Annotated in this window: 52 protein-coding genes and 1 riboswitch; of the genes, 31 read left to right on the forward strand and 21 right to left on the reverse strand. The window is 55.4% G+C overall.

What is annotated here, in order from left to right; all coding sequences use genetic code 11:
- Nucleotides 1–482 precede the first annotated feature (482 nt).
- The 5 genes from AC2CGP_RS19230 to aceK all read left to right on the forward strand — a co-directional run bounded on the left by AC2CGP_RS19230 (nt 483) and on the right by aceK (nt 7011).
- A complete protein-coding gene (locus AC2CGP_RS19230) occupies nt 483–872 on the forward strand; it encodes a YjaA family stress response protein (RefSeq protein WP_032715425.1) in 390 nt (129 codons plus the stop codon).
- A gap of 126 nt (nt 873–998) precedes the next feature.
- Nucleotides 999–1928 (forward strand): homoserine O-acetyltransferase MetA, encoded by a 930-nt coding sequence (metA, locus tag AC2CGP_RS19235; protein ID WP_015368802.1) that lies wholly within the window; start codon nt 999–1001, stop codon nt 1926–1928.
- Between the two features lie 260 nt (nt 1929–2188).
- Nucleotides 2189–3790, forward strand: a complete 1602-nt coding sequence (gene aceB / locus AC2CGP_RS19240) for a malate synthase A (protein ID WP_032715427.1) — start codon at nt 2189–2191, stop codon at nt 3788–3790.
- Nucleotides 3791–3821: 31 nt separating this feature from the next.
- Nucleotides 3822–5126, forward strand: a complete 1305-nt coding sequence (aceA, locus tag AC2CGP_RS19245) for an isocitrate lyase (RefSeq protein ID WP_015368800.1) — start codon at nt 3822–3824, stop codon at nt 5124–5126.
- A 100-nt stretch (nt 5127–5226) separates the two neighbouring features.
- Entirely contained in the window at nt 5227–7011 is a 1785-nt protein-coding gene (aceK, locus tag AC2CGP_RS19250) for a bifunctional isocitrate dehydrogenase kinase/phosphatase (protein ID WP_015704022.1), read from the forward strand.
- 51 nt (nt 7012–7062) lie between these two features.
- Here the strand turns inward: aceK and iclR are convergent, their stop codons facing one another.
- Nucleotides 7063–7893, reverse strand: coding sequence for a glyoxylate bypass operon transcriptional repressor IclR (iclR, locus tag AC2CGP_RS19255; RefSeq protein WP_015368798.1), 831 nt, complete (start codon nt 7891–7893; stop codon nt 7063–7065).
- 195 nt (nt 7894–8088) lie between these two features.
- Here iclR and metH point away from each other — a divergent pair, with 195 nt between their 5' ends.
- Entirely contained in the window at nt 8089–11772 is a 3684-nt protein-coding gene (gene metH, locus AC2CGP_RS19260; RefSeq protein WP_015368797.1) for a methionine synthase, read from the forward strand.
- Nucleotides 11773–11902: 130 nt separating this feature from the next.
- Nucleotides 11903–13534, forward strand: a complete 1632-nt coding sequence (locus AC2CGP_RS19265) for a Na/Pi cotransporter family protein (RefSeq protein WP_015368796.1) — start codon at nt 11903–11905, stop codon at nt 13532–13534.
- A gap of 70 nt (nt 13535–13604) precedes the next feature.
- Here AC2CGP_RS19265 and pepE read toward each other — a convergent pair whose 3' ends face one another.
- The gene (gene pepE / locus AC2CGP_RS19270; protein ID WP_484502443.1) at nt 13605–14294 is read right to left on the reverse strand and encodes a dipeptidase PepE; all 690 of its coding nucleotides are present in this window, start codon (nt 14292–14294) and stop codon (nt 13605–13607) included.
- A 145-nt stretch (nt 14295–14439) separates the two neighbouring features.
- On the opposite strand from pepE, the gene AC2CGP_RS19275 reads away from it, so the two are divergent.
- On the forward strand, nt 14440–14685 hold the full coding sequence (locus AC2CGP_RS19275) for a YmjA family protein (protein WP_015368794.1): 246 nt from the start codon (nt 14440–14442) through the stop codon (nt 14683–14685).
- 61 nt (nt 14686–14746) lie between these two features.
- Nucleotides 14747–15625, forward strand: a complete 879-nt coding sequence (gene rluF / locus AC2CGP_RS19280) for a 23S rRNA pseudouridine(2604) synthase RluF (RefSeq protein ID WP_015368793.1) — start codon at nt 14747–14749, stop codon at nt 15623–15625.
- Here rluF and AC2CGP_RS19285 read toward each other — a convergent pair.
- The 3 genes from AC2CGP_RS19285 to lysC all read right to left on the reverse strand — a co-directional run bounded on the left by AC2CGP_RS19285 (nt 15622) and on the right by lysC (nt 18395).
- Nucleotides 15622–15894: a YjbD family protein gene (locus AC2CGP_RS19285; protein WP_020079883.1), complete on the reverse strand. Its 273-nt coding sequence runs from the start codon at nt 15892–15894 to the stop codon at nt 15622–15624. The two genes, rluF and AC2CGP_RS19285, sit on opposite strands and share 4 nt — an antisense overlap.
- 124 nt (nt 15895–16018) lie before the next feature.
- A complete protein-coding gene (gene panS, locus AC2CGP_RS19290; RefSeq protein ID WP_020079882.1) occupies nt 16019–16948 on the reverse strand; it encodes a ketopantoate/pantoate/pantothenate transporter PanS in 930 nt (309 codons plus the stop codon).
- 97 nt (nt 16949–17045) lie between these two features.
- The gene (lysC, locus tag AC2CGP_RS19295; RefSeq protein ID WP_015704032.1) at nt 17046–18395 is read right to left on the reverse strand and encodes a lysine-sensitive aspartokinase 3; all 1350 of its coding nucleotides are present in this window, start codon (nt 18393–18395) and stop codon (nt 17046–17048) included.
- 183 nt (nt 18396–18578) lie between these two features.
- Nucleotides 18579–18812, reverse strand: a riboswitch (Lysine riboswitch).
- 340 nt (nt 18813–19152) lie between these two features.
- Here lysC and pgi point away from each other — a divergent pair.
- Entirely contained in the window at nt 19153–20802 is a 1650-nt protein-coding gene (gene pgi, locus AC2CGP_RS19300; RefSeq protein ID WP_020079879.1) for a glucose-6-phosphate isomerase, read from the forward strand.
- Between the two features lie 49 nt (nt 20803–20851).
- On the opposite strand, the gene AC2CGP_RS19305 is transcribed toward pgi, so the two are convergent.
- From AC2CGP_RS19305 to AC2CGP_RS19325, 5 genes are all read right to left on the reverse strand, one after another.
- Nucleotides 20852–21331 carry an acyltransferase gene (locus tag AC2CGP_RS19305; RefSeq protein WP_101739690.1) on the reverse strand — a complete coding sequence of 160 codons (480 nt, stop codon included), beginning with the start codon at nt 21329–21331 and terminating at the stop codon, nt 20852–20854.
- A 107-nt stretch (nt 21332–21438) separates the two neighbouring features.
- On the reverse strand, nt 21439–21819 hold the full coding sequence (locus AC2CGP_RS19310) for a Rid family detoxifying hydrolase (RefSeq protein ID WP_045367741.1): 381 nt from the start codon (nt 21817–21819) through the stop codon (nt 21439–21441).
- A gap of 20 nt (nt 21820–21839) precedes the next feature.
- Entirely contained in the window at nt 21840–22160 is a 321-nt protein-coding gene (locus AC2CGP_RS19315; protein WP_015368778.1) for an AzlD domain-containing protein, read from the reverse strand.
- Nucleotides 22153–22893, reverse strand: a complete 741-nt coding sequence (locus AC2CGP_RS19320) for an AzlC family ABC transporter permease (RefSeq protein ID WP_045367743.1) — start codon at nt 22891–22893, stop codon at nt 22153–22155. The genes AC2CGP_RS19315 and AC2CGP_RS19320 overlap by 8 nt, the downstream gene beginning before the upstream one ends.
- Nucleotides 22894–22976: 83 nt before the next feature.
- Nucleotides 22977–24254 carry an L-cysteine desulfidase family protein gene (locus tag AC2CGP_RS19325; protein WP_045367746.1) on the reverse strand — a complete coding sequence of 426 codons (1278 nt, stop codon included), beginning with the start codon at nt 24252–24254 and terminating at the stop codon, nt 22977–22979.
- Between the two features lie 364 nt (nt 24255–24618).
- Between AC2CGP_RS19325 and psiE the strand changes: the two genes are divergently transcribed.
- Nucleotides 24619–25029, forward strand: a complete 411-nt coding sequence (gene psiE, locus AC2CGP_RS19330; RefSeq protein WP_015368775.1) for a phosphate-starvation-inducible protein PsiE — start codon at nt 24619–24621, stop codon at nt 25027–25029.
- A gap of 193 nt (nt 25030–25222) precedes the next feature.
- Here the strand turns inward: psiE and malG are convergent, their stop codons facing one another.
- The 3 genes from malG to malE all read right to left on the reverse strand — a co-directional run bounded on the left by malG (nt 25223) and on the right by malE (nt 28992).
- Nucleotides 25223–26113 (reverse strand): maltose ABC transporter permease MalG, encoded by an 891-nt coding sequence (malG, locus tag AC2CGP_RS19335; protein WP_015368774.1) that lies wholly within the window; start codon nt 26111–26113, stop codon nt 25223–25225.
- 14 nt (nt 26114–26127) lie between these two features.
- Nucleotides 26128–27672: a maltose ABC transporter permease MalF gene (malF, locus tag AC2CGP_RS19340; RefSeq protein ID WP_213760070.1), complete on the reverse strand. Its 1545-nt coding sequence runs from the start codon at nt 27670–27672 to the stop codon at nt 26128–26130.
- 129 nt (nt 27673–27801) lie between these two features.
- Nucleotides 27802–28992 carry a maltose/maltodextrin ABC transporter substrate-binding protein MalE gene (malE, locus tag AC2CGP_RS19345; RefSeq protein ID WP_015368772.1) on the reverse strand — a complete coding sequence of 397 codons (1191 nt, stop codon included), beginning with the start codon at nt 28990–28992 and terminating at the stop codon, nt 27802–27804.
- A gap of 370 nt (nt 28993–29362) precedes the next feature.
- On the opposite strand from malE, the gene malK reads away from it, so the two are divergent.
- From malK to ubiA, 5 genes are all read left to right on the forward strand, one after another.
- A complete protein-coding gene (gene malK, locus AC2CGP_RS19350) occupies nt 29363–30472 on the forward strand; it encodes a maltose/maltodextrin ABC transporter ATP-binding protein MalK (protein ID WP_015368770.1) in 1110 nt (369 codons plus the stop codon).
- A 99-nt stretch (nt 30473–30571) separates the two neighbouring features.
- Nucleotides 30572–31870: a maltoporin gene (locus AC2CGP_RS19355; protein WP_015704036.1), complete on the forward strand. Its 1299-nt coding sequence runs from the start codon at nt 30572–30574 to the stop codon at nt 31868–31870.
- A 107-nt stretch (nt 31871–31977) separates the two neighbouring features.
- Complete coding sequence (gene malM, locus AC2CGP_RS19360; protein ID WP_032709602.1) at nt 31978–32925, forward strand: maltose operon protein MalM; 948 nt, start codon at nt 31978–31980, stop codon at nt 32923–32925.
- A gap of 188 nt (nt 32926–33113) precedes the next feature.
- Nucleotides 33114–33611, forward strand: coding sequence for a chorismate lyase (gene ubiC, locus AC2CGP_RS19365; protein ID WP_015704038.1), 498 nt, complete (start codon nt 33114–33116; stop codon nt 33609–33611).
- 12 nt (nt 33612–33623) lie between these two features.
- Nucleotides 33624–34493 (forward strand): 4-hydroxybenzoate octaprenyltransferase, encoded by an 870-nt coding sequence (gene ubiA / locus AC2CGP_RS19370; protein WP_015368766.1) that lies wholly within the window; start codon nt 33624–33626, stop codon nt 34491–34493.
- A 52-nt stretch (nt 34494–34545) separates the two neighbouring features.
- Here ubiA and plsB read toward each other — a convergent pair whose 3' ends face one another.
- Entirely contained in the window at nt 34546–36969 is a 2424-nt protein-coding gene (plsB, locus tag AC2CGP_RS19375) for a glycerol-3-phosphate 1-O-acyltransferase PlsB (protein ID WP_015368765.1), read from the reverse strand.
- A gap of 130 nt (nt 36970–37099) precedes the next feature.
- Here plsB and AC2CGP_RS19380 point away from each other — a divergent pair, with 130 nt between their 5' ends.
- The 4 genes from AC2CGP_RS19380 (at nt 37100) to AC2CGP_RS19395 (ending at nt 39980) form a co-directional block, all read left to right on the forward strand.
- A complete protein-coding gene (locus tag AC2CGP_RS19380; protein WP_015368764.1) occupies nt 37100–37468 on the forward strand; it encodes a diacylglycerol kinase in 369 nt (122 codons plus the stop codon).
- Between the two features lie 122 nt (nt 37469–37590).
- Nucleotides 37591–38199 carry a transcriptional repressor LexA gene (gene lexA / locus AC2CGP_RS19385; protein ID WP_213760069.1) on the forward strand — a complete coding sequence of 203 codons (609 nt, stop codon included), beginning with the start codon at nt 37591–37593 and terminating at the stop codon, nt 38197–38199.
- Between the two features lie 70 nt (nt 38200–38269).
- Complete coding sequence (gene dinF, locus AC2CGP_RS19390) at nt 38270–39595, forward strand: MATE family efflux transporter DinF (RefSeq protein ID WP_047075910.1); 1326 nt, start codon at nt 38270–38272, stop codon at nt 39593–39595.
- A gap of 175 nt (nt 39596–39770) precedes the next feature.
- A complete protein-coding gene (locus AC2CGP_RS19395) occupies nt 39771–39980 on the forward strand; it encodes a CsbD family protein (RefSeq protein ID WP_015704042.1) in 210 nt (69 codons plus the stop codon).
- A gap of 80 nt (nt 39981–40060) precedes the next feature.
- Here the strand turns inward: AC2CGP_RS19395 and zur are convergent, their stop codons facing one another.
- A complete protein-coding gene (gene zur / locus AC2CGP_RS19400) occupies nt 40061–40576 on the reverse strand; it encodes a zinc uptake transcriptional repressor Zur (protein ID WP_015368760.1) in 516 nt (171 codons plus the stop codon).
- 114 nt (nt 40577–40690) lie between these two features.
- On the opposite strand from zur, the gene AC2CGP_RS19405 reads away from it, so the two are divergent.
- The 3 genes from AC2CGP_RS19405 (at nt 40691) to pspG (ending at nt 42676) form a co-directional block, all read left to right on the forward strand.
- A complete protein-coding gene (locus tag AC2CGP_RS19405; protein ID WP_213760068.1) occupies nt 40691–41179 on the forward strand; it encodes a cupin domain-containing protein in 489 nt (162 codons plus the stop codon).
- Nucleotides 41180–41281: 102 nt separating this feature from the next.
- Nucleotides 41282–42280, forward strand: a complete 999-nt coding sequence (dusA, locus tag AC2CGP_RS19410) for a tRNA dihydrouridine(20/20a) synthase DusA (RefSeq protein ID WP_213760067.1) — start codon at nt 41282–41284, stop codon at nt 42278–42280.
- A 153-nt stretch (nt 42281–42433) separates the two neighbouring features.
- The gene (gene pspG / locus AC2CGP_RS19415) at nt 42434–42676 is read left to right on the forward strand and encodes an envelope stress response protein PspG (protein WP_015368757.1); all 243 of its coding nucleotides are present in this window, start codon (nt 42434–42436) and stop codon (nt 42674–42676) included.
- Between the two features lie 193 nt (nt 42677–42869).
- Here pspG and AC2CGP_RS19420 read toward each other — a convergent pair whose 3' ends face one another.
- Nucleotides 42870–43853, reverse strand: coding sequence for a quinone oxidoreductase (locus tag AC2CGP_RS19420; RefSeq protein ID WP_047052938.1), 984 nt, complete (start codon nt 43851–43853; stop codon nt 42870–42872).
- 52 nt (nt 43854–43905) lie between these two features.
- Between AC2CGP_RS19420 and dnaB the strand changes: the two genes are divergently transcribed.
- From dnaB to AC2CGP_RS19450, 6 genes are all read left to right on the forward strand, one after another.
- Complete coding sequence (gene dnaB / locus AC2CGP_RS19425) at nt 43906–45321, forward strand: replicative DNA helicase (protein WP_015368755.1); 1416 nt, start codon at nt 43906–43908, stop codon at nt 45319–45321.
- A 31-nt stretch (nt 45322–45352) separates the two neighbouring features.
- Complete coding sequence (gene alr, locus AC2CGP_RS19430) at nt 45353–46432, forward strand: alanine racemase (RefSeq protein WP_015704045.1); 1080 nt, start codon at nt 45353–45355, stop codon at nt 46430–46432.
- A gap of 184 nt (nt 46433–46616) precedes the next feature.
- Nucleotides 46617–47810: an aromatic amino acid transaminase gene (gene tyrB / locus AC2CGP_RS19435; protein ID WP_015368753.1), complete on the forward strand. Its 1194-nt coding sequence runs from the start codon at nt 46617–46619 to the stop codon at nt 47808–47810.
- A 248-nt stretch (nt 47811–48058) separates the two neighbouring features.
- A complete protein-coding gene (gene aphA / locus AC2CGP_RS19440) occupies nt 48059–48772 on the forward strand; it encodes an acid phosphatase AphA (protein WP_015368752.1) in 714 nt (237 codons plus the stop codon).
- Between the two features lie 141 nt (nt 48773–48913).
- A complete protein-coding gene (locus AC2CGP_RS19445) occupies nt 48914–49330 on the forward strand; it encodes a secondary thiamine-phosphate synthase enzyme YjbQ (protein ID WP_015368751.1) in 417 nt (138 codons plus the stop codon).
- Between the two features lie 3 nt (nt 49331–49333).
- Complete coding sequence (locus AC2CGP_RS19450) at nt 49334–49687, forward strand: MmcQ/YjbR family DNA-binding protein (protein ID WP_020079872.1); 354 nt, start codon at nt 49334–49336, stop codon at nt 49685–49687.
- Nucleotide 49688: 1 nt separating this feature from the next.
- Here AC2CGP_RS19450 and AC2CGP_RS19455 read toward each other — a convergent pair whose 3' ends face one another.
- The 3 genes from AC2CGP_RS19455 to uvrA form a co-directional block, all read right to left on the reverse strand.
- Nucleotides 49689–50006, reverse strand: a complete 318-nt coding sequence (locus AC2CGP_RS19455) for a hypothetical protein (RefSeq protein WP_015368749.1) — start codon at nt 50004–50006, stop codon at nt 49689–49691.
- On the reverse strand, nt 50006–50413 hold the full coding sequence (locus tag AC2CGP_RS19460; RefSeq protein ID WP_045367756.1) for a hypothetical protein: 408 nt from the start codon (nt 50411–50413) through the stop codon (nt 50006–50008). Before AC2CGP_RS19460 ends, AC2CGP_RS19455 begins: the two co-directional genes overlap by 1 nt.
- A gap of 143 nt (nt 50414–50556) precedes the next feature.
- Entirely contained in the window at nt 50557–53382 is a 2826-nt protein-coding gene (uvrA, locus tag AC2CGP_RS19465) for an excinuclease ABC subunit UvrA (RefSeq protein WP_015368747.1), read from the reverse strand.
- Between the two features lie 254 nt (nt 53383–53636).
- Between uvrA and ssb1 the strand changes: the two genes are divergently transcribed.
- Entirely contained in the window at nt 53637–54161 is a 525-nt protein-coding gene (gene ssb1, locus AC2CGP_RS19470) for a single-stranded DNA-binding protein SSB1 (protein WP_015368746.1), read from the forward strand.
- Between the two features lie 79 nt (nt 54162–54240).
- Here ssb1 and AC2CGP_RS19475 read toward each other — a convergent pair whose 3' ends face one another.
- Nucleotides 54241–55821, reverse strand: coding sequence for an MltF family protein (locus tag AC2CGP_RS19475; protein WP_484502447.1), 1581 nt, complete (start codon nt 55819–55821; stop codon nt 54241–54243).
- A gap of 450 nt (nt 55822–56271) precedes the next feature.
- Here AC2CGP_RS19475 and iraM point away from each other — a divergent pair, with 450 nt between their 5' ends.
- The gene (iraM, locus tag AC2CGP_RS19480) at nt 56272–56631 is read left to right on the forward strand and encodes an anti-adapter protein IraM (RefSeq protein ID WP_015704054.1); all 360 of its coding nucleotides are present in this window, start codon (nt 56272–56274) and stop codon (nt 56629–56631) included.
- Between the two features lie 67 nt (nt 56632–56698).
- Here iraM and AC2CGP_RS19485 read toward each other — a convergent pair whose 3' ends face one another.
- Nucleotides 56699–56980, reverse strand: a complete 282-nt coding sequence (locus AC2CGP_RS19485; protein ID WP_015704055.1) for a YjcB family protein — start codon at nt 56978–56980, stop codon at nt 56699–56701.
- Nucleotides 56981–57471: the final 491 nt, after the last annotated feature.

The following is a 57471-nucleotide window of genomic DNA, read 5'->3' on the forward strand; positions in this document are numbered from 1 at the left end:
CAGAAGTGAAACGCCGTAGCGCCGATGGTAGTGTGGGGTCTCCCCATGTGAGAGTAGGGAACTGCCAGGCATCAAATAAAGCGAAAGGCCCAGTCGAAAGACTGGGCCTTTTGTTTTTGTGTTTTGCGGCCAGACACGATGGCATCCCCCGGTGGCGCTGCGCTTACCGGGGCTACAGACCCCGTAGCCCGGAAAAGGTGCGCAGCACCGCCTCCGGGGAAAGCCGCGGTCATAGCAACGTAAACGAAAGGCTCAGCCGGAAGACCGGGCCTTTTGTTTTGGTGTTTTGCGGCCAGACGCGCCGCCATCTTCCCCGGTGGCGCTGCGCTTACCGGGGCTACAGACCCGTAGCCCGGAAAAGGTGCGCAGCACCGCCTCCGGGGAAATCCCACGCCCTATTCCGAAACTTGATACGGAGCGTCTAAAGTCTCCTGTCAGCTGTTATTATCCTCTCAGGATCTTGCTGAAACAGGAAAGGACGCGTGACCATCTTATATATCTCGTTGTATAAAAACCGAATGACCGTACGCAACCTCGATGATAACCGCGAATACAGTGGCAGCGGGGCATTTAGCAATCAACGTCTCCTCGTGGCACAGTTTTTTGCCGCGCATGACGTCTTATATCCCCTGATCCAACAACAAAAAGGCGAAAACTGGCTGGCGCGTTTGCTGAAAAGGAAGCGCTTTCGCATTCTGGTCGATGCCATGGAGTTAAATGAAGGAGGGTTATCACAAGTCGAAGAGCGCGCAATAATGGAAATGGTTGCCAGCGCCGTATCAATGCGTTACCGCCAGCTTGAAGTTCGCTGCAGCAGCCATGTACGCAACGATGTTGAAGTTCGTGCGTTGCTGGCTAATTCCACGTCCTGACGGCTGTTGTCGATATTGAAACTTTCTCACCTTCCGCTTGCAGACTCGACATTTTGTTTATTCCTGGTTATTGTCAGCTATCTGGATGTCTAAACGTTTATACGTATGTAATGAGGTGATACAGCTATGCCAATTCGGGTGCAGGACGAGCTACCGGCCGTCAATTTCTTGCGCGATGAAAACGTCTTCGTGATGACCACATCGCGTGCTACAACTCAGGAAATCCGCCCGCTGAAGGTGTTAATTCTCAATCTGATGCCCAAGAAGATCGAGACGGAGAATCAGTTCCTGCGGCTGCTGTCGAACTCGCCGCTGCAGGTTGATATCCAGCTGCTACGCATCGATGCGCGTGAGTCGCGTAATACGCCGACGGAGCACCTGAATAACTTTTACTGCAATTTCGAAGATATTCGCGAGCAGAACTTCGATGGTCTGATTGTTACCGGTGCGCCGTTGGGGCTGGTCGAGTTTAATGATGTTGCCTACTGGCCGCAGATTAAACAGGTACTGGAGTGGGCTAAGGATCATGTCACGTCAACGCTATTTGTCTGTTGGGCGGTACAGGCGGCACTGAATATTCTGTATGGCATCCCTAAGCAAACTCGTACCGAAAAGATCTCTGGCGTTTATGAACACCATATTTTGCACCCGCATGCGCTGCTGACTCGCGGGTTTGATGACACCTTCCTTGCGCCTCATTCGCGCTATGCCGACTTCCCGGCCGGGCTGATTCGTGACTACACCGACCTCGATATTCTTGCTGAAACCGAAGATGGCGATGCCTATCTGTTCGCCAGCAAAGACAAGCGTATCGCTTTTGTTACCGGTCACCCTGAATACGATCCGCATACTCTGGCAAGTGAATACTTCCGCGATCTGGAGGCAGGTTTAGCGCCACAGCTTCCGGACAACTACTTCCCGAATAACGATCCAAACAATAAACCGCGGGCGACCTGGCGCAGTCATGGCAATCTCCTGTTTGCCAACTGGCTTAACTATTACGTCTACCAAATCACGCCATACGATCTGCGACATATGAATCCCACGCTGGATTAATCTACCAGCGCGTACGATCCTAAAGCGTTTCAGCATCTCGCCTCAGGCACCTTCGGGTGCCTTTTTTATTTCCGAAAATCACTTCCCCTTCTATTTAAACTTTAATTTCTTTGTTATCAAGATGTTGTATAAATTTTAAATTGAAAATGGAAATTGTTTTTGATTTTGGAAAATTCTTGAGTAGTCTTAATTGTGCTGAGCGAAAAGCAGACAACGATCTTTCGTTCGCGCTACCAGGATCAACCAAGAGGAGCTGCACAATGACGCACCAGGCGACAATGACCGATGAACTGGCCTTCAGCCAGCCTTATGGCGAGCAGGAGAAGCAAATTCTGACTGCGGAAGCGGTGGAGTTCCTGGCGGAACTGGTGAGCCGTTTTACGCCTGAGCGTAATCAACTGTTGGCAGCACGCGTTCAGCAACAGCAGGCCATTGATGAGGGTAATCTTCCTGATTTTATTTCGGAAACGGCTTCCATTCGTAATGGTGACTGGAAGATTCGAGGTATTCCGGCCGATTTACAGGACCGCCGCGTAGAAATTACCGGTCCGGTTGAACGCAAGATGGTAATTAACGCCCTGAATGCTAACGTTAAAGTCTTTATGGCTGATTTCGAAGACTCGCTGGCGCCGGATTGGCACAAAGTGATTGATGGCCAAATCAATCTGCGCGATGCGGTCAATGGCACCATCAGCTACACCAACGAAGCGGGGAAAATTTATCAGTTGCAGCCCGATCCGGCGGTTCTGGTCTGCCGCGTTCGCGGCCTGCATCTGCCGGAAAAACACGTTACCTGGCGTGGTGAGGCGATTCCCGGCAGTCTGTTCGATTTTGCGCTCTATTTCTTCCACAACTACCAGGCTCTGCTGGCGAAAGGGAGCGGCCCCTATTTCTATCTGCCGAAAACCCAGGCCTGGCAGGAAGCGGCATGGTGGAGCAAAGTCTTCAGCTTTACCGAGGATCGCTTTGAACTGCCGCGCGGCACCATTAAGGCCACGCTGCTGATTGAAACGCTGCCGGCAGTGTTCCAGATGGATGAAATCCTGCACGCGCTGCGCGACCACATTGTCGGCCTGAACTGCGGGCGCTGGGACTATATCTTCAGTTATATCAAGACGCTGAAAAACCACCCCGATCGTGTCCTGCCGGATCGCCAGGTGGTGACGATGGATAAGCCCTTCCTCAGTGCCTATTCACGCCTGCTGATTAAGACTTGCCATAAGCGCGGCGCCTTCGCGATGGGCGGTATGGCGGCGTTTATCCCGAGCAAAGACGCCGAGCGCAATCGTCAGGTGCTGAATAAAGTCACCGCCGATAAAGAGCTGGAGGCTAACAATGGCCACGATGGCACCTGGATTGCGCATCCGGGACTGGCGGATACGGCAATGGATGTCTTTAACCGCGTACTGGGTGAACATCCTAACCAGCTGTTTGTTACCCGCAATGACGACGCGCCGATTACCGCCGAGCAGTTGCTGGCTCCCTGCGAGGGCGAGCGTACTGAAGCCGGCATGCGCGCCAATATCCGCGTGGCGGTGCAGTACATCGAGGCCTGGATCTCCGGCAACGGCTGCGTACCGATTTACGGCCTGATGGAAGATGCGGCGACGGCTGAGATTTCACGTACCTCTATCTGGCAGTGGATCCATCATCAGAAAACCCTGAACGACGGCACACCGGTTACCAAGGCGCTGTTTCGCCAGTGGCTGGCTGAAGAGCTGATGGTGATTCAGGAAGAGTTGGGGGAACACCGCTTCAGCCACGGTCGCTTTGACGATGCGGCACGGCTGATGGAGCAAATCACCACTTCCGACGAACTGATCGACTTCTTGACGTTGCCAGGTTACCGCCTGCTGGCGTAATTCACCCCATCACAATATGGAGCATCTGCACATGAAAACCCGTACCCAACAAATCGAAGAATTAAACAAAGAGTGGACGAACCCGCGCTGGGAAGGCATTACCCGCCCATACAGCGCGGAAGAGGTGGTGAAGTTACGCGGCTCGGTGAACCCGGAATGCACGCTGGCGCAGCTTGGCGCGGCGAAAATGTGGCGTCTGCTGCATGGTGAAGCGAAAAAGGGTTATATCAACAGCCTTGGCGCGTTAACCGGCGGTCAGGCGCTGCAGCAGGCGAAGGCGGGCATTGAAGCCATCTACTTGTCTGGCTGGCAGGTCGCCGCCGACGCCAACCTGGCCTCCAGTATGTACCCGGATCAATCGTTGTACCCGGCTAACTCGGTTCCGTCGGTGGTTGATCGGATCAATAACACCTTCCGTCGCGCCGATCAGATCCAGTGGGCGGCGGGGATTGAGCCGAACGATCCGCGTTTTATCGACTATTTCCTGCCGATCGTCGCCGATGCGGAAGCCGGTTTTGGCGGCGTGCTGAACGCCTTTGAGCTGATGAAATCGATGATTGCGGCCGGTGCAGCGGCCGTGCATTTCGAAGATCAGCTGGCGTCGGTGAAGAAGTGCGGACATATGGGCGGCAAGGTGCTGGTGCCGACACAAGAGGCGATTCAGAAGCTGGTCGCCGCGCGCCTGGCGGCGGATGTGATGGGCGTGCCGACGCTGCTTATCGCCCGTACCGACGCCGATGCCGCTGACCTGATTACCTCGGATTGCGATCCTTACGATCGCGAGTTTATCTCCGGCGATCGCACCAGCGAAGGTTTTTATCGCACCCATGCCGGAATCGAACAGGCAATCAGCCGCGGCCTGGCCTACGCCCCTTACGCTGACCTGGTATGGTGTGAAACCTCCAAACCGGACATTGAACAGGCGCGTCGTTTTGCCGAGGCGATCCACGCCCGCTTCCCGGGCAAGCTGCTGGCCTATAACTGCTCGCCATCTTTTAACTGGAAGAAAAATCTCGACGATAAAACCATCGCCAGCTTCCAGCAGCAGCTGTCGGATATGGGCTATAAATTCCAGTTCATTACCCTGGCGGGTATTCACAGCATGTGGTTCAACATGTTCGACCTGGCCCACGCCTACGCGCAGGGTGAAGGCATGCGTCACTACGTCGAAAAAGTTCAGCAGCCGGAGTTTGCTGCCGGGCCGGAAGGCTACACCTTCGTGTCGCATCAGCAGGAGGTGGGTACCGGGTACTTCGATAAAGTGACCACCATTATCCAGGGGGGGACCTCGTCGGTAACGGCGCTGACCGGCTCGACCGAAGAATCGCAGTTTTAAGCAATGCCCGGTGGCGCTGTGCTTACCGGGCCTACAAAGGTGTAGGCCGGATAAGCGAACGCGCCATCCGGCATGATGTTGTGCCGGATGGGGGAAAGCGATGACGCGTGGCCTGGAACTACTGATTGCCCAAACCATTTTACAGGGATTCGACGCCCAGTACGGGCGTTTTCTGGAAGTCACTTCCGGCGCACAGCAGCGCTTCGAACAAGCGGACTGGCACGCCGTGCAGCAGGCGATGAAGCAGCGTATCCACCTCTACGATCACCACGTGGGTCTGGTGGTAGAACAGCTGCGCTGTATTACCGAAGGGAAAAGTACCGACGTCGATTTTCTTCTGCGGGTGAAACAGCAGTACACCCAACTTTTGCCGGATTACCCTCGCTTTGAAATTGCGGAGAGCTTTTTCAACTCGGTCTACTGCCGACTGTTTGACCACCGCTCGCTGACCCCCGAGCGGCTCTTTATTTTCAGCTCCCAGCCGGAACGGCGTTTTCGCACGATTTCGCGACCGCTGGCGAAGGACTTTTATCCCGAACGGGGCTGGGAATACCTGATGCATAACCTGCTTGCCGATTTGCCGCTGCGCCTGCCGTGGCAAAACAAAGGGCGTGATATCGGTTATATCGTCAGTCATTTACGCGAAGCGCTTGGCGGCGAGTTGCTGTCGCAGTCGCATCTGCAGGTGGCGAATGAGCTGTTTTACCGTAATAAAGCCGCCTGGCTGGTGGGTAAACTGATTACGCCGATGGCGACGCTGCCGTTCCTGCTGCCGATACATCGTAGCGATGACGGTCAGCTGTTTGTGGATACCTGCCTGACGACCCACGCCGAGGCGAGTATCGTCTTTGGTTTCGCCCGCTCCTATTTCATGGTCTACGCGCCGCTGCCCGCGGCGCTGGTTGAATGGCTGCGCGAGATTCTGCCGGGAAAAACTACCGCCGAGCTATATATGGCGATTGGCTGCCAGAAGCATGCTAAAACGGAAAGTTATCGCGAGTACCTGCACTATGTTACCCGCAGCGATGAGCAGTTTATCGAAGCGCCTGGCATCCGTGGGATGGTGATGTTGGTCTTTACCCTGCCGGGATTCGACCGGGTATTTAAGGTGATTAAAGACCGCTTTGCGCCGCAAAAAGAGATGACCGCCGCCCACGTTCGCGCCTGCTATCAGCTGGTCAAAGAACACGACCGCGTCGGGCGAATGGCGGATACTCAGGAATTTGAAAACTTTGTGCTCGATAAGCGGCAAATTGCGCCCGAGCTGATGACGCTGTTGCAGGCGGAAGCGGGAAATAAGTTGACCGACCTCGGCGATCGCATTGCCATCAGCCATCTTTATATTGAACGACGGATGGTGCCGCTCAATATCTGGCTGGAGCAGGTGGAAGGCCAGGCGCTGCGCGACGCGGTAGAAGAGTATGGTAATGCCATTCGCCAACTGGCGGCCGCCAATATCTTCCCCGGCGACATGCTGTTCAAAAACTTCGGCGTCACGCGCCACGGGCGGGTAGTATTCTACGATTACGATGAAATTTGCTACATGACCGAGGTGAATTTCCGCGATATTCCGCCGCCACGCTATCCGGAAGATGAGCTGGCCAGTGAACCCTGGTATAGCGTGTCCCCTGGCGATGTCTTCCCGGAAGAGTTCCGTCACTGGTTGTGCGCCGATCCGCGGATCGGACCATTACTGGAGGAAATGCACGCCGATTTGCTGCGTGCCGATTACTGGCGCGAATTACAGACGCGAATTAAAAACGGACACGTGGAAGATGTTTATGCTTACCGGCGTAGGCAGCGTTTTAGCGTGCGCTATGGCGCCGACAGTAGGCCGGATAAGGCGTTTACGCCGCCATCCGGCAAGGTGCGCCGATCTGCCTGATGGCGCTACGCTTATCAGGCCTACTAAAAATGCCCCTTTGGGGCATTTTTATTATTTAACCCCGCCGTATGCCAGCGTGACTTCTTTTGCAGCCTTAATAACCAGCGCGCCAAGCTCGGTCACCCGGTCATCGGTCATGCGCGAAATCGGCCCGGAGATGGAGATAGCGGCGAACGGCTCGCGGTGTTCGTCGTAAATGCAGGAGGCGATACAGCGCAGCCCCAGCGCATGTTCTTCATCATCAAATGAATAGCCGCGTTTACGCGTTTGGGCCAAATCCTCTTTCAAATGTACCGGAGAAACCAGGGTGGCGTGGGTGTAAGCGTGCAGCCCTTTCCGATGTAGCAGCGTGGTGACCTCTTCTTCGCTCAACTGCGACAGAAACGCTTTTCCGGCGCCTGACGCGTGCATCGGCAATTTGCCGCCAATCGGCGCCGACATGCGCATCAGCTGCGTACATTGCACCTGGTCAATGATAATCGCCTGATGATCGCTTTTATCCAGCACCGCCAGGTTGACCGTTTCGCCGGAATCTTCCATCAGCTGGCGCAGAATAGGATGGACGATGGCCAGCAGATTGCGGCTTTGCAGGAAGCTGCTGCCGACGACAAACGCATGCGCGCCAATCGCCCAGTGCCCCAGATCGCCGACCTGGCGGACAAAACCGAGCTGCTGCATGGTGGTGAGCAGACGATGGGTCGTGGAGTTAGGCAGTCCCGCCTGCTGCGCCAGTTCGGTGAGCGCGACGCTGCTATGCGATTCAGAAATCCATTCAAGCAGTTTTAAGCCGCGGGTAAGCGACTGCACTTGCCCGCCAGCTTGCGCGGCAGGGGCGGCAGCGGCGGGTTTTCTGCCGCGTTTGGCGGGAACCGGGGTAGCCATGATGAACTCCTTTTTTCTGTATCGTGGAAATGATTTTCGTTTTATTTGGCGATAATGCAATCACAACCAGACTGATCGGAGGAGTGAAGTTGAACTTGTCTCATGTTGCTGCAGGTTTCCTTTTCCGGCAGGTTGGTTTATGCCAGTATGGTTTGTTGGCTTTTTGGTCTGAGTTGAGCGCTGTCGGGAGTCTGTGTGAGTAACAAAGTAGAACAATTACATCAGCAGTTAAGAGAACGCATTCTGGTTCTGGACGGGGGTATGGGCACCATGATCCAGGGCTATCGTCTGAGTGAGCAGGATTTCCGCGGCGAACGCTTTGCCGATTGGCCGTGCGACCTGAAAGGCAATAACGACCTGCTGGTCCTCAGCAAGCCTGAGGTTATTCGCGAGATCCACGACGCCTATTTCGCCGCCGGCGCGGACATTATCGAGACCAATACCTTCAACTCGACAACCATCGCGATGGCGGATTACCAAATGGAATCCCTGTCGGCGGAAATCAACTTTGCCGCCGCAAAGCTGGCCCGCGCCAGCGCCGACGCGTGGACCGCGCGTACGCCGGAAAAACCGCGCTATGTGGCGGGGGTGCTCGGGCCGACCAACCGCACCGCTTCTATTTCTCCGGACGTCAACGATCCGGCATTTCGGAATATCACGTTCGATCAGCTGGTGGCCGCCTATCGTGAATCCACCAAAGCGCTGGTGGAAGGCGGCTCGGATCTCATTCTTATTGAAACGGTCTTTGACACCCTGAACGCCAAAGCGGCGATTTTCGCGGTCAAAGAAGAATTTGAGGCGCTCGGTGTCGAGTTGCCGATTATGATTTCCGGCACTATCACCGATGCCTCCGGACGTACACTGTCCGGGCAGACGACCGAAGCGTTCTATAATTCGCTGCGCCACGCCGATGCCCTGACCTTTGGCCTGAACTGCGCGCTGGGGCCGGATGAGCTGCGCCAGTACGTGCAGGAGCTTTCGCGGATCGCCGAATGCTACGTTACCGCGCACCCGAACGCCGGACTGCCGAACGCCTTCGGCGAATACGATTTGGATGCCGACACCATGGCGGCGCAAATTCGCGAATGGGCGCAGGCTGGTTTCCTTAATATCGTCGGCGGTTGCTGCGGCACCACTCCGGAACATATCGCCGCCATGAGCCGGGCGGTAGAAGGCTTGCCGCCGCGCCAGCTGCCGGTACTGCCGGTCGCCTGCCGTCTGTCTGGCCTGGAGCCGCTGAACATCGGCGATGATAGTCTGTTCGTCAACGTGGGTGAGCGGACCAACGTCACCGGCTCCGCTAAATTTAAGCGCTTAATCAAAGAAGAGAAATACAGCGAAGCGCTGGACGTGGCGCGCCAGCAGGTGGAAAGCGGCGCGCAGATTATCGATATCAATATGGATGAGGGGATGCTCGATGCCGAAGCGGCGATGGTGCGTTTCCTCAACCTGATAGCGGGTGAACCGGATATTGCCCGCGTGCCGATTATGATCGACTCCTCCAAGTGGGAAGTCATCGAAAAAGGGCTCAAGTGCATTCAGGGCAAGGGCATCGTTAACTCGATCTCGATGAAAGAGGGCGTCGAACCCTTTATTCATCACGCTAAGCTGGTTCGCCGCTATGGCGCGGCAATGGTGGTCATGGCCTTTGATGAAGTAGGCCAGGCCGATACCCGCGAGCGCAAAATCGAAATTTGCCGTCGCGCCTACAAAATCCTCACCGAAGAGGTCGGCTTCCCGCCGGAAGATATCATCTTCGACCCCAACATTTTTGCCGTCGCCACCGGTATTGAAGAGCACAACAACTACGCTCAGGACTTTATCGGCGCCTGCGAAGACATCAAACGCGAGCTGCCGCATGCGCTGATTTCCGGCGGCGTCTCCAACGTGTCGTTCTCGTTCCGCGGTAACGATCCGGTACGTGAAGCGATCCACGCCGTCTTCCTCTACTACGCTATCCGCAACGGTATGGATATGGGCATCGTCAATGCCGGCCAGCTGGCGATATACGACGATCTGCCTGGCGAGCTGCGTGACGCGGTTGAAGATGTAATCCTTAACCGCCGCGATGACAGTACCGAAAGATTGCTTGAGCTGGCGGAAAAATATCGCGGCAGCAAAGCGGACGATAGCGCGAACGCTCAGCAGGCGGAATGGCGCAGCTGGGAGGTGAAAAAGCGTCTTGAATACTCGCTGGTCAAAGGGATTACCGAATTTATCGAGCAGGATACGGAAGAGGCGCGCCAGCAGGCCGAACGGCCGATTGAGGTGATTGAAGGGCCGCTGATGGACGGCATGAACGTGGTCGGCGATCTGTTCGGCGAAGGCAAAATGTTCTTGCCGCAGGTGGTAAAATCCGCGCGGGTGATGAAACAGGCGGTGGCCTACCTCGAACCTTACATCGAAGCCAGCAAAGAACAGGGCTCCAGCAACGGTAAGATGGTGATCGCCACCGTGAAGGGCGATGTACACGATATTGGTAAAAACATCGTCGGCGTAGTGCTGCAGTGCAACAACTACGAAATTATCGATCTCGGCGTGATGGTGCCGGCAGAGAAAATCCTGCGTACCGCGCGCGAGGAAAACGCCGATCTGATTGGTCTCTCCGGGCTTATCACGCCGTCGCTGGACGAAATGGTCAACGTGGCGAAAGAGATGGAGCGTCAGGGCTTTACCATTCCGCTGCTGATTGGCGGAGCGACGACCTCGAAAGCCCATACCGCGGTGAAAATCGAACAGAACTACAGTGGCCCGACGGTCTACGTGCAGAACGCCTCGCGTACCGTAGGCGTGGTTTCAGCCCTGCTGTCGGCAACCCAGCGCGATGATTTTGTCGCCCGTACCCGTAAAGAGTATGAAACCGTGCGAATCCAGCACGGGCGTAAAAAGCCGCGCACGCCGCCGGTGACTCTGCAGGCGGCGCGGGAAAACGATCTGGCGTTTGACTGGGAGAGCTACACGCCGCCGGTAGTCCATCGCCTGGGCGTGCAGGAGGTGGAAGCCAGCATCGAAACGCTGCGTAACTACATCGACTGGACGCCGTTCTTTATGACCTGGTCGCTGGCGGGTAAATATCCGCGTATCCTGGAAGATGAAGTGGTGGGTGAAGAGGCGCAACGCCTGTTTAAAGACGCCAACGATTTGCTGGATAAACTCAGCGCCGAAAAAACGCTCAACCCGCGCGGCGTGGTCGGGCTGTTCCCGGCCAACCGCGTTGGCGACGACGTGGAAATCTATCGTGATGAAACCCGCACCCACGTGCTGACGGTCAGCCATCACCTGCGCCAGCAAACTGAAAAAGTCGGCTTCGCGAACTACTGCCTCGCCGATTTTGTCGCGCCGAAGCTAAGCGGTAAAGCGGACTATATCGGGGCTTTCGCGGTAACCGGCGGGCTGGAAGAAGACGCGCTGGCGGAAGCCTATGAAGCGCAGCACGACGACTATAACAAGATCATGGTTAAGGCCATCGCTGACCGTCTGGCGGAAGCCTTCGCCGAGTATCTGCATGAGAAAGTGCGTAAGGTTTACTGGGGCTATGCGGCCAATGAGAACCTCAGCAATGAAGAGCTGATCCGCGAAAATTACCAGGGGATCCGCCCGGCGCCCGGTTATCCGGCCTGCCCGGAACACACCGAGAAAGCGACCATCTGGGAACTGTTGGATGTGGAAGCGCATACCGGCATGAAGCTCACCGAGTCCTTCGCCATGTGGCCTGGCGCATCGGTTTCCGGCTGGTACTTCAGCCATCCTGATAGTAAGTACTTCGCCGTGGCGCAGATTCAGCGCGACCAGGTGGAAGATTACGCCCTGCGTAAAGGGATGACGGCGGCGGAAGTTGAGCGTTGGCTCGCCCCTAACCTCGGCTATGATGCTGACTAACGAAATATGTTTCGTTACAACAAACAAGGCGCTCTTTGAGCGCCTTGTCTCTTTATTGAAGTTAACCCCTTATACTGAAGGGAGGTTTAAACCTCAGGAACACTTATAACGATAAGGAGAAGCTGATTCTGTGTTAACGCTGTTACACCTACTTTCCGCCGTAGCCCTACTGGTGTGGGGTACCCATATTGTGCGCACCGGCGTGATGCGCGTCTTTGGCGCACGCCTGCGTACCGTGCTCAGCAGTAGCGTGGAGAAAAAACCGCTCGCCTTCTGCGCGGGGATTGGCGTCACCGCGCTGGTGCAGAGCAGTAACGCCACCACCATGCTGGTGACGTCGTTTGTGGCCCAGGATCTGGTCGCGCTGGCGCCAGCGCTGGTCATGGTGCTGGGTGCGGATGTGGGGACGGCGCTGATGGCGAGGGTACTGACCTTCGACCTCTCCTGGCTATCGCCGCTGCTGATATTTATCGGCGTTATTTTTTTCCTCGGGCGTAAACAGACGCGCGCGGGTCAGCTTGGGCGGGTGGGTATCGGCCTCGGGCTGATCCTGCTGGCGCTGGAGCTCATCGTCCAGGCGGTGCATCCGATTACCCAGGCCAACGGCGTTCAGGTGATTTTCGCCTCGCTGACCGGCGATATCATGCTGGATGCGCTGATTGGCGCCGTGTTCGCCATTATCAGTTACTCCAGCCTGGCGGCCGTGCTGCTGACCGCAACGTTAACCGGCACCGGGGTGATCTCTTTCCCGGTGGCGCTATGTCTGGTCATCGGCGCTAACCTTGGCTCAGGTCTGCTGGCGATGCTTAACAACAGCGGCGCCAACGCGGCGGCGCGGCGGGTGGCGCTTGGCAGCCTGCTGTTCAAGCTGGTGGGGAGCTTGATAATTTTGCCATTTGTGCACGTACTGGCGGATGTCATGCACAAATTGCCGCTGGAAGAGTCGGAGCTGGTCATCTACTTCCACGTCTTCTACAACCTGATTCGCTGTGTGGCGATGGTGCCGTTCGCCGGGCCGATGGCGAATCTGTGTAAACGCCTGATCCGCGATGAGCCGGAGCTGGATAACCATCTCAAGCCGAAGCATCTGGATCCCTCGGCTTTGGATACGCCGGCATTGGCGTTGGCCAATGCCGCGCGTGAAACCCTACGTATCGGCGACGCCATGGAGCAGATGCTGGAAAGCCTGCGCAAGGTGATGCACGGCGAGCCGCGCGAAGAGAAAGAGCTGCGGCGGATGGCGGACGATATCAACGTGCTGTATACGGCGATTAAGCTTTATCTGGCGCGGATGCCGAAGGACGAGCTGGCGGAAGAGGAGTCTCGCCGCTGGGCGGAAATTATCGAGATGTCGCTCAACCTGGAGCAGGCGTCTGACATCGTCGAGCGAATGGGCAGCGAGATCGCCGATAAATCACTGGCGGCGCGGCGCGCATTTTCCGTCGAGGGGCTAAAAGAGCTGGATGCGTTATACGAGCTACTGCTTAGTAACCTGCAGCTGGCAATGTCGGTCTTCTTTTCCGGCGACGTGCCGAGCGCCCGTCGGTTGCGCCGCAGTAAGCACCGTTTTCGTATTCTTAACCGCCGTTACTCGCACGCGCATGTTGACCGCCTGCATCAGCAAAACGTGCAGAGTATTGAAACCAGTACGTTGCATCTGGCGCTGCTGGGCGATATGAAGCGTCTGAACTCGCTGTTCTGCGCTGTTGCCTATAGCGTGATGGAGCAGCCGGATGAAGACGACGAGCGGGATGATTATTAGCGGGATTTACGCAGGGTAGCCCGGATAAGGCGCAACACGCCGCTATCCGGGTAATGTTCGCCAAACCAGCCTAGAAACGGTGTCCCGCGGCCAGGGTTACCGCTTCTTCTCCCGCTTTGAACAACAGCGTCGGGTTCGGGCCGCCGAGCGTGGCGTGTCCGTCGCTGACCTGAATCCAGTTCCCCTCCGGCAGGCCAATCACCGTTAATTCCGGCGCCACGACCAGCAATTCGCGAATACGTTGCTCGCGGGTCTCACCCTGATGCCCGGTCGGCAGCGCGTTGGTGAAGTGCGGGTTAATCTGCAGCGGGAACAGCCCTAACGCGTCAAACCCCTGAGGATCGACAATTGGCATATCGTTGGTGGTGCGAATGGTCGGGCAGGCGAGGTTAGATCCCGCGCTCCAGCCGATATACAACGCTCCGCGCTTGACGACATCGACAATCGGCGCCAGCAGCCCGCGGCTGCGACACTCTTTCAGAAGCTGGAAGGTGTTCCCGCCGCCGACGATAACTATCTCGGTGTTTTCAATGGCGGCGATAGGGTCGGCGACGCTGTGAATACCGGTCACGCTGACGCCCATAGGCGCCATGACTGCGGCAGCTTTGGCGGTGTAATCATCCCAGCTTTGCGTCACCCCGGCGAAGGGAATAAATACCGCCGAACGGCGGCCTTTGACCTGGCCGGCAATCAGCGGCAGCGCATGTTCCATCCAGGCTTTGCCCGGTAGCGTTGAGTTACTCAGTAACAGCAGTTCCATCTTTTCATCCTGTGTAAACATGTCATTTGACGCCGATTCTATCATTGGCCCGGCGTCGGGGCGCTGATATGGCTCACGGTGCAGATAAGCTGAATGCTATCATCGGGGCCGAAAGCGCAGATGCTAGCCACCCCGGAGACGACCTATGAACAATGAAATACCGCTGAAATATTATGACATCGTGGATGAGTACTCGACGGAGTGCGCAGAAGCGGTAAAAGATTCCGAGCGCGATTGTCTGGCGCATTACTTCCAGCTGCTGATTACGCGCTTAATGAATAACGAGGAGATCAGCGAGGAAGCGCAGCAGGAGATGGCCCGTGAAGCAGGCATTGCCGAACAGCGTATCGACGATATCGCCAATTTCCTCAATCAATGGGGTAATGAATAACGCTATCCCTGTTTTTTATCGCCAGTAAGGTGAGGTATATTTCGCTGTCAAAGGAGAAACTATGCTGACCGACTCATCTACTCGATTAAATAAATACATCAGCGAAAGCGGGATTTGCTCGCGTCGCGAAGCGGACCGCTTTATTGAACAAGGCAACGTCTTTATCAACGGTAAGCGCGCCGCCATTGGCGATCAGGTGAAGCCGGGCGATGTGGTGAAAGTCAACGGTCAGCTGATTGAGCCGCGAGAAGCCGATGATTTGGTGCTGATTGCGCTGAATAAGCCAGTAGGTATTGTCAGCACTACCGAAGATGGCGAGCGCGATAATATCGTCGACTTCGTGAACCACAGTAAACGTGTGTTCCCGATTGGCCGTCTCGATAAAGACTCCCAGGGGTTAATTTTCCTGACCAACCATGGCGATCTGGTCAACAAAATCCTGCGCGCCGGCAACGACCACGAAAAAGAGTATCTGGTCACCGTCGATAAGCCGGTTACCGATGAGTTTATTCGTGGCATGGGCGCGGGGGTGCCGATTCTTGGTACCGTGACCAAGAAATGTAAGGTCAAGAAAGAAGCGCCGTTCGTGTTCCGCATTACGCTGGTTCAGGGGTTAAACCGTCAGATCCGCCGCATGTGCGAGCATTTCGGCTATGAAGTCACGAAGCTGGAGCGGACGCGCATTATGAACGTTAGCCTGACGGGCATTCCCCTGGGTGAGTGGCGCGATTTAACCGATGATGAGCTGATCGACCTGTTCAAGCTGATTGAAAACTCCTCTTCCGAAGCGAAGCCAAAAGCTAAACCGAAGGCCAAAGCGGCGACCGCCGGGATCAAACGCCCGGTGGTGAAGATGGAAAAAACCAACGATAAAGGAGGCCGCCCGGCCTCGAACGGTAAACGTTTCGCTCAGCCGGGACGTAAAAAGAAAGGCCGCTAACGCCTGCCGCGGGTCGGCGTATTCGCCGACCACGAAAATGTCGCCTCTTTGTCTACTTTGTAAGCCTGCTGTTTTTTCGCCTGGCGGGCTTTCTTCGCTTCCGCTTCGCGCAGCGCCATCAGCTTATCGATATATTCCTTTTTTACGCTGTTCGTTTCCGCATTGCTCAGCGGGCGGCCGTGCGCGATACGCGCGCGGTCCAACAGCGTTTTCAATTCGCGCTGTTCGCGCTCGGTCATCTCTTTTTGTGTAATGCGGGGGAGTGCCATGGTGGTGCCCTCAATCAGACCAGAGAACCCAGTGTACGGCAATAGGTGAATTACCGATAGCTTACCCTTGCGAGAATGCAAAGGAAGGGAAGACACGTCCGGGCATTTTCCCGGACGTATACGATTAGCGCTGGTTGCCTTTTTTGGTCGTCGGCTTACCGGACCAGTAACCCGCCAGCAGCGAGCCGGAAAGGTTATGCCATACCGAGAACAGCGCGCCGGGCAGGGCGGCCAGCGGGCCGAAGTAGATTTTCCCGAGGGCCGCGGCGAGGCCGGAGTTTTGCATACCCACTTCGATCGCCAGGGTGCGGCAGGTGGATTCATCAAAACCGAACAGGCGCCCGCCCCAGTAGCCGCCGAGCAGGCCGATGGCGTTATGCAGAATGACCGCCACGATGACTACCAGGCCAACCGAGGCGATATGCGATGCGGAACCGGCGACCACGGCGCTGATAATCGCCAGGATGCACAGCATGGAGAAGGCGGGAAGGAAGGGTTCCACCGCCTTTACCACTTTTGGCAACAGGTGATGGACAATCAGACCGAGGCCGATTGGGATCACCACGATTTGCAGGATGCTTAGCAGCATGCCCATCACATCGACCTGAATGTGCGCATCAACGTACAGGCGCGTCAGCAGCGGCGTGGCAACCACGCCAACCAGCGTAGAAACGGAAGAGATGGTTACCGACAGCGCGACATCGCCTTTCGCCAGGTAGATCATGACGTTGGATGCCGTGCCGCTGGCGACGCTGCCGACCAGCACCATCCCGGCGGAGAGTTCTGGCGGCATGTGGAACAGCAGCGCCAGTAGCCAGGCGGCGAGCGGCATCACCAGGTAATGCAGAAAAATTCCCGCAGCGACCGGCGCCGGACGTGACAGCACGCGCTTAAAATCGTCCAGCTTCAAATGGACGCCCATGCCGAACATAATCAGCATCAGCAGTGTGGTGACCCACGGGCCGATAGGGGTAAAAGTGGTTGGCGTGTAATAAGCCAGGACGGAGAGCAGCAGCGCCCATAAGGGGAACAGCCGCGTAAGCGTGGCGAGCATAGTGTATTCCTTGCGACAGTGTTTGTTGTGTTGATGTTGTTATAAAAAAGCCGGGTTCGAGCCCGGCTATAGGTATTTTTTATCGCGCAAAAGAATATTATTCAAACAAATTATGATGCAGCTTCTGCACCACTTTCTCCGCATCGTCGCCCGGTACCAGGAAGCACAGATTGTGGCTGGATGCGCCGTAACAGATCATGCGGATATTGAACGGTTCCAGTACGCCAAACACCTCTTTACCGACGCCGCAGGCTTTCGACAGCTCGTTGCCGATCAGGGCGACCAGCGCCAGATTCTCTTCCACTTCGACGCGGCACAGCGAAGAGAGCTCGGTCAGCAGCGCCTGGGTGAGCAGGGTATCGCCAGCGGAGGTAGAACCGGTGGTGTCCATGGTCAGCGCAATGCTCACTTCCGAGGTGGTGATCAGATCGACGGAAATATTATGCCGCGCCAGAATACCGAACACTTCAGCAAGGAAGCCGCGGGAGTGCAGCATATGCAGGCTGTGCAGGGTCAGTAGCGTCTGACGACGACGCAGCGCCAGCGCGCGGAACAGCGGTGGATTTTCGGTTTTATGACAGACCAGCGTGCCGCCGGCTTTAGGTTCTTTACTGGAACCGACGAATACCGGAATATCGCTGCGTACGGCCGGCAGCAGGGTGGCCGGATGCAATACCTTGGCCCCGAACGTGGCCATCTCCGCGGCTTCAGCGAAAGCGATCACATCGATGCGTTTCGCCGCGGGCGCGACGCGCGGGTCGGTTGTGTAGATCCCTGGGACATCGGTCCAGATATCCACACGGCTGGCGTTTAAGGCCTCGCCGAGCAGCGCAGCGGTATAGTCGCTGCCGCCGCGACCAAGGGTAGTGGTGCGTCCTTTGGCTTCGCTGCCGATAAAGCCCTGGGTAATAACCAGGCCTTCTTGCAGGCGCGGCGCCAGTTGTTGTTGCGTTAGCTCCGCCAGCGCGGCGATATCCGGTTCGGCACGGCCGAAACGATCGTTGGTGCGCATCACTTTACGTACGTCGAACCACTGCGCCGCAATACCGCGTTCGCGCAGGATCTCAACGAACAGTAAGGTGGACATCAGTTCGCCGTGGCTCACCAGTTCATCGGTCAAGGCTTCCGAGCTGGCCAGCGAGGCGGCTTCCGCCAGGGTAGTAATGTTTTCCAGCAGACGTTCAATTTCTTCACGAATAACGTTGGGATAACGTAAACGCTCCAGAATATTGAACTGGATTTGGCGCATTTCATCGAGCTTAGCGAAACGTTCGGTGGGTTCCAGCCCTGCCGCTAAAGCAACTAAGATATTGGTAACGCCAGCCGATGCGGATAACACCACTACGCGGGTATTCGCATCCAGCAGCGCGACGTCGACGCTACGGTTCATCGCGTCGAAATCGGCCACGCTGGTGCCGCCGAACTTAGCAACAACTAAATCTGTCATAACAACCTCGTGTCAGGGGGCCTGACTTATTAAAACGATTCCTGAACAACCGCTCCTGGTTCGGGCTGGAAATAACCGGAGCGCTACAAAATGTCTTAATAAGCCAGGCCAAATTAACTCAGCCATGGCACAAGGGAAGAGCGAAAAGTAGGGTGGGCGCAGAGCGATAAACAAACTACGATGTCACCCAGAAGTGCTCCACCTTGTAGACCCGTTCGCCGATGACGCGCATCGGTTCGCGAGTATGAAACGCCCGACTGCGAACGTTTCTGGTGACAACCCAGGGGATTCAGCCCCTGTGGCCGGCGACAGACTTAACCAGATGCCTGTGCGCCTCGGCGTTGCTCCCCCTCACGTATTTTCCCCGGACTGGTTCCTCCAATACGGTTACCTGGGCAACGCACCTCTTCTGGCAATTACTGACGTCTTTCACTATGCCTGGGGGGAGACTGGTCATTATACCCCCCAGCGATACTCTTCGCTGTAGCGTGAAATGCGCGAGCAATACATACCTACGGTTCCGTAGGCAGTTCAGCTATATAAAGGCTTCCGGACGGGTATGTCAACGACAGGGTTATGCGGATTTTTCATGCATCGGCGGATAACAGAAAAAAGCCTAATGATCGCTATAATATGGGAGCTCTTTACCCTATTTCTGACCCCCGTCAACGGCATAACACAAAAATCATCACAATTTTCCGCCGCTGAGGCTACAATCGACCGAAGTCACATTTTTCAAATCAGAAGAGTATTGCTAATGAAAAATATCAACCCAACGCAGACCGCTGCATGGCAGGCATTACAGAAACACTTCGATGAAATGAAAGACGTCACTATCAGCGAGCTTTTCGCCAAAGATAGCGATCGTTTCTCTAAATTCTCCGCCACTTTTGACGATCTGATGCTGGTGGACTTCTCCAAAAACCGCATCACTGAAGAGACGCTGTCTAAGCTGCAGGATCTGGCGAAAGAGACCGATCTGGCCGGCGCTATCAAGTCGATGTTCTCCGGTGAAAAAATTAACCGTACCGAAGACCGCGCGGTACTGCACGTCGCACTGCGCAACCGCAGCAATACGCCAATTGTGGTTGACGGCAAAGATGTGATGCCGGAAGTCAACGCTGTACTGGAGAAGATGAAAGCCTTTTCAGAAGCGATTATCTCTGGTAGCTGGAAAGGCTATACCGGCAAACCGATCACCGACGTGGTGAACATCGGTATTGGTGGTTCAGATCTCGGCCCGTTCATGGTGACCGAAGCGCTGCGCCCGTATAAAAACCACCTCAACATGCACTTCGTTTCTAACGTTGATGGCACCCATATCGCCGAAGTGCTGAAAGCGGTGAATCCGGAAACCACGCTGTTCCTGGTGGCTTCTAAAACCTTCACCACTCAGGAAACCATGACCAACGCCCACAGCGCGCGTGACTGGTTCCTGGCGACCGCGGGCGACGAGAAACACGTGGCGAAACACTTCGCGGCGCTCTCCACCAACGGTAAAGCGGTTGGCGAGTTCGGTATCGATACGGCTAACATGTTTGAGTTCTGGGACTGGGTCGGCGGTCGTTACTCCCTGTGGTCCGCCATCGGTCTGTCTATCATTCTGTCCGTCGGCTTCGACAACTTCGTTCAGCTGCTGTCCGGCGCCCACGCCATGGACAAACACTTCTCTACCACGCCGGCTGAGAAAAACCTGCCGGTACTGCTGGCGCTGATTGGTATCTGGTACAACAATTTCTTCGGCGCCGAAACCGAAGCAATTCTGCCGTACGATCAGTACATGCATCGCTTTGCCGCTTACTTCCAGCAGGGCAACATGGAATCCAACGGTAAGTACGTTGACCGTAACGGCAACGTCGTGGATTACCAGACTGGCCCTATCATCTGGGGCGAGCCGGGGACTAACGGTCAGCACGCGTTCTATCAGCTGATCCACCAGGGCACCAAAATGGTACCGTGCGATTTCATCGCCCCGGCTATCACCCATAACCCGCTGTCTGACCACCATCAGAAACTGCTGTCTAACTTCTTCGCTCAGACCGAAGCGCTGGCCTTTGGTAAATCCCGCGAAGTGGTTGAGCAGGAATATCGCGATCAGGGTAAAGATCCGGCTCAGCTTGAGCACGTGGTGCCGTTCAAAGTGTTCGAAGGCAACCGTCCGACCAACTCCATCCTGCTGCGTGAAATTACCCCGTTCAGCCTGGGCGCATTGATTGCGCTGTATGAGCACAAAATCTTCACCCAGGGCGCGATCCTCAACATCTTCACCTTCGATCAGTGGGGCGTTGAGCTGGGTAAACAGCTGGCTAACCGTATCCTGCCGGAACTGAAAGATGGCGCGGACGTCAGCAGCCACGACAGCTCTACCAACGGCCTGATTAACCGTTATAAAGCCTGGCGCGCATAAGCGCTGCGCAATTAAACCTTAATGCCGACCCTCGGGTCGGCATTTTTATTTATAGTCGCCGCAGCAGCCTCGCCGGGTTGCCCGCCCAAACGCCTTTCTCGGTGATGGATTTTGTCACCACGCTCCCGGCGCCGATGACCACGCCATCGCAGATACTCACCGCCAGAATGGTGGCGCCGCTGCCGATAGACACGTCATTGCCGATTTCAATGCGCCCCCAACTGTCGCGGTCGGCATTCGGTTTGCCATCGCGGAACATATCGTTAGCGAACATCACGCCGTGGCCGATAAAACAGCGTTGGCCGATGGTGACGTACTCGCAGATAAAACTGTGGGACTGGATTTTGCTGTCCGCACCGATGCGCGTGTGCCCCTGAATCTCGACGAACGGCCCGACAAAGACGTTATCGTCAAGCTGGCAATCATAAAGGTTGGCGGGCTGGTATATGACCACGTTTTCGCCGCAAATGACGTTGCGAACGCCAGTATCGCGAAGCGTAAAAGGGGGAATATTTGGCTTATTCGACATGCTGCGTTCCTCGTTCAGATCTCATCGTATAGTGCCTGCAAAATGAGCAAGGAGGAACGGCGAAAAACGGTGGGAAGGAGGCTGGAGGTTTTCCCCCAGCCAGGAGATTAACGAGCGAAGGCGATGGCTTCGATTTCGACGCCGGCGTCTTTCGGCAGTCTTGCGACCTCCACGCAGGAGCGCGCCGGAAAGGCGGCCTGATGTTCGGTAAAGAAGGCCTCATAGGCGGCGTTGATGGCGGCAAAATCCTGCAGGTCTTTGACAAACACCGTGGTTTTAACAATCTGCCCGACCGTGAGTCCGGCTGCTTCAACGATGGCTTTCACATTTTCCAGCGATTGCCGCGCCTGTTCGGCGATATCGCTGGGCATGGTGCCGTCCAGCGGATTAATCGGCAGCTGACCGGAGGTGATGGTCATCGCGCCGAGATTGACGCCCTGCACGTACGGGCCGATAGCGGCAGGCGCGTCAGCGGTGGTAATAATCATACGGGTTATCCTTCAAACGGTTACATAAAGTAATTCAACAACACCAGCGAGCCGACGCCGCTCACCACCACCCACACCAGGCCTAAACGGAAGCTGGCGAGCGTGCAGATAATGGCGGCGATCACCTTCGGATTCTTTAAGTCGAACTCCATGCTGGAATTCACGCTAAGGATCTGAATGGTGATAATGGCCGGCAGGACGGTGACCGGGACGAAGCGCAGCGTTTTGGTCACCCGCTCGGACATCTGGATTTTTCCGGCCAGGCCGATAAACGAAAATCGGATCAGGAAGGTCACGGCGGCCATACCCAAAGTCAGGGCGATAAAGTAGCTATTATTCATGTTCCAGCGCCTCCACGAACGGCATGTCGGATTCGGCCATCGCTGCCTGTTTACGTTCTTCAGCCAGGTCGACGCACAGCCCGGCGAGCACGCCAAGTACTGAGGCGACGACAATACCCAGGGAGTAGGGCAGGATGACCAACAGCACGCCGGAGACGGCGGCCACCACGGCGGCGACGGTACAGGCCTGGCTTTTTATTTGCGGCACCACGATGGCGATAAAGGCGGCGACCATGGCGAAATCCAGACCATACTTTTCAATATTCGGGAATGAGGCGCCGACCAGCGCGCCGAGGAAATCGGCCAGTACCCAAATCGCCCAGAAGGTGATCATCGCCGAGCCATAAAACAGATACTTATCCTGCTTATTGCCCTCCATCTCTTTGACGGTGGTGGCGTACACTTCATCGGTCAGCGCGTAGGACATAAAGCATTTTTTAAAGAACGATGCTTCACGGACGGTACCGGAAATAGAGGCGCTGTACAGTACGTGACGTAGGTTAATTATTAATGTGGTGAATATAATAACCCCGAGCGTGGCGCCGGTTTTAAGCATATTTAATGCCAGCATTTGCGCCGAACCGGCAATAACAATCGCCGACCACGCCGTACTCTGCCAGACGCTCATTCCGGCGCTGACGCTTAATGCGCCGACAATAAATGAAAATGGAAAGTCGCCGATGCACAGCGGCATAATGGCGCTGGCGCCGCGTAAGATGACTTTTTTATTCATCTGCTATACCTGCTAATTTATAAATAATAGTGTGGGTAGGGTAGGTTAATCAGGGCCTGAATGTTCAGGCCCGTTAAATATTATTATTTAGCGACCATGATGCTGATGATTTCTTTATCGGTGAGGGCCATTGGTTTAATCACCAGGCGACACAGGTTATTAATAGTCTGCTCGACATCGGCGCAGACAATACCGTCATTGGCGCCAGCACAGCTATTTTGCATTGCCATCAGTACTGCCTTAAAGGCGCTGGATACCACAGATGAGACTTTCATCGCACAGCTATTAGAGGCGCCATCACAAATCATGCCGGTAATATCGCTGACCATATTAATAATCGCGGTGTTAATGGTGTTGATGTCGCGAGTAAATAGCCAGGCCATCCCGGCGGCGGCGCCCATGGCGGCGGTTGAGGCCGCGCATAGCGCAGATAAGCGCGTATAACGAGAATGAATTGAGATGGCGGTGAGATGAGATAGAGACAAAGCGCGCGCCAGGGTCTCTTCATCGGCGCCGAGATGCTCTGCAACCACCACTACCGGCATGGTTGCCGTAATGCCCTGATTGCCCGAACCAAAGTTAGACATCGCTACCACCGGCGCGCCGCCCATGCGGGCATCTGAAGCGGCGACGGTGTCGATGATCACCTTGCTTAACAGATCGTTGCTCATCAGGCCGTTTTTCACGGCGTCAGCAAAGGTACCGTTAATGTTCAGGCCATATTTTTTGGTTTTGCCTTCTGCCGCCAGCGCGGAGTTTAAGCGCGCGGCTTCGAGAATAAAGCGAATATCATTAAAGTCGGCGCTATTAATAAATTCGTAAGCCTGCTGTAGCGAAAATGTGGGCAACGTTTCGTGCTGGGCGCTCGCATTCTGTTTTGCGCTTAATGGCTGCTGCTGGCCATTAATATAAAGTTCGACCACGTTGGTGTGGGTTCCTTTCACCACGACGCGACAGTTATTCTCGCCAGCAGAGAGAGTTAAATCGAGATGAATAAAGTCCGGGGTCTCTTCGACAGCAATATCAACGGCATTATTGGCGATCAGCTTCTGCGCCATTTCGACGTGTAGCGGGGTGATATCTTCCAGCGTTTTTAATCCCTTTTGCGGGTTGCCGCCGAATGCGCCAATTGCGGCGGCCAGCGCTACACCGCAAACGGTGGTGCCGGGAATAGTCACGCCCATCGCGTTTTTATAGAGATTGGCGGAAATAAAACCGCTAATTCTGGTGCAAGGCTGATCCAGATATTGTGCGGCGTAGGCGGCAGTGAAGGAAATAGCGACGGGTTCAGTACAACCTAAAGCCGGGGCAACTTCTTGTTTGAGCCATTTTACGTACAGGGAAGCGTTATCGGTATTCATAATGATTTAATGTCCAAAATTAAATTTTATTCAGCTGCGATAATGCTAAGACAAAGGATGAGAAAAATCTTACCCTAATAGCCATATAAATAATGCGGATTAGAGAAAAATTTTATCTTGTGGCAGGTTTTAAGATATAACTGTTTCAAATGGTAAATGTTTTAAATTTCAGTTGGTTATTTGGTTTTATCCTAAGCGTAACGGATGATTTAGTTAACTTGCTCACAGCATTGTAGGAAGTAAAACTTTCTCTTAGTTGCATTTACCGCGTTGAAGGACCGATGCTGCTCGCAAAGCGAAGTAGATCTGGATCACACTTTTGCGCTATACAGATCAATAACGTTCATGCATTTGAGGTGTCACTATGCCGTCGGTATATCGTCCGCTGGTTAATTTTGTTGCGAAGGCCATGCAGGCCGTGCTCAACCTGGCGCTGCTGTGTCTGGGAATTATTCTGGTGGTGTTCCTGGGAAAGGAGACCCTGCATCTGGCGCACGTGCTGTTTACGCCGGAGCCGGTGAGTAAGTACAAGCTGGTCGAAGGGCTGGTGGTTTATTTTCTCTACTTCGAATTTATCGCGTTGATTGTGAAATACTTTGAGTCCGGTTTTCACTTCCCGCTGCGTTATTTCGTCTATATCGGCATTACGGCGATTGTTCGGCTTATTATCGTCGACCATGAGTCGCCGATGGCGGTGCTGATTTACTCTGCGGCGATCCTTATCCTGGTGATTACCCTGTGGTTGTGTAATTCCAACCGCCTGAAACGGGAATAAAAAAAGCGGCCTCCAGGGCCGCTTGACCGACAATCACAAATGAAATTTATGTAGGGTCCAGTAGAGGATTGCAGTGGCATTTGCCCTACTTTTTCAGGGAGAGGTGGGCTGCCGTACCCGGTTGGGGTCGTGTACCACATCCCACCCTCTCTGAAATTTGGGGCGATAAAACAAGGGTCTAACATGATGAAACTTAACCTTTCACCCCGCCCGCCGTCAGGCCGTTGACCAACCAACGCTGAGCCAGCAGGAAGACGACGGTAATCGGAATCGCCGACAGTACCGCCGCCGCGGCGAAGTCGCCCCACAGGTAGTTCTGCGGATTGAGATACTGCTGCATCCCCACCGCCAGGGTATAGCTGTTCACATCGCGTAGCAGCAACGAGGCCACCGGCACTTCGGTAATCGCGGCGATGAACGACAGAATAAACACGACCGCCAGAATCGGCACCGACAGCGGCAGCAGCACCAGGCGGAAGGCCTGCCACGGAGTGGCGCCATCCAGCGCGGCCGCTTCTTCCAGTGAACCATCGATAGTTTCGAAGTAGCCCTTAATCGTCCAGACGTGCAGCGCGATGCCGCCCATATAGGCGAAGATCACCCCGCCGTGAGTGTTGAGGCCGACGAAAGGCAGATACTGACCGAGGCGGTCGAACAACGCATACAGCGCCACCAACGACAGTACCGCCGGGAACATCTGGAAAATCAACATCCCTTTGAGCAACGTCGCTTTACCCGGGAAGCGCATACGGGCGAAAGCGTAAGCGCAGGTGGTGGAGAGGGCGACGATGCCGATCGCAGTAATCCCGGCCACCTTAATTGAGTTCCACAGCCACAGCAGGACCGGGAACGGCGGCGGCGTTACCCGGCCATCGGCGTGTTCGACGCTGAAGCCTAATGCCAGACGCCAGTGCTCCCAGGAGATGGTATCCGGGATCAGGCTGCCGGTCGCGAAGTTGCCTTCGCGCAGCGAGATAGCGATAACCATCAGCAGCGGGAACATAATCGCGGCGATAAAAATCAGCAGCAGGAGATGCGTGGTAAATAAACGTAGCTTCTGCGATTTGGGTTGGACCATAGCCATTATCGTTATCTCCTTTAATCAAACTTCATGCGCGTGGCTTTCAGATTCACAATCGCTAACGCCCCAACCAGCAGGAAGATAAGCGTGGCGATAGCCGCCGCCAGGCCGAAGTCCTGACCGCCGCCACCTTCAAAGGCGATGCGATAGGTGTAGCTCACCAGCAGGTCGGTATAACCGGCCGGCGTGGTGGTGCCGAGACGGTCCGGGCCACCGTTGGTTAACAGTTGAATCAGCACGAAGTTGTTAAAGTTAAAGGCGAAGCTGGCAATCATCAGCGGCGTGAGCGGCTTGATCAGCAGCGGTAGCGTAATTTTAAAGAAGTTCTGGAACGGCCCCGCGCCATCCATCGCCGACGCCTCGTACAGATCGTCCGGAATCGCCTTCAGCAGTCCCATGCACAGGATCATCATGTACGGGTAGCCCAGCCAGGTGTTGACGATGATGATCATCGTGCGCGCGGTGGTTGGGTCGCTAAACCAGGCCGGTTTAATGCCGAACAGCGCGCTCAGCATCATGTTGATTTCACCAAAGCTCTGGTTAAACAGCCCCTTGAAAATCAGTATTGAGATAAATGACGGCACCGCATACGGCAGAATCAACAGCACGCGGTAAATCGCTTTGCCCTTCAACGCTTCCCACTGCACCAGGCAGGCCAGCACCATTCCCACGGCGACGGTCAAAATCACCGTCAGCACCGAGAACACCACGGTCCAGACGAAAATGGCGAAGAACGGCTTCTGGATCCCTTCATCCTGGAAAACGCGGGTGAAGTTATCCCAGCCGATGGTGACGGTATAACCCGGGCTCAGCTTCTCATTGCCCCAGCTGCCGTCGGCATTCATGGATTGATAAAAGCCGATGTCGGCGTTGGGGCGATATTTCACGCCGCTTTGGTTGTTGGTGAGCGTGCCGTCGTTAGCCAGCGCGTACAGCGGCTGGGTGCCGGAGAACTGGCGCAGCGAACTCATAATCACTTTGCTTTCATCCGGCAGCACGGCGGTCAGTTGGTTCAGCGCGGCGCGGTTTTGGGTGATCACGCGTAAATTCGCGCGTTCGCCTTGCGGCAGGGCATCGGCTTCTTTTAACGCCAGCTTCTGCTCGCCGCCAAATTTAAAGGCTTCAGAGAGATAATTTTTACCGCTTTCACCGTCCGTCAGCGCCAGCTGCCACTCATCGCCTGCCGGGTAGAGTGAGAAGTTATAGGCTTTGCCGGCCTGGAAAGAACGATCCATCAGTACCTGTTGGGCGCGTTCGAAGGTGAGCTGGTTGGTGCTGCTGTAGTTGGTGAAGGCGATGGCAATGGTGCAGATCAGCGGGAACAGAACAAACAGCCCCATCCCGGCGAGACCCGGATAAACGTAACGCCAGGCATAGGCCTTGCGATTGGAAAAGATATACAGGCCAACTGAGCTTAAAATCAGCGTCATGATGGCGAACAGGTACTCCCCCTGGGCGTACATTAAAACAACAAGGTAACCCACCAGCAGGCACAGCAAACCAATCACAGACCATGTGAGTTGCGGGCTTTGCCACCAGTGTTTCTTTTTAACGGCATCCATGGGGATCATCCTCTACAACGTTAAATATCTGTCGACAAGAGTGCCTGATGGCGCTGTGCTTATCCGGCCTACAAAGCGTGTAGGCCGGATAAGGCATTTATGCCGCCATCCGGCACGTGTGCGACGGTATTACTTGGTGATACGGCCCTGTGCATCCTTCAGCGCGGCATCGACGGTCTGACGGCCGCTTGCGGCGTTGATAACCGCGGTACGGACGGCATACCAGAACGCCGACATCTGCGGGATGTTCGGCATGATTTCGCCTTTCTGGGCGTTAGCCATGGTGGCGGCTATACGCGGGTCTTTCTCCAGCTTCTCCTGGAAGGATTTCAGCGCCACGGCGCCCAGCGGTTTATCGTTGTTCACCGCTTCCAGGCCCGGATCGGTCATCAGGTAGTTTTCGAGGAACTCTTTCGCCAGTTCTTTATTCGGACTGGCGGCGTTAATCCCGGCGCTCAGTACGCCAACGAACGGTTTAGACGGTTTGCCTTTGAAGGTCGGCAGCAGAGTGACGCCGTAGTTAACCTTGCTCTTGTCGATGTTAGACCACGCCCACGGACCGTTGATGGTCATCGCGGTTTCGCCTTTGTTGAACGCCGCTTCCGCGATGGAGTAGTCGGTGTCGGCGTTCATGTGTTTATTTTTGATGAGGTCGACCAGGAAGGTCAGACCGGCTTTTGCCCCGGCGCTATCGACGCCGACGTTTTTCACGTCGTATTTGCCGTTTTCAAACTTAAACGCGTATCCACCATCGGCGGCGATCAGTGGCCAGGTGAAGTACGGTTCTTGCAGGTTGAACATCAGCGCGCTCTTGCCTTTCGCCTTCAGCGCTTTATCCAGCGCCGGGATCTCTTCCCAGGTTTTCGGCGGGTTCGGGACCAGGTCTTTGTTATAAATCAGCGACAAGGCTTCCACCGCTACCGGGTAAGCGATCAGCTTGCCGTTGTAACGTACGGCATCCCAGGTGAACGGATAGAGTTTGTCCTGGAACGCTTTATCCGGGGTGATTTCCGCCAGCAGACCGGACTGCGCGTAGCCGCCAAAGCGGTCATGCGCCCAGAAGATGATATCCGGGCCGTCGCCGGTCGCTGCAACCTGCGGGAACTTCTCTTCCAGCTTATCCGGATGTTCTACGGAAACTTTAATGCCGGTATCTTTCTCGAACTTTTTACCCACTTCAGCGAGGCCGTTATAGCCTTTATCGCCGTTAATCCAGATAACCAGCTTACCTTCTTCAATTTTTGCGAGGGCAGAGGCGGAAAACATCATCGTCGTCAATGCAGACAGCGCGAGGATGCGAGCGCCAGTTTTGATTTTCATATACCCGTCCTATTTGGTGATGTGCTCGTGGATACACTTGAGTGGTTTAACGCTGATGAGTTTCCTTTTTTAACAACCTCTTTCCATCCTCCCTATGTCTACGCCCCGCCCGCCGTTTATGTGATCCGTATTGCAGAAATGCCGGTAATGGGCCCTGGAGCACATAAAAAAGCCACCGTTTTTGTCGCTTCGATCACGAAATGACCTTTTGCCGGGAACTTCCGGCGGCGAGAGGCAATTTCTCATCCTCCCGTCTCCTCCCCCATCAAAAACCCGGGGGGTGGAGGATTTGCCAACGTAATGAATGCCGCATAGTCAGCCCATCTTGAATGTGTCTTTAAGTGACAGGTTGTAACGAAGGGAGAAGGGCATGGCGAGCGTACAGCTACGAAATGTAACGAAAGCCTGGGGCGACGTGGTGGTATCTAAAGATATCAATCTCGAGATCCAGGATGGGGAGTTCGTCGTGTTTGTAGGACCGTCGGGCTGCGGCAAATCCACCCTGCTGCGTATGATTGCCGGACTGGAAACGGTCACCAGCGGCGATCTGTTTATTGGCGATACCCGAATGAACGATGTGCCGCCCGCCGAGCGCGGCATCGGCATGGTATTCCAGTCTTATGCGCTCTATCCCCACCTTTCCGTTGCCGAAAATATGTCTTTTGGCCTGAAACTGGCCGGGGCGAAAAAAGAGGTGATTAACCAGCGCGTGACTCAGGTTGCAGAGGTGTTGCAGCTGGCGCACCTGCTGGAGCGTAAGCCGAAAGCGCTCTCCGGCGGCCAGCGTCAGCGCGTGGCCATCGGCCGTACCCTGGTCGCCGAGCCGCGGGTTTTTCTGCTTGATGAGCCCCTGTCCAACCTCGATGCCGCGCTGCGCGTGCAGATGCGTATCGAAATCTCCCGTCTGCATAAGCGCCTTGGTCGCACGATGATTTACGTCACCCACGATCAGGTGGAAGCCATGACCCTGGCCGACAAAATCGTCGTGCTGGATGCCGGCCGCGTCGCGCAGGTCGGGAAACCGCTGGAACTCTATCACTATCCGGCAGACCGCTTCGTCGCGGGCTTTATTGGCTCGCCGAAGATGAACTTCCTGCCGGTCAAAGTCACCGCGACCGCCATTGAACAGGTACAGGTCGAACTACCGAACCGCCAGCAGGTCTGGCTGCCGGTAGACAGCGCCCACGTTCAGGTCGGCGCCAATATGTCTTTGGGTATCCGCCCGGAACACCTGCTGCCGAGCGACATCGCCGATGTCACCCTTGAGGGCGAAGTGCAGGTGGTCGAACAGCTTGGTCACGAAACGCAAATTCATATCCAGATCCCCGCCATCCGTCAGAACCTGGTGTACCGCCAGAATGACGTGGTGTTGGTAGAAGAGGGAGCCACATTCGCCATCGGTTTGCCGCCGGAGCGCTGCCATTTATTCCGTGAGGATGGCACCGCTTGTCGTCGGTTGCATAAAGAGCCAGGCGTATAAGGTTCCCCATTAAAAGAAGACGCGAACCCAGCGCGCAGCCAACCATGCGGCGGCCGACGGGGAAGTGTTCAAAGAAAAGCAATGATCTCAGGAGATAGAATGATGATTACTCTGCGCAAACTTCCACTGGCGGTAGCCGTTGCGGCGGGCGTGATGTCTGCCCAGGCGCTGGCTGTCGATTTCCACGGCTACGCGCGTTCCGGTATTGGCTGGACCGGCAGCGGCGGCGAACAGCAGTGCTTCCAGGCCACTGGCGCTCAAAGTAAATACCGTCTCGGTAACGAATGTGAAACTTACGCTGAACTGAAACTGGGCCAGGAAGTGTGGAAAGAGGGCGATAAGAGCTTCTACTTCGATACCAACGTTGCCTACTCGGTATCGCAGCAGAACGACTGGGAATCTACCAGCCCGGCCTTCCGTGAAGTTAACGTGCAGGGTAAAAACCTGATCGACTGGCTGCCGGGTTCAACCCTGTGGGCCGGTAAGCGCTTCTATCAGCGTCATGACGTTCACATGATCGACTTCTACTACTGGGATATATCCGGTCCTGGCGCCGGTATCGAAAACATCGATCTGGGCTTCGGTAAACTCTCTCTGGCCGCCACTCGTTCTTCTGAATCCGGCGGCTCGGCAACCTATGCTGACCGCGATCCGCTGACTGGCGAACGCGTTTATGATCATCTGGTACCGAACGACGTCTTCGATGTGCGTTTAGCTCAGATGGAAACCAACCCAGGCGGTACGCTGGAGCTGGGCGTGGACTATGGTCACACCAACGTGCCGGATGACTACTACCTGCAGCCGGATGCATCAAAAGATGGCTGGATGTTCACCGCTGAACATACCCAGAGCATCCTGAAAGGCTACAACAAATTTGTTCTGCAGTACGCGACCGACGCCATGACCTCCAACGGCAAAGGCGTACCGCAGGGCGGCAGCATTAATAACGATGGTTCCATGTGGCGTGTGCTTGACCACGGCGCGGTCTCTCTGGCGGACGATTGGGACATGATGTACGTCGCCATGTACCAGGACGTCAACCTGGACAACAACAACGGTACCAAATGGTGGACCGTCGGCGTACGTCCTATGTACAAATGGACGCCGATCATGAGCACCCTGCTGGAAGTCGGCTACGACAACGTCAAATCGCAGAAAACCGGCGACAGCAACAACCAGTACAAAATCACCCTGGCGCAACAGTGGCAGGCGGGCGACAGCATCTGGTCCCGTCCGGCAATTCGTCTGTTCGCCACCTACGCGAAGTGGGATGAGAAGTGGGGTTACACCGATAGCGGCGTCGCCATGCGCGATACCTCTGGTACCGGTATCAACACTTCCAGCCGCGGCGACGACGATGAGTGGACCTTCGGCGCCCAGATGGAAATCTGGTGGTAATGCTATCCGCATCATGATGAGTAAAAGAGGGGCATCAGCCCCTCTGTTTTCGGCCCAGCGCGCTATTGCCTGGCTAACGCTCGGCCATAGGAATTGAGGTGATAACAATGAATATGAAGAAAAGTCTCGTTGCCCTCTGCCTGTCCGCCGGCCTGCTGGCCAGCGTACCCGCAGTCAGTTTTGCTGATGTCAATTTCGTGCCGCAGAATACCTCTGCCGCGCCGTCAATCCCGGCTTCCTCGCTGCAGCAGTTGACCTGGACGCCGGTCGATCAATCGAAAACCCAAACCTCTAAAGTGGCGATCGCCGGTCAAACGCTGAATGTCCCCGGTATCGCCGGGCCGGTGGTGGCCTATAGCGTACCGGCCAATATCGGCGAGTTAACCCTGACGCTGACCAGTGAAGTCGACAAACAGACTAGCGTCTACGCGCCAAATGTCCTGATCCTCGATCAGAGCATGACGCCGTCCGCCTTCTTCCCGAGCAGCTATTTCACTTATCTGGAGCCGGGCGTGATGAGCGCCGACCGCCTGGAAGGGGTAATGCGCCTGACGCCGGCGCTGGGACAGCAGAAAATTTATGTGCTGGTGTTTACCACTCCGCAGGATCTGCAGCAGACCACCAAATTAATCGACCCGGCGAAAGCCTACGCGAAAGGCACCGGTAACGCGGTGCCGGACATTCCGGATCCGATCGCTAAACATACCACTGACGGCACCTTGAGCCTGAAGGTGAAAACGTCTTCGAGTTCCAGCGTGCTGGTGGGCCCGCTGTTTGGCTCCTCTGGCCCGGGCCCGGTCACCGTTGGCAATACCGCCGCGCCGGTCTATAACGCCCCGGCCGCCGCGCCTGTTGTCGCACCGGTCGCTGCCGCCCCAGCAGCCAAAAGCGAACCGATGCTTGACGATACCGAAACCTACTTCAACAACGGTATTAAGCAGGCGGTGAAGCAAGGCGATATCGACAAAGCCCTGAAATTGATGAACGAAGCTGAACGCCTCGGCTCGAAATCTGCTCGTTCCACCTTTATCAGCAGTGTAAAAGGCAAGGGGTGACCGTCTCCCCACAATGCTGATGTTTAGGCACAGCCTTTAGGTGCGTCCGCCTGGACGCACTTTTTTTTCTCGCGCAGCGGCAACTGTTGCATGCCTGTTGCGCGGATGATCGTATATTGACGTTTGCCCGCCCTCAAAACGCTATTCTGCGATACAATGCCTGCACGTTTTGTACCGGAGAATCAGGCATGCCACATCCTGCGCTTACGCAACTGCGTGCGCTGCGCTATTTTGCCGCCATACCCGAGCTGGACGCGCCGCTGCGCGACTGGCTGTTGCTGGAAGACTCAATGACCAAACGCTTTGAGCAACAAGGGAAAAAGGTCACCGTGACCATGATTAACGAAGGTTTCGTCGGGCGCGACGCGCTGGCGGGCGAAGAAGCCCTGCTGCCGGAAGAGGCGCGGTATTGGCTGCGGGAGATCATTCTTTGCGCCGATGGCGAACCCTGGCTTGCCGGTCGTACTCTCGTGCCGGAATCGACGCTATGCGGCCCGGAATTAGCCCTGCAGCAGTTGGGGCAGACGCCGCTGGGTCGGTATCTGTTTACGTCGTCGACGTTAACCCGTGATTTTATTGAGATTGGCCGTAGTGCACAGCTGTGGGGGCGACGTTCCCGTCTCCGGCTGAGCGGCAAACCGCTGCTGCTGACAGAGCTTTTTCTGCCTGCATCGCCATTGTATTAAGAGGAAGAGAAAATGGAGTGGAGTCTGACGCAGAATAAGCTGTTGGCGTTTCACCGCCTGATGCGTACTGACAAACCAATCGGCGCGCTATTGCTGCTGTGGCCGACGCTGTGGGCGTTATGGGTGGCTTCACCCGGGGTACCGCCGCTGTGGATTCTGGCGGTATTTGTCGCTGGCGTCTGGTTGATGCGCGCCGCCGGCTGCGTCGTGAATGACTATGCCGACCGTAAATTTGATGGTCACGTTAAGCGTACGGCTCGCCGGCCGTTACCAAGCGGCGAGGTCACGGAAAAAGAAGCGCGCATATTATTCGCGGTGCTGGTGGGGCTCTCCTTCCTGTTGGTGCTGACGCTCAATACCATGACCATCCTGCTGTCGGTCGCGGCGCTGGCGCTGGCCTGGGTCTACCCCTTTATGAAGCGCTACACCCATCTGCCGCAGGTGGTGCTGGGCGCGGCCTTTGGTTGGTCGATCCCGATGGCGTTCTCGGCGGTAAGTGAAGCGCTGCCGCTCAGCTGCTGGCTGATGTTCCTCGCCAATATTCTGTGGGCGGTAGCCTACGACACCCAGTACGCGATGGTCGATCGCGACGATGATGTCAAAATCGGCATTAAGTCGACGGCGATTCTGTTCGGCGAAAACGATCGTTTGATTATCGGTATTCTGCAGGTTGCCGTGCTGGTATTGATGGGGGCTGTAGGCTGGCTGAATGGGCTGAACTGGGCGTTTTACTGGTCGCTGTTTATCGCGGCAGGACTGTTTGTCTGGCAGCAGAAACTTATCTTCAAGCGCGAACGCGATAACTGCTTCAAAGCGTTTATGAATAATAACTACGTTGGGCTGGTGCTGTTTCTCGGTCTGGCGATGAGTTACCTGCAGTAAATCCTTCTGTTCCCCGACTCGCGCCGCGAGCCGGGGAACAGAAGCCGCAACGTTATGCGTCGTCCTGAGCGGCGCTTTCAATCGTCAAACGTACATCCGACGTAATCAAATCCGCCAGCATCTGGTAGACCTTCAGGGTCTCTGCCGGCTCGGCATCGCCAGTATCGCTGATGTAGCCTTCGTCACGCAGGGTCAGCACGAGGGTACTGAACACCGCCTTATCGAAGAACTCCGGCGCATTGATACCATGCAGTACCGACAGACGCTGCGCCATGGTGCGGCTTTCTTTCTCCAGCGTACTGCGGTTGATGGACGGGTTGGCGCTCAGCAGCCAGAAGGTAATCGCGTAGCGCTGTAACGTCTCACGCGCGCCGGCGGCCAGCAGCTGCAGGGAACGAGAGTGAGCCGGATTGACGCTCATCTCATCGCCATTCAGCACCACCAGCCCCTGACGCTGCATCTCTGCCATCAGCGCATCGATAACGCCCGCCAGTTCTTCTTTTTCCCAGCGCAGGAACAGTTCGGCTTTCAGGAACGGATAGAACATCTCGACATGACGCAGCACTTCGCTACGGGAGATGCGGCGATGCTGGGTCACGATAGCGGCCAGCAGCGATGGCATCACCAGCATATGGGCGATGTTGTTGCGATAGTAGGTCATCAGCACCGCCTGCTCGCGCGGCAGGATGATGATATCGCCGATGGTGTCTTTCTCGACTTCGAACTTGTTCATCTGCAGCGCGTGGTCGATAAGCTCGCTGGCGGAAGCCGTCGGCGCGGTCGAATCGGTGGAGTACGGCACGTTACGCAGCAGGTCGAGGTAGCAATCCAACTGTTGGGTTAGTTGCTCACGGGTCAAAGAACGCTGACGTGACGCCAGAAGCGCCGTACAGCACAGGTTCATGGCGTTAGCTGCCCCGGCATTGTTGATGCGCACCATCAGGTCGGCGGCGATATTATTCACCGTCGGCGTCAGCCAGGAAGGGCGGACGGCTTCGATAGGATCGATGGCTTCGCGCCATTCCGGCACGTGCTGATTGAGATAGGTCATCAGCGGCAGCGGTTCACCGAAGTTAACGTAGCCCTGGCCAAGATTACGCAGCTTACTGAGACCGCGCATCATCTGCGGCAGGCTCTCTTTTTCTTTTGTCGCGCCGCGCAGCTCTTTGGCGTAGGTACCCACTTCCATCACGTGCTCGTAGCCGATATAAATCGGCACCAGCGTGATGGGGCGGCTACCGCCGCGCAGCATCGCCTGGATAGTCATCGACAGGGTGCCGGTTTTCGGATCCAGCAGACGGCCGGTACGGGAACGCCCGCCTTCGACAAAGTATTCCACCGAATAACCACGGCTGAACAGCTCGCCAAGATATTCGCGGAATACCGTGGAGTAGAGCTTGTTGCCCTTAAAAGTACGACGAATAAAGAAAGCGCCCAGGCGGCGGAAAATCGGCCCAGCCGGCCAGAAGTTGAGGTTTATGCCTGCAGCGATATGCGGCGGCACCAGACCCTGATGATAGAGCACATAGGAGAGCAGCAGGTAGTCCATGTGACTACGGTGACAAGGCACATAGACAATCTCATGGCCGTCATGCGCCAGCTGGCGTACGCGCTCGGCATTGTGCACGTTAATCCCCTGGTACAGACGGTTCCAGGTAAAGCCCAGAATACGGTCAGTCAGGCGGATCATTTCATAAGAGAAGTTAGCGGCAATCTCTTCCATCAGCGCGATGGCGTTCTGCTGGGCCTTCTCGTGAGAAATCTTCTTGCTGCGCGCTTCATCTTCTACCGCGCGGGCGATAGCTTTCGACGCCAGCAGCTTGTTGAAGAGATCCTGGCGGGCAGGGAGGCGCGGGCCGACGGCGGCCAGACGTTGACGGGCGAAGTGCATACGCGCCACGCGGGCCAGCTTCTGGGCGATGATTTTATCGGTACCGTGCTCATCCGCCATGCGGCGCAGAGAGACCGACGGCGAGAAACGCACGAAGCTATCGCGGCCAAGCCAGGAGACGGCGAAGAATTTCTGAATACCGTTAAGCATCCGCAGCGGCGGATTCTCTTCGCCTTTTTCACGACCCGGCGCGCGGCCGAACATGACCGACACCGGTACCATTTGCACGTCGAGGTCGGGATGGTTACGGTGCAGATCCAGGTAGTCGTGGAACAGCTTGATGGACTCTTCTTTCGGCGTGTAGTAGGTAAACACGCGCGGGCCGCCGTGGATGAAAACGTAGCGCGGCAGCAGTGTGCCGTCGATTTCCAGCGGTTCAAAAGGGTCGGGTAAATCATGCGCCAGGCACTGGGCGCGCAGGGTCAGCAGGTCCGCCTTGGAGTTATAAGGCAAGACGTACATTATCGGACGCGAGGTATCGAGCCCTAATTCCTGAGCAGGTTCTGCCGGAATAGACTTGCTTTTTACCAGCACCCGTAATGGTAAATTCAGTAATTTATAGTAAATTCGTTGCCAGCCGGACATAAACGATGTGAAGCCTCTGGTTAATCATGCAAATGCGCGGCAAGAATAACAGAAAGCGTACAAAATTTCCGTTGTCACACGGCAAACACGTACACTCAGCGACGTCATTTACATTAAAAGGTTCTTTTTGATGGCCAATAATACCACTGGGTTAACCAGAATCATTAAAGCAGCAGGTTATTCCTGGAAAGGTTTCCGCGCGGCATGGGTTAATGAAGCCGCTTTCCGTCAGGAAGGCGTCGCCGCTATTGTGGCCGTGGCGATAGCCTGCTGGCTGGATGTCGATGTCATTACGCGAGTCCTGCTCATTGGCTCGGTCCTGTTAGTGATGATAGTCGAAATTCTTAACAGCGCGATTGAAGCGGTGGTTGATCGTATCGGGCCTGAGCATCATGAGCTTTCCGGGCGCGCAAAGGATATGGGGTCGGCAGCGGTGCTGCTGGCGATAATCATCGCGCTGATCACCTGGGCCATGCTGCTGTGGTCGCATTACCGCTAAGTCTTGTCGGCAACGCTCGCAAAACGGAAAGAATCTCCTGATTTTTATATGATATGTGGTTCCAAAATCACCATTAGCTGTATATACTCACAGCATAACTGTATATACACCCAGGGGGCGGAATGAAAGCGTTAACGACCAGGCAGCAAGAGGTGTTTGATCTCATCCGGGATCACATCAGCCAAACGGGCATGCCGCCGACGCGTGCGGAAATTGCTCAGCGCTTGGGGTTCCGTTCCCCAAATGCGGCGGAAGAACACCTGAAAGCGCTGGCGCGTAAAGGCGCGATTGAAATCGTCTCCGGCGCTTCCCGCGGCATTCGTCTGCTGACGGAAGAAGAACATGGTCTGCCGCTGATTGGCCGCGTTGCCGCCGGCGAGCCGCTGCTGGCGCAGCAGCATATTGAAGGTCACTACCAGGTTGATCCGGCGATGTTTAAACCGAATGCCGACTTCCTGCTGCGCGTAAGCGGGATGTCGATGAAAGACATCGGTATCCTCGACGGCGATCTGCTGGCGGTGCATAAAACTCAGGACGTGCGTAACGGCCAGGTGGTTGTCGCGCGTATCGATGAAGAAGTGACCGTTAAGCGTCTGAAAAAGCAGGGCAACATCGTTGAACTGCTGCCGGAAAACAGTGAGTTTTCTCCAATCGTCGTCGATCTGCGCCAGCAGAGCTTCACCATTGAAGGTCTGGCCGTCGGCGTGATCCGTAACGGTGAGTGGCTGTAACTCCCGTCTTAACGCAGCGTCATCATGATGCATGACGCTGCGATGTTCCTCCTCTGTCTGGTCCCTCTTCATGCTGCTCAACGCCGCCGATAAAGCACTGTGGCGCCTCGCGCTACCAATGATTTTCTCCAATATCACCGTTCCGCTGCTTGGGTTGGTCGATACCGCCGTTGTCGGCCATCTCGATAGTCCCGTCTATCTTGGCGGCGTCGCCGTCGGCGCGACGGCGACCAGTTTCCTCTTTATGCTGCTGCTGTTCCTGCGAATGAGCACCACTGGCTTAACCGCTCAGGCCTATGGCGCCAAAGATCCGCAGCGCCTGGCGCGCGCGCTGGTGCAACCGCTGATCCTGGCGCTGGCCGCCGGGCTGCTCATCGTTCTGTTCCGCATGCCGCTTATTGACCTCGCGCTGCATATCGTCGGCGGGAGCGAGGCGGTACTGGAACAGGCCAGGCGGTTCCTGGAAATCCGCTGGCTCAGCGCCCCGGCGTCGTTGGCCAACCTGGTGCTGTTAGGGTGGCTGCTTGGCGTGCAGTACGCTCGCGCCCCGGTCATCCTGCTGGTGGTCGGCAACTTGCTGAATATCGTGCTCGATCTGTGGCTGGTGATGGGGTTGCATATGAACGTGCAGGGGGCGGCGCTGGCGACGGCGCTGTCGGAATACGCCACCTTTATCATCGGCCTGCTGATGGCGAAACGGGTGCTGGCGCTGCGTGGCGTGACGTTTGCCATGTTGAAGGAGGCGTGGCGCGGCAATATGCGGCGCCTGCTGGCGCTTAACCGCGACATCATGCTGCGCTCGCTGCTGCTGCAGCTCTGCTTTGGCGCCATCACCGTCTTCGGCGCCCGTCTTGGCAGCGACGTGGTGGCGGTCAATGCGGTACTGATGACCATGCTGACCTTTACCGCATACGCGCTGGACGGTTTTGCCTATGCCGTCGAAGCGCATTCCGGGCAAGCCTACGGCGCGCGTGACGGTAGCCAACTGCTGGAAGTCTGGCGCGCTGCCTGTCGGCAGTCGGGAATGGTAGCGCTGTCGTTCGCGTTAATCTACAGCGTGGCCGGTGAGCATATCATCGCGCTATTGACCTCTATCCCATCATTGCAGCAGCTGGCAGACCGCTATCTGTTCTGGCAGATGATCCTACCGGTGATTGGCGTTTGGTGTTATCTGCTGGATGGCATGTTTATCGGCGCGACGCGCGGCGCGGAGATGCGTAATAGCATGGCGGTAGCCGCTGCGGGGTTTGCGGTGACGTTGCTCTCTGTGCCTATGCTCGGCAATCACGGCCTGTGGCTGGCGCTGGCCGTGTTCCTGGCTTTGCGTGGGCTTTCGCTGGCGCTCATCTGGCGCCGCCACTGGCAGCGTGGCACCTGGTTTAACTCACCCTCCTGAATGTAAAAAGCCCGGCTCAGCGTAGCGCGAGCCGGGAAAATCCCCCCAGCGTTTTCAATCGACCTGATGGTTAAAAATTCCGAATAACGAATCGGTGCCAGCATTGTCATCTATAGTTATTACCATGTCCGGAACAAAACGGGCTGTTAACCCACCGAATGATGAGGACGTAATGATGAATAAAGACGAAATCAGCGGTAACTGGAAACAGTTGAAAGGTAAAGCCAAGGAACAGTGGGGTAAGCTGACCGATGACGATATGACGGTCATCGAAGGGAAGCGCGACCAGTTGGTCGGTAAAATTCAGGAACGCTACGGCTATGCCAAAGATCAGGCCGAAAAAGAGGTGTCTGACTGGGAGCGTAAGAACGATACGCGCTGGTAGCGAACGCGGTTTTGACCCCCTGTTTATGCCTGTCTAACGGCATAGTGATATGCCGTAGCTTCCCGCTGATGTCGCCCGACTCAGCGGGCTTTCTTTTTAATCTGGATGGTATGATCGTGATGGCAGTGTTCGCGAGTACTGCAGGCTTCGACTTCCACGCAGGCCGCGCACAGGCCATGCGCTTCAATCACATTATGCCGTAGAGCGAAGCCCATTCTGGCCGCCAGCGTATGCATAATATCCTCTACGCCTTCCGCACACTCTTCTTTGACCACGCCGCAGCGATCGCAGATAAACATCGCCGAACTGTGGGTTGGCTGATCGAAAAGGTGGCACAGCACATAGCTGTTGGTCGATTCCACTTTGTGCACAAAACCTTGCTCCAGCAGAAACTCCAGCGCGCGATAGACCGTCGGCGGCTTCGCCTGCGGCTCTTTTTCACGCAGCAGATCCAGCAGATCGTAGGCGCTAATCGCCCCTTGCTGCAGGCTCATCAGACGCAACACTTCCAGACGCTGCGGGGTCAGGCGTACGCCACGTTGCACGCAAAGCTTTTCAGCCTGCGCTAACATTTCTTGCGAAGTGGTGTTATCCATGAGCATCCTCTGGTTGCGTGATGTTGAAACTGTTACTTTATCACGAACCAGGTAAAACGCCGAGAACCTGCAAGCTTTGCTATACCTGATGTATCTCATTTTCGGGAGAAAACGATGAAACGACCTGATTGCATTCGACATTGGCGCGAACTGGAAGGTGCGGATGATTCCACCTACCCCGATAGTCACGAGCTGTTTTCAATTGGCGCGCCTCTTGCCCGCGGCCTAGGGCTAAATCGGCTGGGCATCCATCATGAACGTTTACCGCCGGGACGCAGAACCTCTTATCCGCACGCGGAAAGCGATGAAGAAGAATTCATCTACGTGCTGGAAGGCTTTCCGGAAGTCTGGATCAATGGCTATCTATGGAAGCTGGAGCCGGGCGATAGCGTCGGCTTTCCGGCGGGAACTGGCGTATGTCATACCTTCCTGAATAATACCGAGCAGGAGGTGCGACTGCTGGTCGTTGGCGAGGCGAATAAAAAGCACAACCGTATTTACTATCCGCTGAACCCGGGCTATGCCGCGACTCGCCAGGACCGTTGGGTGGATCACCCTCCGCAGTTCTTTGGCCCGCACGACGGCAAACCGCGTAAAATATAGGTAACATTTTGACCATGGCGCGTGGCGTTCGACGCTATGCGCCGTGGTTTGTGTTTGTGCTATAGTAGCGCCCCTTTTTACCCGGATGCTTATTTATTCGCCATGATGCCAGAATCCACGTCTACCGCTTTTGCCGCCCACCGTTTTTCTATCGCGCCCATGCTCGATTGGACCGACAGACATTGCCGCTACTTCCTGCGTCTGCTGTCGCGCCATACTCTGCTGTACACCGAAATGGTCACTACCGGCGCGATTATTCACGGTAAAGGCGACTATCTGGCCTATAGCGAAGAAGAACATCCGGTGGCGCTGCAGTTGGGCGGTAGCGATCCTGCGGCGTTGGCGCAATGCGCGAAGCTCGCCGAGGCGCGCGGCTATGACGAGATTAACCTCAACGTCGGCTGCCCCTCTGACCGCGTGCAGAACGGGATGTTTGGCGCTTGTCTGATGGGCAATGCCGCGCTGGTGTCGGACTGCATCAAAGCGATGCGCGACGTGGTGTCGATCCCGGTAACGGTAAAAACCCGTATTGGCATTGACGATCGGGATAGCTATGAATTCCTGTGTGATTTCATTGAGACCGTCTCCGGCAAAGGGGAATGTGAAATGTTCATCATTCACGCCCGTAAAGCCTGGCTTTCCGGCCTGAGCCCGAAAGAGAACCGTGAAATCCCGCCGCTGGATTATCCGCGCGTCTGGCAACTAAAACGTGATTTCCCGCATCTGACGATGGCGATTAACGGCGGAATTAAATCTCTGGCAGAGGCCAAACTGCAGCTTGAGCACATGGATGGCGTGATGGTGGGGCGTGAAGCCTATCAAAATCCGGGCATTCTGGCTTCGGTGGATCGTGAGATTTTCGGCGTCGACGGTGCGGATGCCGATCCGGTGGCGGTGGTGCGCGCAATGTATCCCTATATCGAGCGTGAGCTCAGCAACGGTACCTACCTGGGTCATATCACCCGCCATATGCTGGGATTGTTCCAGGGGATCCCCGGCGCGCGTCAGTGGCGCCGCTATCTCAGCGAAAACGCCCACAAAGCGGGCGCCGATATCAACGTGCTGGAGCACGCGCTGAAGCTGGTTGCCGATAAGCGTTAATTTTTTCGCTAAAACCTGGTCTTTTTCGCCACGCCCTGCGCTATTGCTGCAGGGCGTTTTGTTTTAATTCAATGAGTTATACCTGGCATGATTCTTGAAAATGACTCTTGAAATAGCTAATCAGCTATCTGGTTATTTTTTCGGGAGAAGACCATGCTGGAACTCTTATTTGTTATTGGCTTTTTTGTCATGTTGCTGGTCACCGGCATCTCGCTGCTTGGCATTATTGCCGCGCTGGTTGTCGCCACGGCGCTGATGTTCTTCGGCGGCCTGTTCGCATTAATGTTTAAACTGCTACCCTGGCTGCTGCTGGCGGTGGCTGTCGTATGGGTCATTCGGGCGATGAAATCGCCGACGACCACCCGCTATCGTCGTGAAGATCGCTGGCGCTATTAAGCCAACATTTTGGGTATTGAGCGGTATGTCACAACCTGAGTAATTTTGCATAAAACAGCGTAGGCATTGCGTATTAAATCTGTCACTATTAGCGCGATAACGAATTCATCGCGCTGTACCCTACATACAGCCGAACAAAAAAAGTCAGGGCCTCCGTCAGGAGGCCCTAAACTTTTCTGGCGATCTCACCCCGTTACGGCAGCAGCAGGCTCGACCCCTCGGTCACCCGGCTTTCCAGAATCTCATGCGCGCGCCGGGCGTCACGCAGGGCGTATTTCTGATTATCCGTGACATCGACCTTGATCACGCCGCTGGCGATCAGCGAAAACAGTTCATTGCTGGCTTCCGTTAGCTCTTCCCGGTTGGTGATGTAGCCTTGCAGAGAAGGGCGGGTCACATAGAGTGAGCCTTTCTGATTGAGGATACCCAAATTTACGCCGGTTACCGGGCCAGATGAATTGCCGAAGCTGACCATCAGCCCACGCCGCTGAAGACAATCGAGCGAGGCCTCCCAGGTATCTTTACCTACGGAATCGTAAACCACGGCGACTTTTTTGCCGCCGGTCAGCGCCTTGACGCGCTCGGCAATATTCTCTTCGCGGTAGTTAATGGTTTCCCAGGCGCCGGCCTGCCGGGCGCGCTGCGCTTTTTGCTCGCTGCCGACGGTGCCGATAAGTTTCGCCCCCAGCGCTTTCGCCCACTGGCAGGCAATCAGCCCCACGCCGCCCGCAGCCGCATGGAACAGGAAGGTCTCGTTGGCTTTAATCTCGTAGGTTTTGCGCAGCAGATACCAGACGGTCAATCCTTTAAGAAACGAGGCGGCGGCCTGCTCAAAGGAAATCGCATTGGGTAAAATCGCCGCTTTGTCGGCATGCACGTTATGCACCGAGCTATAAGCGCCAAGCGCGGCCTGGGCGTACACCACCCGATCGCCAACCTTGATATGTTTAACGCCGCTGCCGATTTTACTGACGATACCGGCGGCTTCGGTGCCCAAACCGCTCGGCAGTGAGGGCGGCGGATACAGGCCGCTGCGGATGTAGGTGTCGATGTAGTTGATACCGATAGCTTTATTTTCTACCTGGATTTCGTGCTCGGCAGGATCGTTGGGGGTAAACTCGACCGCATGCAGCACCTCGGGGCCTCCATGCGCGGGAAATTCAATTCGTGTTGCCATGTGAACTCCTTTATAATTTTGTGTCTCTCATTTACAGGTAACTCCATTCACTATGGCAGGAAATAAACCCTTCAACAAACCACAGACAGAACCTCGCGAACGCGATCCGCAGCTCGCCGGGTTGAAAGTCCCGCCGCACTCGATTGAAGCGGAACAGTCGGTGTTGGGCGGTTTAATGCTGGATAACGAGCGCTGGGACGACGTCGCCGAAAGGGTGGTGTCGGAAGATTTCTATACCCGTCCGCATCGTCATATCTTTACCGAGATGGCGCGCCTGCAAGAGTCAGGTAGCCCGATTGACCTGATCACCCTCGCCGAATCGCTTGAGCGTCAGGGGCAACTGGATAGCGTTGGCGGCTTCGCCTATCTGGCCGAGCTCTCCAAAAATACGCCAAGCGCGGCGAACATCAGCGCGTATGCCGACATCGTGCGCGAACGCGCAGTGGTGCGTGAAATGATTTCGGTGGCCAACGAAATCGCCGAAGCCGGTTTCGACCCCCAAGGGCGCACCAGCGAGGACCTGCTGGATCTGGCGGAATCGCGGGTATTTAAAATTGCCGAAAGCCGCGCCAATAAAGATGAAGGGCCGAAGAACATCGCCGATGTGCTCGATGCCACCGTCGCCCGTATTGAGCAGCTGTTCCAACAGCCGCACGATGGCGTCACCGGGGTGAATACCGGCTATGACGACCTCAACAAAAAGACCGCCGGGCTACAACCTTCGGATCTGATTATCGTCGCCGCGCGTCCTTCGATGGGTAAGACGACATTTGCGATGAACCTCGTGGAAAATGCGGCGATGCTGCAGGATAAACCGGTATTGATCTTCAGTCTGGAGATGCCATCCGAGCAGATCATGATGCGTTCTCTGGCCTCGCTATCGCGCGTCGATCAGACTCGTATCCGTACCGGCCAACTGGACGATGAAGACTGGGCGCGTATCTCCGGCACTATGGGTATCTTGCTGGAAAAACGGAACATCTATATCGATGACTCCTCCGGCCTGACGCCGACGGAAGTGCGTTCACGCGCCCGACGTATCGCCCGCGAGCACGGCGGTATCGGCCTTATTATGATCGACTACCTGCAGCTGATGCGCGTACCGTCGCTCTCCGACAACCGTACTCTGGAGATCGCCGAAATCTCCCGCTCGCTGAAGGCGCTGGCAAAAGAGTTGCAGGTGCCGGTGGTGGCGCTGTCGCAGCTGAACCGCTCTCTGGAACAGCGCGCCGATAAACGCCCGGTCAACTCCGACCTGCGTGAATCCGGCTCTATTGAACAGGATGCCGACTTAATCATGTTCATCTACCGTGATGAGGTTTATCACGAGAACAGCGATTTAAAAGGTATTGCTGAAATTATCATTGGTAAACAACGTAACGGCCCGATCGGTACAGTACGACTGACCTTTAACGGCCAGTGGTCGCGTTTCGATAATTATGCCGGCCCTCAGTATGACGATGAGTAGACCTCTGTCAGTCTTTTTTTAAGGAATTCAAATGCAAGCGGCAACTGTAGTTATCAACCGCCGCGCTCTGCGACACAACCTGCAACGCCTGCGTGAACTGGCTCCTGCCAGCAAACTGGTTGCGGTGGTGAAAGCGAACGCCTACGGACACGGCCTTCTTGAGACCGCGCGAACGCTGACCGACGCCGATGCCTTCGGCGTCGCCCGCCTGGAGGAGGCGCTGCGCCTGCGTGAAGGGGGTATTACCCAACCGATATTGCTGCTGGAAGGTTTCTTTGAAGCGGCGGATCTGGCGCTGATTTCCGCGCAGCGCCTGCATACCGTGGTACATAGCCCAGAACAGCTGGCGGCGCTCGAACAAGCGGAACTGGCCGAACCGGTTACCGTCTGGATGAAGCTGGATACCGGTATGCATCGCCTTGGCGTACTGCCGGAACAGGCCGAAGCGTTTTATCAGCGGCTAAGCCGGTGCAAAAATGTCCGCCAGCCGGTGAATATCGTCAGCCATTTCGCTCGCGCCGATGAGCCTGAATGCGGCGCGACCGAGCGTCAGCTGGATATTTTCACCACCTTTACCGAAGGTAAGCCGGGGCTGCGTTCTATTGCCGCCTCGGGCGGGATCCTGCTGTGGCCGCAGTCGCATTTCGACTGGGCGCGGCCGGGCATCATTCTCTATGGCGTTTCGCCGCTGGAGAACCACTCTACCGGTGAGGATTTCGGCTGCCTGCCGGTCATGTCGCTGACCTCAAGCCTGATTGCGGTGCGCGAGCATAAAGCCGGGGAGCCGGTGGGCTACGGCGGCACCTGGATTAGCGAGCGCGATACCCGCCTCGGCGTCGTGGCGATGGGCTATGGCGATGGCTATCCACGCGCCGCGCCCTCCGGCACGCCGGTGCTGGTCAACGGCCGCGAAGTGCCGATAGTCGGCCGCGTGGCGATGGATATGATTTGCGTTGACCTCGGCCCTCAGGCGCAGGATCAAGCCGGCGATCCGGTTGTGTTATGGGGAGAAGGGCTCCCCGTTGAGCGCATCGCGGAAATAACGAAAGTGAGTGCTTACGAACTTATCACTCGCCTGACCTCCAGGCTGGCTATCCGTTACCTCGACTGAGTACGGTCAGTGGCATATTTCCCCGATTACGCTACGCTTATCGGGGTAATGAGCAGGGGCGGCGCGCGGCGTCGCCCATGTTTGCAGCGATCTTTGTCGATAACTTACCAACATCCCCTCGACCTTCCCCAACTTCCGGTTTATTGTGTAAATACCTGCTTTCGTAAACCTGGAGATACATCTCGTGTTTCAAAAAGTTGACGCCTACGCCGGCGACCCCATTCTCTCCTTGATGGAGCGTTTCAAAGAAGATCCGCGTAGTGACAAAGTGAACCTCAGCATCGGTCTTTACTACAACGAAGACGGCATTATTCCGCAACTACAGGCCGTGGCGGATGCCGAAGCACGACTCAATGCCCAGCCGCACGGCGCCTCGCTGTATCTGCCGATGGAAGGTCTCAATAGCTACCGCCACGCCATTGCGCCGCTGTTATTTGGTGCCGACCATCCGGTGCTGAAACAAAACCGCGTAGCGTCAATTCAAACCCTGGGTGGCTCCGGCGCGCTGAAGGTTGGCGCCGATTTCCTTAAACGCTACTTCCCACAGTCTCGCGTATGGGTTAGCGACCCGACCTGGGAAAACCACATCGCCATATTTGAAGGGGCTGGGTTCGAAGTAAGTACTTACCCATGGTTCGATGATGAGACCAACGGCGTACGTTTTGAAGCCTTCCTCGCCAAACTACAGACGCTCCCTGAGCGCGATATCGTGCTGCTGCATCCATGTTGCCACAACCCAACGGGCGCCGATCTGAGTAACGCACAGTGGGATGAAGTTGTTAAGGTGTTGAAAGCACGTAATTTAATTCCTTTCCTCGATATTGCCTATCAGGGCTTTGGCGCCGGTATGGAAGACGATGCCTACGCTATCCGCGCGATTGCCAGCGCCGGCCTACCGATGCTGGTCAGCAACTCATTCTCCAAAATCTTCTCGTTGTACGGCGAACGCGTCGGCGGCCTGTCAATCGTCTGCGATGATGCTGAAACCGCTGGCCGCGTGCTGGGTCAGTTGAAAGCGACGGTGCGTCGTAACTACTCCAGCCCGCCTAATTTTGGCGCGCAGGTGGTGGCGGCAGTATTGAACGACCCGGCGCTGAAAGCTTCATGGCTGGCGGAAGTGGAAGCGATGCGTACCCGCATCCTGGCGATGCGTCAGACGCTGGTGGATGCGCTGAAAGAGGCCGTTCCCGGCAAAAACTTTGACTACCTGCTGAAGCAGCGCGGCATGTTTAGCTACACCGGATTGAGCGCGGCACAGGTGGATCGTCTACGCGAAGAGTTTGGCGTTTACCTGATTGCCAGCGGCCGGATGTGCGTGGCGGGACTTAACTCGCGTAACGTCCAGCGTGTCGCCCAGGCGTTTGCTGCTGTAATGTAAGTGCTTACTTACTAATTTGCCCTCGCCAGCGTTAAGGCGAGGGTAGTATTACCTCTGAAGTGTGATCATGCTCTTTTTATATGACATTTGAGCAGAAAATCCTTTCTATCTATGTGGGCAGGCGTTAAGGTCTTGGGGCATTAATGCGCTCACTCATTATTAAAAATAATAACGAATCGATTATTTAGACCCAAAATAACTCAGGTTGCCGCTAAGCGGCCTGGCGCATGAGGGGCATAGGGATAAATATGCGTAAGTTAACTTTGGCCATTAGCGCCACTTGTCTGTTGTTCGCTCTGAATAGCTCCGTTGTCGCTCGCGCGTCCACTCCACAGCCCATTTGGGAAGGGACGAATGTTGCGAAACTCGCCGAACAGGCGCCGATCCATTGGGTATCGGTGGCGCAAATCGAAAATAGCCTGCTGGGCCGCGCGCCGATGGCGGTGGGTTTCGATATCGATGATACCGTGTTATTTTCCAGCCCCGGTTTCTGGCGCGGGCAAAAAACCTATTCTCCCGGCAGCGAAGCCTATCTGAAGAACCCGGAGTTCTGGGAAAAGATGAATAACGGCTGGGACGAGTTCAGTATGCCGAAAGAAGTGGGCCGCCAGCTGATCGCGATGCATATTAAGCGCGGCGACAGCATCTACTTCGTCACCGGCCGCAGCCAGACCAAAACTGAGACCGTCTCCAAAACCCTGCAGGATGATTTCCTGATCCCCGGTGCTAACATGAACCCGGTGATTTTTGCCGGCGATAAGCCCGGCCAGAACACGAAAACTCAGTGGTTACGCGAGAAGAATATCAAAGTCTTCTACGGTGACTCTGACAACGATATCTCGGCGGCCCGCGATGCCGATGCGCGAGGAATTCGCGTGCTGCGTGCGGCAAACTCCTCCTATAAACCTTTGCCGATGGCCGGGTCGCAGGGGGAAGAGGTGATTGTGAATTCAGAATATTAAGGCGTGTGAAACGCAACGCATCTGAATACGAAAAGGCAGCCGCAGGCTGTCTTTTTTTTGTACGAATTTCAGCCTTTGAGGTTTTACCTTTTCGTTTCTTGCTGCAAACTTAGAAGGATTCACACATTACAGGAGTCGTTTATGTGGCATCAGCAAACCCTGACATTAGGCCCGAAATCTCGTGGTTTCCATCTGGTGACCAACGAAATTATTGGTCAAATCCGCGAGCTCTCGCATATCAAGGTTGGCCTGCTGCATCTGTTACTCCAGCATACTTCCGCTTCCCTGACGTTGAATGAGAACTGCGATCCTACGGTCCGTTTTGATATGGAACAGCATTTCCTCAATGCCGTACCAGACAACGCGCCGTATGAACACGATTATGAAGGTCCTGATGATATGCCCTCGCACATTAAATCATCGCTGCTGGGCGTTTCCCTGATGTTGCCGGTGCAGAACGGCAACGTCATGTTAGGGACCTGGCAGGGGATCTGGCTGGGGGAGCATCGTATTCACGGCGGTTCGCGGCATATTGTCGCAACGCTCATGGGAGAATAAAAAATGACCATATCGGATCTACTGCAGTACTGCATGGCGAAGCCGGGCGCGGAGCAAAGTGTTCATAGCGACTGGAAAGCGACGCAAATCAAGGTCGCGGATGTGTTATTCGCCATGGTGAAAGAGGTGGAGGATAAGCGGCCGGCCGTTGCGTTAAAGACCAGCCCGGAGCTTGCCGAGCTGCTGCGCGAACAACATCGCGATGTTCGCCCCAGCAGGCATCTGAATAAAGCTCACTGGAGCACGGTTTTCCTCGATGGCTCTCTGCCAGACTCGCAGATTTACTACCTGGTGGATGCTTCCTATCAACAGGCGGTCGACCTGCTGTCGGAGGATAAGCGGAGGCAGTTGGCCTAGCTTATAGCCTGCCAGCCAGCGCCAGCAGCGTGATATCGAGCAGCCGTAACAACGTCGCCTGCAGCTGCGCCTGGCGCGCGATGCTCTGGTTGTTGGCGCGAATGCGGGCAATATCGCGCTGACCTTCCAGCAGTAGCCGTAGATCGTCTTCGGTCAGCCAGCCCTGAGCTTTTTGCTGCAATGCCTGTAGCAAAAAGATGGCGCTATCGCGTACTTCGCGCTGCTCATCGCCAAGTACTCTATTCAGTAATGGCATCCATTCGGCGCTATCAATCGCGCAAGCGGACAACAGCGCGCGAATCTCCATGGTTGTCGGCATTATTCCCTCCCTGTACGCTGACATTCGCCAGCGATAGCCTGTTGATAGAGATAAATGGTCTGCCGCGTTAAATATTGCGCTTCGGCAGGGGTAAAGGGCGCGCCCAGCATCTGGCGATGGGCGTACACGCGTAAATAGTTACCTTCAAGTATCCTGAAATTTTCCTGGCGCAGCGCGTCGCCTTGGGCGATCGCCTGCGTGAACTGCTGGCGAATCTGTTCATCTTCCTTGTTCAATTGTTGATCGTCCTGCGTCGCTGCGGTGGCGATGAACTGCAAATGCAACTGCTTGAGTGTGAGCAATTGCTGATAGGCCGTATCGCTGTAGCGGCCAACCCATGAGCAGGCGCTTAACGTACATAGCGCGGCGGCGATGATAAATAACGGAATGAGGCGTGGTACTCGCATAGTTTTCCCGGCATTCGGTGGGCGATAGCGACTATCAGACGCCAGAGTGAGCGCTTCGGGCAAATCACGAAGTCTCAGCGTGAAAAAATGAGATGAAATGAGATGAAATGAGGCCTCTTCCGTGAAGGAAGAGGCCTGAGAGGTTACTTCAGCAAGGGCTTCAGGAAGCGCGCCGTGTGTGAGGCTTCACATTCGGCAACGGTTTCCGGCGTGCCGGAAACGAGAATTTCCCCACCGCCGCTACCGCCTTCCGGGCCGAGGTCGACAATCCAGTCGGCGGTTTTAATCACGTCGAGGTTGTGCTCAATGACCACGATGGTATTGCCCTGATCGCGTAGCTGATGCAGCACATCCAGCAGCTGCTGAATATCGGCGAAATGCAGACCGGTGGTCGGTTCATCAAGGATATACAGCGTCTGGCCGGTACCGCGCTTGGAGAGTTCGCGCGCCAGCTTCACGCGCTGGGCTTCACCGCCGGAGAGCGTGGTTGCCGACTGGCCGAGACGAATATAGGTCAGACCAACATCCATCAGGGTTTGCAGCTTACGCGCCAGCGCCGGCACGGCATCAAAGAATTCGCGCGCTTCTTCGATGGTCATATCCAGCACTTCGTGGATAGTTTTGCCTTTGTACTTAATTTCCAGCGTTTCGCGGTTATAGCGTTTGCCTTTGCACTGGTCGCACGGCACATAGATATCCGGCAGGAAGTGCATCTCAACCTTGATCACTCCGTCGCCCTGGCAGGCTTCGCAGCGGCCGCCGCGGACGTTAAAACTGAAGCGGCCCGGCGTATAGCCGCGTGAACGTGATTCCGGTACACCGGCAAACAGTTCGCGCACCGGCGTGAACACGCCGGTGTAGGTTGCCGGGTTTGAACGTGGCGTACGGCCAATCGGGCTCTGGTCGATATCGATGACTTTATCGAAGTGCTCCAGCCCCTGGACATCGCGATACGGCGCAGGCTCGGCAATCGTCGCGCCGTTCAGCTGGCGCTGGGCGATGGGGAACAGGGTATCGTTAATCAGCGTTGATTTACCGGAACCGGAAACGCCGGTGATACAGGTAAACAGGCCGACCGGCAGCGTCAGCGTCACATCCTTGAGGTTGTTGCCCCGTGCGCCGGTGAGCTTCAGCACTTTTTCCGGATCGGCGGCGACGCGCTGTTTCGGCACTTCGATTTTGCGTTTACCGCTCATGTACTGCCCGGTGAGCGATTCTGGTACCGCCATAATGGCGTCCAGCGGCCCTTCGGCCACCACCTGGCCGCCGTGAACCCCAGCGCCGGGGCCGATGTCGATGACGTGGTCGGCGGCGCGAATGGCGTCTTCGTCATGTTCAACGACAATGACCGTGTTGCCCAGATTACGCAGGTGGATAAGCGTACCGAGCAGACGTTCGTTATCACGCTGGTGCAGGCCGATGGAGGGCTCATCCAGCACGTACATCACGCCAACCAGCCCCGCGCCAATCTGGCTCGCCAGACGAATACGCTGCGCTTCACCGCCGGAAAGCGTCTCCGCCGAACGAGAGAGCGTCAGGTAGTTCAGACCGACGTTGACGAGGAATTTCAGACGATCGCCAATCTCTTTCAGCACTTTCTCAGCGATTTGCGCCCGCTGCCCGGACAGCTTCAGGTTGTTGAAGAAGTCCATCGCGTGGCCGATGCTCATATCGGAAATGGTCGGCAGCGGTGTGTTCTCCACAAACACGTGGCGCGCTTCGCGGCGCAGACGCGTGCCTTCGCAGCTGGCGCACGGACGGTTGCTGATGAATTTCGCCAGCTCTTCGCGCACCGCGCTGGATTCCGTCTCTTTGTAACGGCGCTCCATGTTGTGCAGCACGCCTTCAAACGGATGGCGGCGTACTGACGTGTCGCCGCGGTCGTTCATGTATTTGAATTCAATATTCTCTTTACCTGAACCGTACAGCACGACTTTCTGAACATTAGCGCTGAGGGTGCCCCAGGGCGCTTCGACATCAAACTTATAGTGATCCGCCAGCGACTTCAGCATCTGGAAATAGTAGAAGTTGCGGCGATCCCAGCCGCGGATGGCGCCGCCAGCCAGCGATAGCTCCGGATTCTGAATCACCCGATCGGGATCGAAATACTGTTGAACACCAAGGCCGTCGCAGGTCGGGCAGGCCCCTGCCGGGTTGTTGAAGGAGAACAGACGCGGCTCCAGTTCGCGCATGCTATAGCCGCAAATCGGGCAAGCGAAGTTCGCCGAGAACAGCAGTTCTTCCGCTTTACTGTCATCCATGTTGGAAACAATGGCGGTGCCGCCTGAGAGCTCCAGCGCGGTTTCGAAAGACTCCGCCAGACGCTGCGCCAGATCGTCACGTACTTTGAAGCGATCGATAACCACTTCGATCGTGTGTTTCTTTTGCAGCTCTAACTTCGGCGGATCCGAAAGATCGCAGACTTCGCCATCGATCCGCGCGCGAATGTAGCCCTGGCTGGCAAGGTTTTCCAGCGTTTTGGTGTGCTCGCCCTTACGCTCTTTAATAATGGGCGCCAGCAGCATCAGGCGCTGACCTTCCGGCTGTGAGAGCACGTTATCGACCATCTGGCTGACGGTTTGCGCGGCCAGCGGGACGTCGTGGTCCGGGCAACGCGGTTCGCCGACGCGGGCGTACAGCAGTCGCAGATAGTCGTGGATTTCAGTAATGGTGCCTACCGTCGAACGCGGGTTGTGGGAGGTCGATTTCTGTTCGATAGAAATCGCCGGCGACAGCCCTTCGATATGATCGACGTCCGGTTTCTCCATCAGAGACAGGAACTGTCGCGCATAGGCGGAGAGCGATTCGACGTAGCGACGCTGGCCTTCGGCGTACAGGGTGTCGAAAGCGAGTGAGGATTTGCCAGACCCAGAAAGCCCGGTGACGACAATGAGTTTGTCGCGCGGGATGACGAGGTTGATGTTTTTGAGATTATGGGTGCGGGCGCCCCGAACTTCGATCTTATCCATTCACCTTTCCCGGTAGGTAGATACACGGATTGCCTGGTTTGCTTAAAGGACAAACGGCAGAAACGGCTAATTATGACACAATTTAACCTGTCTGGATATACAGTATTGGAATGGCACTGCAGTAAGAGGGTGAAAAATTGCATAGCGGCGGGATGTTTTCTGGAATTGGCTTCGCAGCTATCAAATTGCCCCTTTGTGGTGTTAGAATTCCCGGTTTACACTTATACAAAACGTATTATTCAGGAGATTCGATCATGGCCAGCAGAGGCGTAAACAAGGTGATTCTCGTCGGTAATCTGGGGCAGGACCCGGAAGTACGCTACATGCCAAGTGGCGGCGCTGTCGCCAACTTCACGCTGGCAACTTCCGAATCCTGGCGCGATAAGCAAACCGGCGAAATGAAAGAGCAGACTGAATGGCACCGCGTTGTGCTGTTCGGCAAACTGGCGGAAGTCGCTGGCGAATACCTGCGTAAAGGTTCTCAGGTTTATATCGAAGGCCAGCTGCGCACCCGTAAATGGACCGATCAGTCCGGTCAGGACAAATACACCACTGAAATCGTGGTAAACGTCGGCGGCACCATGCAGATGCTGGGCGGCCGTCAGGGCGGCGGCGCACCGGCAGGCGGCGGCCAGCAGCAGGGCGGTTGGGGTCAGCCTCAGCAGCCGCAGGGCGGCAACCAGTTCAGCGGCGGCGCGCAGTCTCGTCCGCAGCAGCAGGCCCCGGCAGCGCCATCTAACGAACCGCCGATGGACTTCGACGACGATATTCCGTTCTAAGGCTTTCCTTATAACGCACTGCCAATGCAGTAAACCAACAAAAAGCCCCGAGTGTTCGGGGCTTTTTCGTTTCAGGCCCTCAGGTTGCCGGGGCCGAAGCTTCAGGAGCGGTTGGCGGAACTGTGTCTGGCTGCGGCTTACCCGTTCCAGGCTCGGGTAGCGGCGCGGCGGTAGCTTTTTGTTTACGGGCGATATCATCCATAATCAGCCGATAGGCAATGTAGTATTTATAGATATTGCTGACGTAGGTCACCGTCTCAGCGCCGATCTTCTCTGCTGCGAGATTCTCGACGTTGCCAAACCAGATATTTGGGTCAAAACCGCGTTTTTGGGTTTCCGTACGTAGACGCGCGATGCGTGCCGGGCCGGCATTGTAAGAAGCAAACGAAAACAGCGCCTTATCAAGCGGCGTCATCGGTTGGTCACCATAGTAATGATCGATCATCCAGCGCATATACTTAACGCCGGCATGAATGTTGGGGTCGATTTTTTTGATATCGCCAACCTTCAATTCCTTGCCGGTCGCGGGCATGACCTGCATCACGCCGATTGCGCCGACGTGGCTGCGTACCGATTGATTGAGCCGCGATTCCTGATATCCCTGGGCGGCCATCAGCAGCCAGTCGACATCATAGCGTTCGCCATATTTTCTAAAAATTTCCACCATCTGCAAAAACTTAGCGCGCTCTCTGTTGGCTGCGGCGTTTTTAACGTAGGTCGTGCTTTTCAGGTAGCGCAGCAGAATCATGTTTCCCAGGGTGCTGCCTTGACGATTATTTTTCACGAAATTATTCAGTACCGCGAGAAGCTGTGGGTTATCTTTGCGGACCGCCCAGGCGATGCTACCGCCATCCCGTAATACAATGTCGTCATGCACCTGAATTTTTGGAAACACCTGTTTCCAGAAAAGCGCCTTATGGCGATCCACTACGATCAGGGGAATCAGGCCGGCATTGAGCATTTCGAGAAGATCCTCATCTTCGAGCGCCTCTGGCGCTTCCTGCAGAATAACCGGCGGCAGCGACGCTTTAGCGAAGCGGGCGTTAAGTCTCTGCAAACTTTCGTAATAGCTGGAGGAGCGGCGGACAAACACGGTTTTACCGGAAAGCTGCTCCAGGTTTTTCACGTCGGGCGATGATGGCCCCGATACCAACAGTTCTTTGACATCGCTATAGAGCGGGGTGGTAAAGGCGACCTGCTCCTGACGCGACGAGGTAATCGTGAGATTGGCGGCGGCGATATCCCCCTTGCCTTCATTTAGCGCTTTGAACAGGTTATCCCGCGTGACCGGGATGAAAACGATCCGCACTTTGAGGTGTTTCTGCTTCAGCTTCTTCTCTTTTGCGAGCTGATTATTGAGATCTTTTTCTAAAGCGATGAAAAGATCGTGGGTAGCGCCGCGTTGGGTACCTTTGTCGATAAAAAAGAATGTCTTGCTGTAAGTCGTTAGCACTCGGATCGCCCGTCGGTTGATCATGTCGGGAAGATCGCCTTTTTGCGGCTGCATGATGTGATCCATATTGATAGCCAGTTCAGCTTTATCATTTTGCAACGGCGGCGGTTTTTCCGTCGAAGATACCGGGGCTGAGACGGCAAACAGTAAGGCGAGAAGGCAGGCGGAAAGCGTCGCCAGGCGACGCTGAAAACCGAAGATGTTCATGATGCGACACTCTGCAGGGAGATGATTATATTTTAGACAATGCATACGCTCTCCCGCGTCTTTTTCTGCTTACCTCCATTGCGTCGGTACGGCGGAAGAGGTATTACCGTTTCCGCTATAATACAAAAGAAGGAGCTGCCTCCCTCCCTGTAGAATATTTTTTATTTGTGATCGCTAATCACTTATTTAACCTGATGGACTATCAAAATGATATTTTTGTCTGTTATTTAAAATCTATTGTAAGGTTATTTATAGACTCTGCATGGTTATGTTTTTTTAGTATTAATACATAATTCGTAGAAAGCCCGGATTAGCTTACTTCATGAGTGGTATGACCGATGTGTACCAGCCTCGTTCTATATCACACTATTAATAAGCTACCTTGCGGATAACGACCAGGAGTGCTATCACTAAATTCCCCGTCACAGATTTTACTTACAAGGATGGAAGATGAAATGGACTATTCTTAACACCCTTATCTGCCCGCATACCGGCGTTGCGTTCTCGTCAATATCGGGGCTGCGGTTTCTGAAGTTTATTATCTGGTATGAAGCCGATCTTTTATTGCTTCCCGGTGAAACAATGAAACTTTTTTCCTCTAAAGTTTTAATTAATGATCAATATCATTCATTAAAAATTTATAACATTACGCGTTATGACGATAAACAGTGGGAAACGTTAAGAGAGCGGCCAATCTGCCCGTACAATTTTGAAGCCGCGGAACCAGAATCTTGTCTTTATCAATCATATTGTGCAGTTAAGCGCTGCCCAAACGAGCGTCTACGGCCGCAGTTATGCGAACAATATTAGCCGGGGGCGCGGGGAAGGCCCTCACTGTTGCTGAAAATAAAAAAGCTTCCCGTAGGAAGCTTTTTTATCAGGTCATCATCATTGGCCATTCTGGTGGCGTCTGACTCATGACTTCAACCATGACGTCTTTAATGTTGCCCCAGATTTTGGCGACATCCACCATGGTGATGCCTAACAAGCCGGTAGCAAACCAACAGGCGGCAGCGAGGCCCAGACAGCTACAAATAATCGCTAAACCGGCATAGTCGCTTTTACGTAATTGAATATTCAGCGAGCTGGCCAGGAACATCAATACTGCGCTCACCAGGGGCCAGCGCAAAAGAACGACACTGGTAGTAATGGAAGCCATTAACTTATCCTATCTCTCAATGAAAGTCGGGGGCCTTAGACAACCTGGCGCGATTATCAATTAATGAGACGCTCTGGCTATCTGGGGGCACTTCAGGGAGTGATGAAACGAAAGTTTTGTTTCATCAACTTGTGTGAACTATATCACATTTGCTGATTTATTCGCCAGACAAAAAATGACCTTTTTTGACATTTTAAAACCATAAAATAACTGTGGTTAATGCCGAGGGGATGTACGCCAGCTTGTCTGGCGTCTGTTTTTCGACGCTGCTAAGGGCTGGGCGTAGACTGCCGATAATTGTTCTACGGGTTTTGTTACTTATTACGAGTAATTGTACGGAGAAACCGAATTAGTAAGTGGCTAGTGTCTTAATTATTACGAGAATGTTTCTCGATCCATCTATAAGTAAGTATGATTCATCATTATTAGGTGTGAGGTTTTTACATAAACGTGTTCGTTGCTGAAATTCGCTGTTTTTTATAACAGTCGGT

The organism is Klebsiella sp. SYXHC3 (assembly GCF_057196925.1).

What these genes read in the sequence shown, in the direction of transcription:
- dnaB (WP_015368755.1), top strand. Translation starts at nt 43,906, where the DNA reads ATGGCAGGAAATAAACCCTTCAACAAACCACAGACAGAACCTCGCGAA.
- malK (WP_015368770.1), top strand. Translation starts at nt 29,363, where the DNA reads ATGGCGAGCGTACAGCTACGAAATGTAACGAAAGCCTGGGGCGACGTG.
- ubiA (WP_015368766.1), top strand. Translation starts at nt 33,624, where the DNA reads ATGGAGTGGAGTCTGACGCAGAATAAGCTGTTGGCGTTTCACCGCCTG.
- AC2CGP_RS19315 (WP_015368778.1), bottom strand. Translation starts at nt 22,160, where the DNA reads ATGAATAATAGCTACTTTATCGCCCTGACTTTGGGTATGGCCGCCGTG.
- AC2CGP_RS19420 (WP_047052938.1), bottom strand. Translation starts at nt 43,853, where the DNA reads ATGGCAACACGAATTGAATTTCCCGCGCATGGAGGCCCCGAGGTGCTG.
- rluF (WP_015368793.1), top strand. Translation starts at nt 14,747, where the DNA reads ATGCTGACCGACTCATCTACTCGATTAAATAAATACATCAGCGAAAGC.
- dusA (WP_213760067.1), top strand. Translation starts at nt 41,282, where the DNA reads ATGATGCCAGAATCCACGTCTACCGCTTTTGCCGCCCACCGTTTTTCT.
- aceK (WP_015704022.1), top strand. Translation starts at nt 5,227, where the DNA reads ATGACGCGTGGCCTGGAACTACTGATTGCCCAAACCATTTTACAGGGA.
- AC2CGP_RS19320 (WP_045367743.1), bottom strand. Translation starts at nt 22,893, where the DNA reads ATGAATAAAAAAGTCATCTTACGCGGCGCCAGCGCCATTATGCCGCTG.
- AC2CGP_RS19450 (WP_020079872.1), top strand. Translation starts at nt 49,334, where the DNA reads ATGACCATATCGGATCTACTGCAGTACTGCATGGCGAAGCCGGGCGCG.
- dinF (WP_047075910.1), top strand. Translation starts at nt 38,270, where the DNA reads ATGCTGCTCAACGCCGCCGATAAAGCACTGTGGCGCCTCGCGCTACCA.
- AC2CGP_RS19305 (WP_101739690.1), bottom strand. Translation starts at nt 21,331, where the DNA reads ATGTCGAATAAGCCAAATATTCCCCCTTTTACGCTTCGCGATACTGGC.
- AC2CGP_RS19310 (WP_045367741.1), bottom strand. Translation starts at nt 21,819, where the DNA reads ATGATTATTACCACCGCTGACGCGCCTGCCGCTATCGGCCCGTACGTG.
- plsB (WP_015368765.1), bottom strand. Translation starts at nt 36,969, where the DNA reads ATGTCCGGCTGGCAACGAATTTACTATAAATTACTGAATTTACCATTA.
- AC2CGP_RS19395 (WP_015704042.1), top strand. Translation starts at nt 39,771, where the DNA reads ATGAATAAAGACGAAATCAGCGGTAACTGGAAACAGTTGAAAGGTAAA.
- ssb1 (WP_015368746.1), top strand. Translation starts at nt 53,637, where the DNA reads ATGGCCAGCAGAGGCGTAAACAAGGTGATTCTCGTCGGTAATCTGGGG.
- AC2CGP_RS19455 (WP_015368749.1), bottom strand. Translation starts at nt 50,006, where the DNA reads ATGCCGACAACCATGGAGATTCGCGCGCTGTTGTCCGCTTGCGCGATT.
- iraM (WP_015704054.1), top strand. Translation starts at nt 56,272, where the DNA reads ATGAAATGGACTATTCTTAACACCCTTATCTGCCCGCATACCGGCGTT.
- AC2CGP_RS19445 (WP_015368751.1), top strand. Translation starts at nt 48,914, where the DNA reads ATGTGGCATCAGCAAACCCTGACATTAGGCCCGAAATCTCGTGGTTTC.
- AC2CGP_RS19285 (WP_020079883.1), bottom strand. Translation starts at nt 15,894, where the DNA reads ATGGCACTCCCCCGCATTACACAAAAAGAGATGACCGAGCGCGAACAG.
- aceB (WP_032715427.1), top strand. Translation starts at nt 2,189, where the DNA reads ATGACGCACCAGGCGACAATGACCGATGAACTGGCCTTCAGCCAGCCT.
- AC2CGP_RS19485 (WP_015704055.1), bottom strand. Translation starts at nt 56,980, where the DNA reads ATGGCTTCCATTACTACCAGTGTCGTTCTTTTGCGCTGGCCCCTGGTG.
- alr (WP_015704045.1), top strand. Translation starts at nt 45,353, where the DNA reads ATGCAAGCGGCAACTGTAGTTATCAACCGCCGCGCTCTGCGACACAAC.
- pepE (WP_484502443.1), bottom strand. Translation starts at nt 14,294, where the DNA reads ATGGAACTGCTGTTACTGAGTAACTCAACGCTACCGGGCAAAGCCTGG.
- aphA (WP_015368752.1), top strand. Translation starts at nt 48,059, where the DNA reads ATGCGTAAGTTAACTTTGGCCATTAGCGCCACTTGTCTGTTGTTCGCT.
- metA (WP_015368802.1), top strand. Translation starts at nt 999, where the DNA reads ATGCCAATTCGGGTGCAGGACGAGCTACCGGCCGTCAATTTCTTGCGC.
- malF (WP_213760070.1), bottom strand. Translation starts at nt 27,672, where the DNA reads ATGGATGCCGTTAAAAAGAAACACTGGTGGCAAAGCCCGCAACTCACA.
- pgi (WP_020079879.1), top strand. Translation starts at nt 19,153, where the DNA reads ATGAAAAATATCAACCCAACGCAGACCGCTGCATGGCAGGCATTACAG.
- lysC (WP_015704032.1), bottom strand. Translation starts at nt 18,395, where the DNA reads ATGACAGATTTAGTTGTTGCTAAGTTCGGCGGCACCAGCGTGGCCGAT.
- AC2CGP_RS19380 (WP_015368764.1), top strand. Translation starts at nt 37,100, where the DNA reads ATGGCCAATAATACCACTGGGTTAACCAGAATCATTAAAGCAGCAGGT.
- AC2CGP_RS19475 (WP_484502447.1), bottom strand. Translation starts at nt 55,821, where the DNA reads ATGAACATCTTCGGTTTTCAGCGTCGCCTGGCGACGCTTTCCGCCTGC.
- lexA (WP_213760069.1), top strand. Translation starts at nt 37,591, where the DNA reads ATGAAAGCGTTAACGACCAGGCAGCAAGAGGTGTTTGATCTCATCCGG.
- psiE (WP_015368775.1), top strand. Translation starts at nt 24,619, where the DNA reads ATGCCGTCGGTATATCGTCCGCTGGTTAATTTTGTTGCGAAGGCCATG.
- AC2CGP_RS19325 (WP_045367746.1), bottom strand. Translation starts at nt 24,254, where the DNA reads ATGAATACCGATAACGCTTCCCTGTACGTAAAATGGCTCAAACAAGAA.
- AC2CGP_RS19405 (WP_213760068.1), top strand. Translation starts at nt 40,691, where the DNA reads ATGAAACGACCTGATTGCATTCGACATTGGCGCGAACTGGAAGGTGCG.
- malE (WP_015368772.1), bottom strand. Translation starts at nt 28,992, where the DNA reads ATGAAAATCAAAACTGGCGCTCGCATCCTCGCGCTGTCTGCATTGACG.
- ubiC (WP_015704038.1), top strand. Translation starts at nt 33,114, where the DNA reads ATGCCACATCCTGCGCTTACGCAACTGCGTGCGCTGCGCTATTTTGCC.
- malM (WP_032709602.1), top strand. Translation starts at nt 31,978, where the DNA reads ATGAATATGAAGAAAAGTCTCGTTGCCCTCTGCCTGTCCGCCGGCCTG.
- malG (WP_015368774.1), bottom strand. Translation starts at nt 26,113, where the DNA reads ATGGCTATGGTCCAACCCAAATCGCAGAAGCTACGTTTATTTACCACG.
- AC2CGP_RS19355 (WP_015704036.1), top strand. Translation starts at nt 30,572, where the DNA reads ATGATGATTACTCTGCGCAAACTTCCACTGGCGGTAGCCGTTGCGGCG.
- aceA (WP_015368800.1), top strand. Translation starts at nt 3,822, where the DNA reads ATGAAAACCCGTACCCAACAAATCGAAGAATTAAACAAAGAGTGGACG.
- iclR (WP_015368798.1), bottom strand. Translation starts at nt 7,893, where the DNA reads ATGGCTACCCCGGTTCCCGCCAAACGCGGCAGAAAACCCGCCGCTGCC.
- AC2CGP_RS19460 (WP_045367756.1), bottom strand. Translation starts at nt 50,413, where the DNA reads ATGCGAGTACCACGCCTCATTCCGTTATTTATCATCGCCGCCGCGCTA.
- panS (WP_020079882.1), bottom strand. Translation starts at nt 16,948, where the DNA reads ATGCTCGCCACGCTTACGCGGCTGTTCCCCTTATGGGCGCTGCTGCTC.
- AC2CGP_RS19275 (WP_015368794.1), top strand. Translation starts at nt 14,440, where the DNA reads ATGAACAATGAAATACCGCTGAAATATTATGACATCGTGGATGAGTAC.
- uvrA (WP_015368747.1), bottom strand. Translation starts at nt 53,382, where the DNA reads ATGGATAAGATCGAAGTTCGGGGCGCCCGCACCCATAATCTCAAAAAC.
- pspG (WP_015368757.1), top strand. Translation starts at nt 42,434, where the DNA reads ATGCTGGAACTCTTATTTGTTATTGGCTTTTTTGTCATGTTGCTGGTC.
- zur (WP_015368760.1), bottom strand. Translation starts at nt 40,576, where the DNA reads ATGGATAACACCACTTCGCAAGAAATGTTAGCGCAGGCTGAAAAGCTT.